Raw genomic sequence first — 45,064 nt, forward strand, 5'->3', positions numbered from 1 at the left:
TAATGGAGTTCAGAGGTGCATTAATGGAGTTCAGAGGTGCATTAATGGAGTTCAGAGGTGCATTAATGGAGTTCAGAACCTCAATTTCTTATGGCTAATTTTTTGTATTTGCGATCGCAAACTGACTTAACCTAAATATATGCCTTTAGCAGAGGTAAACTTAAAGGCTATGTTCCATATTTAAATAAATAAGAAGTATCAGGAACGACTGAACTCAGTCTTAACCGTACTTGCAGTTACCTTGTAAATTTGCTAGTTGCTTGTTATTGCAACAAATGTGGCTTTTATAGGATTAATTGCAAATACTTCTAGATAAAGTATCAAAATTTTCTTCTCTGCTAACAAAAGTTCCTATGCCTCATTTTGACCCTTAGAAGTGAGGCAATTTTCTATGTAGCTATAACCCACCAATTACAGGAATCACGGACACTACTTTCTCAACTTCATCTACCCTAATCTGCGCCAGCCCAAACTGTTCAATTATTGCTGCATTCGTCGTCAAATGCCTACTCACCTCAGCCACCCGATAATGACTTTCTTGTGAAGCTAAAGCAGCCGGCAATAATAACTGATCTGCTAAATGTTCATCCACTGGTGCGCCTGTGTGATGAAACTCAAGCAGCTGCTGACAAGCTATCTCTGCAACAGTTTCCGCCGACAACCGCAAACGCCCAAATCCACCAAAGCCAGTCAAACTGTTCTCATACTCAGCAGTTAAAAAAATACCTGCCCCCGGTGCGATACCCCTTTCTCGCAAAGTTTGTACAGCAACTTTCAAATGGGCTTCCCGTAACAAATTCTCCGCACGATTCGCCATCCGTTGCGGAATATGAGAAGGCAAATCTGTTACCACAGCTAGTCCCCGCACCTGTTGTAAATCTCCCCGTTCCAACAAGTTGATCCCGCCGATTTTACCACCACCATCCACTTGTAACTCTACCTCTCCCCCACCTTGGGGATACCACCCCCAAGCGCCCAACTTGACTTGGGCTTCTACACCCATGCGTTGCAATGTGGGTAGATAAACTTGCTCAATGTAAGTCGCTGTCGGGCTAAAGTTGACATGAGTTCCACCCTTTAGCGTTACCTGAGAATTCCCCGTTGCTAGTGCTAAAGGTAAGAGAATTGTCTGTAAAACTAGAGCGATCGCACCCGCAGAACCACCTTGTTGTGCTTGACTAACATCAAAGGTATAAATTCCAGCTTGTACAGCACTACCTGGAATGAATTCTAGCAGCGTTGAACCCAAAGCATCACCCCGCAATTGAGCATTACAAATTCTACCCGCAGCCCGAACTGCTGTTAAGTGTTGTGCTGCTAATCCTGGCTTTTTGCGTCCAGCACGAATGCCTGTAATTCGTATGGGTTCGCCAGTGATGGCCGCTAAACTTAAGGAAGTACGAAGAACTTGTCCGCCTCCCTCTCCATAGGAACCGTCAATTTCAATCATGGGCGATTTTGGGATGTTGGATTTTGGGTTATCCCCACTGGCTCTTAAAATCAAACCACAAATTATAAACGCTCAACAGCCAGATTTTTGGAGGGAGTTACACAACTATACAGAAAAAATTCTGATACATCTTGCTCTCTAGTTTGGAACTTCTAAATAAAAAAATATCTCAAAATCGATAGCAAAATCTCTCTATTCCTCTTCACTCTGTGTTCTCTGCGTCTCTGTGGTTCGTTTATTTGGATAATTTACTTCTTGAAAATCCCTTTGCTAATTTTGATTTTGTAATTGAATAACCTTACTTTTACCGGGATTCATCAACCCATAAGGATCAACTATTTCTTTAAATTTTAACTGCTCAGGAGCAATAACTTTTCTGCCTCCATCTTCAATAATATAGGTGTGAGGATTAGCAATACTCACACCCTGTTCTTCGTGATAGCGGATAATTTCATTGAGGCGTTCTTCTGTGGTGTAGCGTACAAGTTGCAAAGCACCAGGAACTACAGCACCGTTCACGCGAAAAAATTCCAAATGCATCATTACTTCATTGCCAAAGTGATGATACATCTGCTCTACCAGTTGCAAATTGCTCTGGCGGGGAAACATACTTTGTAAGTAGGTAATTCCAGTATCTACACTCCGAGCGTGTAAGGTTGTATGATTCCAGCTAAATTCTGCTAAATGTGTCCCTTTCCCCGCTTCCTCAGCAGGTTTTTTATATGTAATTTCTCCGCCATATTTCTGCACCAAACCTGGTAAGAATTCCAAACTTGACTCAGCAATTATCAAAAATACTGCATGAGTCCCTTCAGGAATGTACTCTTGTAGGGCGTGAAAGTATTGGGGAATTGGGGATGCAAAGACAGAAATCAACTTCTTAATCATGCCATCAGCATTGCCAACAGCCTGACCAAATTTTGCTGCTGTCATAAACTCGTCAAAGGTGACAATGACTTCTGCCCAAGGATAAGCTGGGCCTAAAGGAATTTCCACTTCGGTGATGATGCCGTTAATTCCCCAAGCATGATTGACTTTTTGTACATCATCGCCGCGTAATTCGATCGCACGGGGTTCATCTTCAACAGTTACCACACGCAATGCTAAGATATTACCGCGATCGCCAAGTAACCCATATTGGATCGAACCAATACCCCCACTTCCCCCAGCAATAAATCCGCCAATTGTAGCTGTACGGTACGTGGAGGGAGCCATGCGAATTTCCCAGCCAATCTCTCTGGTTTTCTTATCCAAAGCCGCCAACTTCACCCCAGCTTCTACCCGCGCTACCCCAGGTTTCACCCAAAGAATCTCTTGCATCCGTGTCATATCTAAAATGACACCACCATGCAAGGGTACACATTGCCCATAATTCCCCGTTCCCGCACCCCGCACTGTCACAGGTACACGATGTTTCGCACAGGCGGCTGCAACTTTTAAAACCTCTGTTTCATTAACGGGACGCACAACTATATCCCCAACTTTTCCCTCTAGTTTCGGCACTAGCACCGGGCTAAAGCTGTGATAATCCTGAGATAATTTTGCTACTTGGATAGAATCTGTGATTATTTCTATGCCTTCTAGAGAATTAATCAAGGCATCTAATTTTGTTGTCATCATTTTAATTACGAATTACGTTAGCGTAGCGTTAGCGAGTTTTCGAGCGTCATTACGAATTACGAATTACGAATTATTTAAAAACCTTGCCTTTGAGGTAAAGGAGCCTTAAATGGATTACTACTAGGTGGCACAAGTGGAACTGGGTTAATGGTGGGTATGGGAGTAGGCACTACTTTGGGAATTACTCTGATAGCAAATCCTCTCTCCTGGGATTGTTGCTTACCAGATTTATCATTAACTTGCAGCGCAATTTCAGTTGGAAAAGCTAGATTGACTGGAAGGCTTTGTGAGCCACTTAATGGAACGTCATTTCCGTATGGCTGAAGTTTAACCTGAATATTTTCCCCTTCAACTCTCCAACTCAAAGTGGCAGTTGTGCCTTCATTAAGTTCTAGATTTGGTTGTTGAATCCCGTTGATTGTGAAAGAAATAATCTTAAATGGCTTCGGCAATATTTCTATTTTAGATTCAGTCTTTTTAGAACTTAATTTGCTACTTCCATTGTTAGAAGCAGCTTTAATTTCAAAAGCGAAGTTTCCGGCTCTATTTGCGGCTAAAGGAATATTTTTACATTGCAGTTGTTGATTGGTTTGTGTACATAGTTTTTGCAGCTTGGGGTCGGTGATATTACCTTGAGCAAATCTATAATTGATTGGTTCACCATAAGATGTCCCATCATCTCCAATGCCAGTAATTTGAGTTTGTGCCAACAATAACGGACGGGCAATTGCCCAACTTAAAAGAATATTTTGACCTTTTGTATACTGTCGTTTATCTGCTTGAAAACTTATGATTTCTGCAATTTCTTTTTCAGCTATTTTTACTGGAATTTCTTTCTCGATAGTTTGGGTCTTTGGAGACAATATTTGTATGCCATTACGATAAAAAGCTTGTAGCTTAAAAGTGTAATCGCCTTTTGTTGTTACTCCAGTTCTAATGTTGCTACAAATTAAATCTTGTTTTTCTTGCACCTGACAAAGAGGTGTACTTCCCTTACTCAGGGCTTCAGGAATCCCACCGCTAAAGTCATAGGTAATAGGCTCAATAGGTTGAGAACCTTTGGCTGTAAGAACTAACTTTTGCAATTGTTTATACTGAGAAATTTCCCAGTTCAAAGCAACTTCGTCACCTTCAGTAATTTGAGGGTCTTTAGCACTAAAATTTTCTAATCTTAAAGGTTCGGGGTTTAAAATTCGCCAAATAATAAATCCTATTCCTCCTAATAATCCCAAAATTGCCACAATCAACAAAAGAAATTGCCACCAAGGGCGGGGTTTCCATACCAAACTCCCTTGAGGTAATGTGTTAGGTAGAGGTAAATTTTGTGGATCTTTGATATCAACTTGAAAGTTGACTACTAACCCAGCACCAAACCAAGGTTGTCGCCACCAAGGTTTAGGTTTAACTCTCAAATTGCTGATAGCAGTTTTATTTGGTAGTAATCTGACTTCGGTAGGATCAAATTTGTAATTATATAGTTCTTCTTCATCTCGACTTTTTAAGCTTAATATCAGTTCTCTGACAATATTACCCTGGTTTGTTAGTGATAATTCGTACTTCCCTACACTCCGGCTAACTTGTCCTAAAATGGTATTGAATTCTATATTTAGATGATAATTTGTTGGAACTTGAATATATACCAAATCTAGTAATACTAAGTCGGGAGAGTTGTCTGAATACAAGCGGATTGTCGGAGAATAACTTCCTGCAAGGGTATCCCCAGGGGGGTGAAATCTCAAAAATATTTGACCCTGATTACCAGGATTTAGTTCTAGTGCAGTCACATCAGAAATCAATCCTGGCCCCTCAAATCCAGTGGCCGGATAATTAATTGTAAACCAGTCATCATCCAAATCTGGGCAACTTAAGCGGAACCTGTCTACAAGATAAGAGCGATTATCAACTATCACCTCTACTTGCAGAGGTTCACCAGGTTTAAAAATTAACGGTTTGTTGGGATTGGTATTCGGTCTAATGGAAAATGTCGGGTCGTTTATCCGAATTGCAGTCTGTTCTTGTAGGAGAACCTTAATTTGGTTGGGGAAGGTTATGGGTGTATTTTGGGGATAATGAAGAGGGGAATCTACAACTAATGTATAGTCATAAGTTCCGGGGAGAGCATTTGCGCCAATTTGAAACTCAAATTTTACTTCGTCACTATTTTGCCCTGGGGCTAATGCTAAACTTTCTCTCGGAGAACTAGACCAGCCGGTTAAATTTTGAAATACTTCATCAAAAACAAAATATAAGTCAATAACCGCGCTTTGATCTCCTTGATTGATGACAACAACGTAGAGTTCAATAGTATCTCCTGGCATCCCAAATTGAATTCCAGGTGGATTAATAATAACTTGCAGTGGATTGAATTTAGCTTGCATGTCATTGACTCTCTTATTTGATGCGGTGTAGTTTGACTTGAAAATCTTCACCACCACTCACAATCATGGTTCCTTGATTAGTTTTCAAGTCGATACTATTGATTTTTTTAGAGCTTTGGTAAATTGTTTTACCTTCTGCTGCCTTGGTTTTGTCGAGTTTATGTTCGGGGGTTAAATACCAAACTACTACTCTTCCATCATCGCCACCAGTGACTAGCAAATTACCATCATCACTAAAGGCGAGACTACGCACAGATGTTTTTGATGCTGGCCAACGGTCTACTGGCAAACAATTAAGTTCATTTACTTTTTCGAGTGGATTCGGATTTTTGGAAGTTTGGCACTGATTCAAATTCCAAATGGTAATGAATCCCGCAGAATCGGAGGTGGCGATGATTTTTTCTGCCGAGTTAGGAACAAAAGCTAATCCCCAAATATAGTCTTCACGCCCAACTAATGGATCTAGTTTTTCTAGATTTTGCACTGATAAAGTTGCTAATTGTTTATCAGATTGGACTGGATTCCATTGCCACAAAATGAAACGCTTAAAGTTTCCGGCAATTACTAGAGTTGTTGCATCTGGGCTAAGATTTAATGCCCGGACTTGGAAACCTGATAATTTCAATCTACTTTGAACATCGATAACTTGCGGTTCTGGCAGAAAATCGCTGTTAGGCGCTGATCTTGACCATAATCTAACTTTACCACTGCCATAACCACTGAATAAATTAAGTGAGTTTGAAGTAAAGGCTAAGTCAAAAACGCGATCGCCTTTTGCTTTAGGATCTTTAAGGTCTTGAAGTTCGCTAATTTTTTGGCCTGATGGTGCATCTCTAAGTTCAATTACACCATTATCTAGACCAACAGCCACGCGATCGTTTTGTAATGGCATGAAGCGTAAGACTTCTACAGCATCATCGGTAATTGCCATCAAACCTTTAGGCTGTTGTCGTTGTTCGCAAGCATCTGGCTGCCCAGCATAAGTTGCGCTATTATCGGGGTCTAAGTTATCAGAATTAATTCTCCAAAGTCTTAATGTACAATCATCTGAGCCACTGACCACTGATAAACCAATGCCACTAAAACGTACTGAGTTGACAGAACGTGTATGCATTACATCTCTTGGTTGCAGGATTAATGCTAGGAGTGCGGCTAAGAGTGCGATCGCAGCTAGCTGTAGCCATAGAGGTATAATTGGCAGAGTCTCTACTTCTAATGTCTGCGTGGCTGGGTCTGTACTCCCTAAACGTTGGTCGGATAATTCCGATTTCGCCTCTAATAGTAGAGTTTTGCCGATTCCTACCCAAGGACGTTTTGTTTTCACATCGAGGATGACTTTACTTGTTTCTCCTAAATGAAGATTGGCATCTTCTGGAAGCTTTTTGAAACTGCATTTTCGCCAGTCTCGTCCCTGTACCTGCACATTAATTTGCTGGTTGAGGTTACTAGCATTTTTAAATAATAATTCAAAGGAAGCTGTATCAGATTTCCAGTCAGGCAACCATGACGATTTACTAGGGATTTTCAGGTGTTTCTGGGTAGTGGTAAAATCTATAAAACCCACTGGTAAGACTTCAATATTGCCTTCAGCATTGGTTGGATAACCATTATTGCTAACAGCTTCAATATTAAAAGGGTAATTTTGACTGGGCGCTTGCACTACAGAGGGAGGTTGACATTGAAATGTGGCTTCTGCTAATCCCCCTGGTTCAAGAGATAATCGGCGTTCTGCACTATTTGTCAGCCAAGACGAATCTACGCCGATAAAACGTAGTACCACCTCAGTTGGTTGTTGCCCCAAGTTCCGCACCCGTACTGGTATATCTATCGAATTGCGGGGATAAACTTGGAACTCTCGCACTGGCAATTCTACACTTAAATGGGTTGGTCTGTTGTCTCGCTCGATTTTCAGACGCAGCACAAGTCTGCACTGTTGTGCTAATTGGGGTGAAAAAATATTCACCATCAAGTTGACAGTACCGACAAATCCCGGAATCGGTGTATTAAATATAAAGACTTGGAAGATGGTGCTGCTGCCTGGTGGTTTAGCTGCTGCCACCTCTGGTTCGAGTCGATACCAGCGATATCCAGTGTTCCGGGTTTCTCCGGCGGCGGTAATTTCTACCTGAAAATTGACAAAGCGATCGCTGTCATTATTGACAACTACCTCAAATGATACAGGAGTATCACCCGGACGAAAGGTTAGGTTCTGAGTAGAAAGACTGGCATTAATAACACTTTTTTCCATGCTATTGTTTATACTATTTTATGATTTTGCATAACTAACACTGTTAAAAAATTAATATCTGCGAAAAGTTGGCAATAAGTATTTCGGTTTGATTATTCAATAATATTGTGTAATAAATTTGTCAATTTATAAAAGTCATTTTCAGAAAAACTATACATTCCAATCCCAATTTCTCAATTGAATATCTAGCACAATTCCCATCAAAACTTGATAAGCCGAGTATATGGGCAAAAATTTTAGCTTTTGATGAACCAGTATAAAACCTAATTTTTGATACTCGTGCTAGATGGGAGTGAAGTAACTTAGTAAAATTACATAGTTTTATGACTTTACAAAAGCGTCAACTTGCTAGATGATAGCAACGAAAGGGAAAATAATTAGTAAATATATAGTTTTATAACTCTCAGTAGTTGTGTGAAAATCCTGTAATTACAAGGCTAAAGTCGGTTTGAGTTTCCCTCATAACCTTAGTTCGAGGTAAAAAAATGGTACCGCTACATACCTCACAATTCCAAGCAAATCCCGCAACTCGCACCTCCTACAGCCATAATCTAGTCTTTATCGACATGGGGGTTGAAGACTATAGCGATTTAGTCAATGGCGTGCTTGAGAATACCCAAGTGTTCAGCCTGGAATCCACGCAGAACGGTGTTGAACAAATTACGGGTATTCTGAAAAGTTACGTAGACGCGCAGCAGCTTGTTGGTAGACATCGCTCAAATTTGATTAATATTCATATTGTGTGCCACGGTACACCAGGTTGCTTACAATTGGGTAACACCAATTTAGGACTTGATACCCTCGACCAATACAGCCAGCAACTTCAACAATGGCAGCAGATATTTCTAGCCTCTGCCAAAAGCGATCGCCCCTGTAACTTACTCATCTATGGTTGCAATGTGGCTGCGGGTGATGCGGGGGAAGAATTTGTCGCCAAATTGCACCAACTCACAGGAGCAAATATTGCCGCTTCCCGTCGGCGGATTGGGAATGCAGAATTAGGTGGTAATTGGGAGTTAGAAGTCCGCACCACTGATATGGAAGTTAATTTAGCCTTTGCAGAAGCGACGCGACAGGCTTATGCGGGGATACTGGCGACGTTTACCGTCAATGATACCGGAGATGCCGATGATGGCAATCCGAACAACGATATTACTACACTCCGAGAGGCAATTAATTTAGCTAATACTAGTACTGGGGAAGATACAATTACTTTTGGAGGAGTGTTTACTGATACAACTCCAGACGTAATCACCCTCACCTCTGGGCAACTGACGATTAGCGATAACGTCACCATCCTGGGGACTGGGGCATCTAAGTTGACAGTCAGTGGGAATAATGCCTCCAAAGTTTTCGAGATATTGGGAGTAGGTACAGATGCGATCGTTGATGGCTTGACTATTGCTAATGGTAACAACGGCGGTGTTTTGATCGATAATAATACGATCCTCAGCCTAACGAACAGCACTGTTTCTAACAATACAGCGTCTCAGAATGGTGGTGGAATCGTTAACTCAGGGGTTCTCAGTCTAACTAACAGCACAGTCTCTGGCAATACAACGTCTCAAAATGGTGGTGGAATCGTTAACTCTAACGCAGGTATTCTCAGCCTGAACAATAGCAGCGTCTCTGGCAACACAGCATCCGGGAGCGGTGGTGGTATCTATAACTATCAGTCTGCTAGCGTCAGCTTGAACAATAGCAGCGTCTCTGGCAATAGTGCGTCTCAGGGTGGCGGTGGTATCTATAATGGCAACATCCTCAACCTGAACAATAGCACTGTCTCTGACAATCAGGCATCATTCGGCGGCGGTATCGCTAACCCAGGTTATGTTTATTTTTCCAGTTCAGCTACGGTGACTAACAGCACCATCTCTGGCAATAAGTCGCTAGAAAATGGCGGTGGTATCTATAATGGTGGCAGCTACAATAACGCAGACGCTCTCACCCTCATAAATTCTACGGTTACAAATAATACATCAGATTCGGATAGCAATGGTACTGGTAATGGTGGAGGTGTTTTCAATTATACTCAAAGATTTGTTGTTGGGAACACTCTCATTGCAGGCAACTCCGACAAATCTATTTCCGATATCATTAATCCTGACGTGACTGGCAGTTTTAAGGACTCCGGCAATAACCTCATTGGTAATAACACTGGTAGCAATGGTTTCATCACCAGCACCCTAGTAGGAACTAGCGCCAGCCCAATTGACCCAAAACTTGGTCTACTGCAAAATAATGGCGGTGTAACTTTAACTCATGCCTTACTTGGAGATAGTCCCGCCATTGATGCCGGAAATAATCGCCTAGTTGGTGCTACCACCGACCAAAGGGGCGCTGAATTTGAACGGATATCCGGCGCTACAGTGGATATCGGTGCTTATGAAGTGCAGTCCACTAGCCCACCACCTGTTAATACTGACACAGTAGTAACTAATACCAACGATTCAGGGGTAGGCTCGTTGCGGCAGGCTATTCTCAATGCTAATGCTACTCCTGGAGCGGATATAATTACCTTTGCGGGCGTGTTTACCGATGCTACCCCAGATATTATCACCCTCACATCTGGGTCACTAAGCATTACCGATGATGTCACCATTTTAGGGACTGGGGCATCTAAGCTGACCATAAATGGAAACAAGACTTCGGGTGTATTCGAGATATCGGGCACAGGGACAGATGTGAGCATTAATGGCTTGCAAGTTACTAATGCTAATGATGTTGTATATGGTAGTATCTCGCTTGATAGTAATACCAGTCTAAACCTGACAAATAGCATTGTATCTAACAATAAAGGAGCAGTGGGCGGCATATTGAACAGAGGTACTCTCAGGCTGACGAACAGCACTGTCTCTGGCAATAGTGGGTCGTCGTTAGGCGGAGGCATATTCAACACAGGCAACCTTAGCCTAACTAACAGCACTGTCTCTGGCAATGGTGCGAGGACTCAGTATTCTTCTGCCTACGGTGGCGGTATATTTAACACAGGTACTCTTAGCCTAACTAACAGCACTGTCTCTAATAATAGTTTGTATGCCAGTGGCTTAGAGCGCTATGGCCCTAACCCTCTTCCTACTTACGGGGGCGGAATCTATAACTCTGGCAGCGTTAGCCTGACCAATAGTACTGTCTTCAATAGTACTGCACAAAATGGTGGTGGCATTTATAACAGTGGCACTTTCAGCCTGACCAATAGCACTATCTCTGGAAATAGAGCTTACTCTTATGGTGGCGGCATTTCTAACTCAGGCTCCCTCACTCTCACTAGCAGTACCATTACTAATAACACTGCATCTGATTTCTACATAGGAGATGCGGATGGTGGAGGTATTGTCAATTTATCAGATGGTACTGTCATTGTTGAGAACACTATTATTGCAGGTAACTTCGACAAACCTAGTAACGAGTATGGCGAAGGGAGTTTTTACTCAATTGATGTTTCGGGTAGCTTCATTGACTCCGGGAACAACCTAATTGGCGATCGCACCGGTAGCACAAGTTTTACCACCAGCACCCTAGTAGGCACTAGCGTCAATCCCATTGATCCCAGACTTAGCCCACTGCAAAATAACGGTGGTACAACCTTAACTCACGCCTTACTTGCAGATAGTCCCGCTATTAACGCTGGCGCAAATTCCTTAGTTCCTACTAGTGTCGAAAACGACCAACGTGGTGTTGGATTTGACAGAATATCTAGGGGTACAGTTGATATTGGTGCTTTAGAGTTCAATGGTATTAACGGAACTAATGGCGCTGATAACTTAGTGGGCACAAATTACGGTGATATAATTAATGCTCAACCTGGCAATGATACTATCACAGGTAATCAAGGTAATGATATCCTAACTGGTGGCGGCGGCAACGATAAATTTGTTTACAACTTGGGCGATGGTGTTGATACTATCACCTATTTCGGCGGTGTAGGTAAAGGCTCAAATCCCTCAGCAGCAATCATTGCCAAAATAGATATCCTCAAATTTCAAGGTGCTGGATTGACAGCCCAAAATCTGTTACTCACCCAAAATGGTAACAATCTAGAAATTACCTTTGATGGTGTGGCTAATGACGAAGTTATCCTGCAAAACTTTGCTTTAGAAAACCTAGATAACCTCTCCAGCATTGGTAATATACTTTTTGATGGTCAGAGTACAATTAGTGACAGCTTTGATGTCTTCAATGCCAATTTCACTCAAAGCACCATCTTCAGCAAAAATACAGTCACCTTTCTCAATGACCTAAACAATAATGTCGATGGTTTTAACAATTCAGCAGATGTTATTAATGGTCAGCAAGGTGATGACCGCATAGATGGTAAAAGTGGCAACGATTTGCTGCGTGGTGCTGCTGGTAATGACACCCTCATCGGTGGTACTGGTAACGACACCCTCGTTGGTGGGGCTGGTAGCGATAGCCTTATCGGTGGTGCTGGTAACGATAGCCTGATTGGTGGCGATAATAATAACACTCTTGTTGGTGGTGATGGTGATGACATCCTCATTGGTGGTTATTATGCTAATACCTTAACTGGTGGTAGCGGTCATGACCAGTTTGTTTACCAACGCTTGAGCAATAGTGATACAATTGCCGACTTTAATCAGAGCGAGGATAAGTTAATTCTTACTGACTTGTTTAAGAGTCGGGGCTACAGTAGCAGTAACCCAGTCTTAGATGGTTATCTGCGGTTTGTACAATCGGATACTTCTACACAAGTTCAGTTTGCCTACTATGGTATTGGTGAAACGTTTTATACCTTTGTAACTTTAGATAATTTCACTGCGACTAATCTGGTAGTTGGTAGTAATGTTATTGTCTAGCGTTCAGTTGTAGCCTGTAGCGATTGTCTTAAAAATTAAGCGAACCTTAGACATCTGGAGTAAAAAATATAGCAACTTCCCACAGTCATTGAACCCCACCCCTTAATCCCCTCCCGAAAAGCGGGGAGGCAGGGTGCTTTCATACAAACAGAGAAAAATGACAATACTTATTGGGAGGCGATGGGAAATTGACAATCTGGAAGTATGAACAATCTCATCGAACAGTTGCAGCAGGTTCCAGACTATCGGCACATTAGAGGACGGAGACATAAATTGTGGTTAGTACTGTTTCTGATATTGCTGGGAGCCATGACAGTGCCACAACTGTAGAGAATGTTCATTCAAAGAAGACTTTCCACCACGGCGTGGTGGCAATATTCTTGATACCACTCTGGGAAAAATTGCTCGTCTTCAATACGGACAAAAGCGAATCGATTTTCTGCATCCTGAAGAGTGGTAATCGCTTCTGTAATTGCTGCCGTTTGTGTCATTGCTTTTAGGTAACTGTAGCACATTTCTATTATCGCTAATTGGCGCGATCGCTCACTCATACAGTAGACTTCTTGCATAAGTCGGGAAAAGGGGAAGGGGGAAAGGTTCTCTATTGTCCCCTTCCCCTTTAACCTTTACCCTTTTCCCACTTCTTGCAAAAGTGCTTTTTGCAAGAGGTCTAGTATTCGAATTAAATTCCTCCTCAAGGACGCTTTAGAAACTCCCTTGGGGGGATTCGCTACTCAGATAAAAAAGTATCAAATATATCAGTAAGTGTAGCGATATCCTCTTACAAGGAGACTGGTTGGATGAATTTGCAGGCGATTGGGAAGTTATTCCAAGAGACATTCAAAGAATGGAGTGAGGATAAAGCGTCACGGTTAGCGGCGGCGTTAGCTTATTACACGATTTTTTCTATTGCACCGTTGTTAATTATTGTAATTGCGATCGCAGGGGCAGTATTTGGAGAAGAGGCGGCAAGGGGTCAAATTGTCGGACAAATTCAAGGTTTAGTCGGGATAGAAGGCGCAAAGTTTCTCGAATCAGCCATACAGAATGCTAACCAACCAAAGACAGGAGCGATCGCTTCTATCATTAGTATCATAGTTCTACTAGTGGGTGCTACAGGTTTATTTACCGAGTTGCAAGATGCCATGAATACGATTTGGGAAGTTAAACCCAAACCCGGACGCGGCGTAACTAACATCATTCGCCTGCGAATTTTGTCCTTTGCAATGGTGATAGGTATTGGCTTTTTACTATTAGTTTCTCTGGTAATTAGTACAGTTTTGACAACATTAGTAACATACTTTAGCAACTTGTTACCAGGTGTTGATTTTCTCTGGCAACTTGTCAATTTTCTTCTCTCTTTTGCTATAACTACACTCTTATTCGGACTAATTTTTAAAGTTTTACCAGATGTCAAAATTGCTTGGAGTGATGTTTTAGTTGGAGCTTCTCTCACCTCAGTTTTGTTCTCTATTGGAAGATTTTTATTAGGACAATATTTAGGTAATGGCAGTTTTGGCTCAACTTATGGGGCTGCTGGTTCGCTGGTGGTGATTTTAGCTTGGGTTAACTATGCCGCACAGATTCTTTTCTTTGGTGCTGAGTTTACCCAAGTTTATGCTAGAAGGTATGGAAGCGGCATAACTCCAACGAAACATGCCATCCCTTTATCTGATAACACGGAATATAATGGGAAGGCTCCAACTAGGCAATCCTCCACTAACAAAAAGCCACCTTCTAACTTGATTAATCGCTTATTCCAGTCTTTCAAAAAAACCAAGCGGTTAAAAAATAGAAGAAGAAATCAGCGATATTAATCCCTTAATAGTGGAATTATATGTTTATGAATCTGAAAAATATTAAAGTATTTAAACTCTAATAAAATTCAGTTTTATGAAATCAGATCGCAGATAAATAACCTGATACTGGATTTTTCCAGAAGTTTATTGAAAAAGGAAAAAAATCAGTGCTAATGGAAAAATGGTTTTTTATCGATTGGCAGGCAATCTTTGTTCCTAGCATCAGTGTCTTTGAATTGATTATCCGTGGTTCGTTGGTATACTTAGCACTATTCTCAGTGTTACGTTTCCTTCCTAGCCGACAACTAGGAACACTAGGAATTACTGATTTACTCGTAGTTGTGCTATTTGCTGAAGCTGCCCAAAATGCTATGGCAAGTAATTATACATCAATTACTGAAGGCGCTATCCTAGTAGGAACAGTGATTTTTTGGAGTTATTTGTTGAACTGGTTAGGCTACAAAATACCCCAGTTTCAACGTTTCTTGAATCAGCCACCACTACTACTGGTAAAAAATGGTCGGATGATTCAGCGTCATTTGCAACGAGAATTAATCACAGATGATGAGTTGATGAGCAAGTTACGTCAGCAAGGTGTGGAATTTTTAGCAGACGTGAAGTTTGCATATATGGAAGCTGACGGTAGGATTAGCATCATCACTTTTGAGTCAAAAACTAATCCTGCCCCTGAGCAAAAAGTAACACTAAAAAGCGATCTACATTAATTAAACTGTAAAATATGACGGTTGTATTCTGTGCCGAACTGTGATTGAGCGCTATACTTTGCCCGAAATGGCTAATCTGTGGAGTGAAGCCTATAAACTAAAAACTTGGCTGCAAGTCGAGATTGCTGTTTGTGAGGCTCAAGCTGAATTGGGTTACATTCCATCTCAGGCAGTTGAAGAAATTAAGGCTAAGGCAGATTTTGACCCCAAGCGGGTGTTAGAAATTGAGGCTGTAGTCCGCCACGATGTCATTGCTTTCTTGACAAATGTCAACGAATATGTAGGTGATGCCGGACGCTATATTCATCTGGGTTTAACCAGTTCGGATGTTTTGGATACAGCTTTAGCACTGCAATTGGTTGCCAGCCTGGATCTATTATTGCAACGTCTAGAAGATTTGATTCAGGTAATTCGTGAAAAAGCACGGGAACATCGTCATACAGTGATGGCTGGCCGATCGCACGGTATTCACGCTGAACCGATTACTTTTGGTTTTAAGCTAGCTGGCTGGTTAGCAGAAGTGTTGCGACATCAAGAACGCTTGAGAATTCTCCGTCAAACTATTGCCGTGGGTAAGATTTCTGGTGCAGTGGGAACTTATGCCAATGTTGAACCCCGTGTAGAAGCGATCGCTTGCCAGAAACTCGGACTCCAACCCGATACGGCCTCAACACAAGTTATTTCCCGCGATCGCCACGCCGACTATGTGCAACAATTAGCTTTGGTAGCGGCATCCATCGAACGTTTTGCTGTAGAAATTCGCAATCTGCAAAAAACAGACGTTTTGGAAGTTGAAGAATTCTTCGCCAAAGGTCAAAAAGGCTCCTCAGCCATGCCACACAAACGTAACCCCATTCGTTCGGAACGGCTAACGGGGATGGCGCGACTGGTGAGAAGTCATGCTGGTGCAGCCTTAGAAAACATTGCTCTCTGGCACGAGAGGGATATTTCCCACAGTTCTGTAGAACGGGTAATTTTGCCAGATGCTTGCACCTTGACGCATTTTATGTTATCAGAAATAACCGACTTGGTGAAAAACCTATTGGTCTACCCTGAGAACATGGCACGAAATCTCAACTGCTACGGTGGCGTTGTGTTCAGCCAAAAAGTGCTACTTGCCTTAATAGACAAAGGAAGCAGCCGCGAAGAAGCTTATGCGATCGTTCAAGAAAGCGCTCACACCGCTTGGAACAAGCCAGGAGGCAATTTCCAGGACTTGATTAGCAAAGATCCTCGTGTTATCGAAAAGTTGTCTCCAGCAGAACTAGAAGTTTGTTTCGACCCCCAGCAGCATCTCCAGCATTTAGAAGAAATTTATCAACGACTGGGAATTTAGGATTAATTGGCTTGTAGTCAGCGTTTAAGCGCTGACTACAAACTTTTGATTCAAGAAATAAACAATAAGCAGTCCTTTGTAGAGACGGCGATTTATCGCGTCTCTTGTCTTAACCGAAAGGCTGATTAGACGGATACTATATGAACCATTTAACCCACGTTAAAAAAGATATATAAAAATACCAAAAATATTTAGTATTGCATTGCTGAAGACTGGATGTTTGATGCTGGAATTATTCTTAACACTGGGTAGTATACATAACAAATACTTACTTATTTGTTAATCCTAAGAGTACCTTAATGATTGAAATCCTAGCCACACTTTCTGCATCTGCCGCAGCAGGAATGAGAATAGGCATACCTTTGCTAATTATTGGACTATTGCAAGGTAGTAACTTATGGTCACAAGTTCCGATTTTATCTCACATTTCCTCACCAATATTGTTAGGTTGCCTCAGCTTTTGGTCTTTAGTTGAATTATTAGCCTCAAAAAAGCTATGGGGGCAAAGATTAATACAACTAGTTCAGTTATTCATGTCTCCCATTGTGGGGGCAATTATGGGTTTAGCAGTAGCTAATGCAACAGCAACACCAAACTGGCTGATTGCCTGTGTTGGCGGTTCATTAGCTTTAGTACTCCAGCTAGTTCAAGTTGGTTGGTTCTATCGATTACGTGGCTTACCCTTGTGGGCAGTATTTCTTCAAGATACCTTGTGTATTGCTCTAGTACTTTTTGCCTTTGATGCTCCCTGGCAAGGAGGATTAATTGCTTTAATACTGCTCTGGTTTGCAGTTCGTAGCGCCAAGCAGTGGTATGACTGGTATCACACAAGGGGATAGGGAATGGGGAATGGGGAATGGGGAATGGGGAATGGGGAATGGGGAATGGGGAAGACAATGATAATAAACTATGGCCAATTCCCAATTCCCAATTAACAATTTCCAATTAACAATTCCCTTTATTGCAAAAGTCCAATCATGTGCAAAAAGCCATGACCGGTAATTAGCTCGATGATTAAGGCAATAAAGCCTAGCATGGCAATCCGACCATTCCAGACTTCAGCGCTAGTGGTTAGACCCCATTCCCAACGTTCTTGGGGATACATTTTCACCCTTTTTTTCATTTGGGCAGCTTGCGAAAGCTTGAAACTGGGATTTTTCAACGCATCCATCACTAAGTCTGCAAGTGCATTAATAAATACTGGATGGGTATTAGGAGCAGGAACGCGGCGGAAGTTGTGAATTCCTGATTCTTCTGCTACTTCCCGATACTCAATATCAATTTCTTGCAATGTCTCAATATGCTCTGAGACAAAACTAATAGGCACGACAACTAAATCTTTAACGCCTTGTGCGCCTAGTTCTTTGAGCGCATCTTCAGTATACGGTTGGAGCCATTCTACTGGGCCGACACGACTTTGGTAAGCTAATGTGTGGGCATTGGGACGATTGAGGGTCTGCATAATTAGAGCAGTACATTCCTCAATTTCTTGCTGGTAAGGGTCGCCAGCCTCTTCAACGTAGCTTTTCGGAACGCCGTGAGCGCTGAAGAATATATGAACCTCGTCTGGATTAGGAAACTGCTCAAGTTCTTGGGCTATGAGTTGGGCCATTGCTTGGAGGTAGCCCGGTTGTTTGTACCAAGAAGGAATAACGGTGTATTCAATGGGCTGAAGTTTTGGGTCTTCACGCCAAAGTTTATCTAAAAGCCGGAAGCTGGAACCACTAGTACTGATAGAAAACTGGGGATATAGTGGTAAGATTACCAGGTGTTCTATATTGTCTTGCGTGATCTGTGCGATCGCTTCTTCTGTATAAGGATGCCAATAACGCATTCCCACATAGATATTGGCTTCTTGTCCTAAATGACCTAACTGTTCTTTTAAAGCTTCCCCTTGCGCTTCTGTGATCCGCCGCAGTGGGGAACCACCACCGATTTGCTTATAATTTTCTTGAGATGTTCTGGTTCGCCGTGAGGCAATAAACCAGGCTAGGGGCTTTTGCAACCAGCGAAACGGTAGGCGAATAATTTCTGGATCGGAAAATAGGTTATACAAAAACGGCCCAACATCTTCTAGCTTATCAGGGCCACCGAGATTGAGTAATAATACGCCTACACGACCCATAGCTGTTACTTTCCCCCAATCTTTTCAGATTTTTTACTAATGTTAACAATATATCTTTATTAAATAATAAAGCTTAATAGCAAGGAAATATGCAATGGCAACAATTTTAAGGGATTGGAGTTACCGCTATCAGTGGCTTTATGATGGTATCTCTCGTTTAGCAGCCTTAAGTTTAGGTGGTGAAGCCCGTTTTCGGCAACTTGCTTTGCAAGGCTTAATAATTCACTCAGATACTCAGGTTTTAGATTTATGTTGCGGTAGTGGTCAAACTACGCAATTTTTAGTAAAACTTTCACAAAATGTTACAGGATTAGATGCTTCACCTAAGTCTTTGCAACGGGCGCGGCTAAATGTTCCTGAAGCGTCTTATGTTGAAGCTTTTGCCGAGGAGATGCCATTTGCAGATAATCTGTTTGATGTGGTGCATATTAGCGTTGCATTACATGAGATGGAGCCTCAGCAATTACAAAAAATTATTAATGAAGTTTATCGGGTGTTGAAGTCAGGAGGGGTATTTACGCTGGTGGATTTTCATGCTCCTACAAATCCAATATTTTGGCCTGGGATATCGCTATTTTTGTTGTTGTTTGAAACAAAAACAGCTTGGCAATTGTTGAAAACTGATTTGGCTGGATTATTAAATGAGGTTGGGTTTGATGTGAGTGAGCCAACTTTGTATGCAGGTGGTAGTTTGCAAGTGATACAGGCTAAGAAGTGAAGTATACCGTCTAAACAAGAGCAGGTATCTTACCTGCTCTATCAATCAAAGATGAGTATTTGTTATATTCAAATTAGCATGATTAAATTTTGAGGTTGATAAACATGACACAGGAATTAATAGACATATCTGTATCATCGTTTTGATACAAAGTTTGTGTTTTAGTTTCAATCCCTAATAGGGATTTTGATGGTGTTTCAATCCCTAATAGGGATTTTGATGAATTGCAATGTAAGAGCAGCTAAAGCAATTGGATTAAGAGCTTCGTTTCAATCCCTAATAGGGATTTTGATGAATTGCAATTCATGATTGTGGCTCCCACATTGGGCACTGTTGTCCGTTTCAATCCCTAATAGGGATTTTGATGAATTGCAATGATAGATGCTCATCCTTGCCTAGTAACTTAGCGTTGTTTCAATCCCTAATAGGGATTTTGATGAATTGCAATAGCAGGCGAAGCATTAGCACTGAACTGGCAAAAGGTTTCAATCCCTAATAGGGATTTTGATGAATTGCAATGAGAGGTGTCTGCATACCGTTACATGCTTCGATACGTTTCAATCCCTAATAGGGATTTTGATGAATTGCAATCCTAACACCTTTGTTCAATGGCTTATTAAAAAAGGTTTCAATCCCTAATAGGGATTTTGATGAATTGCAATCGCCATTCCAAAGTAAATAGCCACAGTGGGGCGCTGTTTCAATCCCTAATAGGGATTTTGATGAATTGCAATGTTAAAGAATATGCAGCAACCGAGGGGTTTGAACTTGTTTCAATCCCTAATAGGGATTTTGATGAATTGCAATTTCCTGTTTTTAGATATTCCCCATGCATTCCTTCTGTTTCAATCCCTAATAGGGATTTTGATGAATTGCAATGCGAGGAGTAAGGGCACTTGTCTTAATAAGAGATGTTTCAATCCCTAATAGGGATTTTGATGAATTGCAATGCTTGTAGTGGGTTTAAGTACAAGTGGTATTATCAAAGTTTCAATCCCTAATAGGGATTTTGATGAATTGCAATTATTTCTCCGTAGGGGCAATCTACAGAATTACTCGTTTCAATCCCTAATAGGGATTTTGATGAATTGCAATCCGTTTCCTTTCTGCTTTAGAGTCTTCTCGAAAGTTTCAATCCCTAATAGGGATTTTGATGAATTGCAATAATCAAACTTGGGGTTGTATCTGCTTTGCATTTCCATGTTTCAATCCCTAATAGGGATTTTGATGAATTGCAATATTCTCTGATTTACATAAACCTCCATAAAGAAAGCGTTTCAATCCCTAATAGGGATTTTGATGAATTGCAATATTATTATGGTTGCTATCTCCAAATATATTGGTGTGTTTCAATCCCTAATAGGGATTTTGATGAATTGCAATTGACTTGCCCCACTTCTTCTTTGGGAATAAATTGATTTGTTTCAATCCCTAATAGGGATTTTGATGAATTGCAATAATTTGATGAACTCCGGGATCTGTGCCAGCAGCTTGGTTTCAATCCCTAATAGGGATTTTGATGAATTGCAATAATCCTAGCAATTTTTCTCGCTTTGATTAATTCCGCGTTTCAATCCCTAATAGGGATTTTGATGAATTGCAATTTGCCTTAAGCGAGTTAGCGGGGGAATCAAAAGAAGTTTCAATCCCTAATAGGGATTTTGATGAATTGCAATCTTGATGGCACGCCTATTGATGTCGGTGCTGTTCTTGGTAAGTTTCAATCCCTAATAGGGATTTTGATGAATTGCAATGCAGTATTGACTGATGGTGAATATTCAAAAATCAGTTTCAATCCCTAATAGGGATTTTGATGAATTGCAATCTTGCACCCCGCCATCCTCTCCGTATGATTGCATAGTTTCAATCCCTAATAGGGATTTTGATGAATTGCAATTTGTAAATCGAATAGCGTTGTTTGTTTCATAATCGGTTTCAATCCCTAATAGGGATTTTGATGAATTGCAATTCACATTTCTCTGGTAGGTGAATGTCATCATTGAGTTTCAATCCCTAATAGGGATTTTGATGAATTGCAATAATGAGATATCGGTTGCTATGGCATCCCGACGTAGTTTCAATCCCTAATAGGGATTTTGATGAATTGCAATAACTGTAGACCGAAGCTTGCAATTGCGACTGCTCGTTTCAATCCCTAATAGGGATTTTGATGAATTGCAATTAAAAGATTTCCCAGCGATCGGCTGGATCAAGTCGTTTCAATCCCTAATAGGGATTTTGATGAATTGCAATTCAACAAAGATGCGCTCACACGCTAGTGGTTGATGTTTCAATCCCTAATAGGGATTTTGATGAATTGCAATGACATGGAATGATTCAGACTATACAAGCTACTCTCAGTTTCAATCCCTAATAGGGATTTTGATGAATTGCAATCTACCAGGGATTTTAATCACTAGTAATTTTCTAAGTTTCAATCCCTAATAGGGATTTTGATGAATTGCAATAGCTCTTGACCTCCTAAAGTGATTCGGCACTTGATGTTTCAATCCCTAATAGGGATTTTGATGAATTGCAATTCAGATATAAACAAGAGTTAATGGATTTTGATACTAGTTTCAATCCCTAATAGGGATTTTGATGAATTGCAATTCCAGCCAAGAGAGTATTGCTGCCTTACATTTTTGTTTCAATCCCTAATAGGGATTTTGATGAATTGCAATGATCGCAACCGACATTGCTTTAGGTCGCTTTGATTCGTTTCAATCCCTAATAGGGATTTTGATGAATTGCAATGGTGAAGCTTTTGCCGCTTCCGATCGCCCCAGCTAGTTTCAATCCCTAATAGGGATTTTGATGAATTGCAATAGCAAGAGCCTGAAACCCAAGCTGTATTTAGTTTTCAAGGTGCAGTTTCGCGGTTCAAGGGCAATCATAGCATTAGAGAATTCGTTTGGAAAGAGCGCCAGGAAAATTTAAAGGCTGAAATCGTTTTTCGATAAGCATTTCAGAGATTGCGCGGATGAGGATTAAGCGACTAATGGGTTGAAAGCCTTACTGTAGTTGGGATAGAAGCACTTTTTTAGGGCTGTGGAATTTGTACACCTACCCCTCCGCGCATTTTAAATACAGAAACCTAGCCAGAAGGGGACTCAGCAAAGAAAATTGTTTCGTCTCTTGGCTGTTCTCCGCCAATACGTTCGATTTTTCCCTGACAACAGCCACAGAGAAAATAAAAGCGCACGCTGTCAGTATCGGGTTTAATCAATTTGGCTAAACGCGATCGCAGTTTAGCATACTGAGTAGAAGTGATATTGCACTCAAACACACTCAGTTGCATCCATTGTCCGTAAGACTTAAGAATCGAATGGATTTTAGTCCGACGCTTATCTTCTGGAATGTCGTAGCTGACAACAATATACATGAAGGGAGTGGGAATTGGGGATTGGGAATTGGGAATGGGGAAAAATCATAAGTTATTTGAGAACTAAAGGGGGATATTTATCGATTTCGTTCATCAGGTATTTACTCAACAACCTCGCCTGAATTTCAAAGGATTGTTGATAGGTGCATTTGTTTCCCATAACTGGATGTTTGAACTCTGATTGTTTCTTTTGTTCGTAGGCGCGAAGAAATGTATGCAGTCCTTCTTTGGTTAAAGACACAGCACCACTGAGCGGTTCGGTGGTAAAGTCAGTAAGGGTTAGCGATCGCTTGTTAATCAGCGACAAAACTACAGCATCCACTATTAAAGGACGAAATTCTTCCATCAAATCCAAGGCTAGGGAAGGTCTACCATAACGTTCAACGTGTAAGTATCCTAGATAAGGATCGAAGCCAACTATATTTAAAGCACTTTGCACATCATGACGTAGCAATGAATACCCAAAGCTCAGTAAGGCGTTAACTGGATCGGTTGGTGGGCGGCGTTTTCTGGCTTCAAATCGGAATTCTGGGGTTTTGATTAGCTGTTGAAAACAACCGAAATAGGCTGCACTACCAGCACCTTCTAAGCCTCTGAGGGAATCAATACTGCTAGTTTTTTCGATGGGTGCGATCGCGTTTTCCAATCGAGTGATGTTATTATTCAGGTCAGTATCAGGATATTCTCGCTGAGTGCGAAGTAAGCTATGGCGGTAATTTTTCAATTTACCCCGCACAAATCCTCTAACTAAATGTATTGCTGGTTCTGATTCTCCCACAGCTTGCCATTGGGCTTTGCGAACAAAGATATTTTTGGTAACTTCTGGTTCTAAACGCCCTAAATATCGTCCGTTTTGTGTGAGAAATGTTAAACAAATGTGACGTTCTAAAAGTTCACTAACAACGGCGGGAGAAATAGTAGCCCGCCCTAATACTACAATTCCTTCTAGTTTAATTAAAGGGATATCCATGATAGTTTTTTGTTCGGCTTTGACGGTGAGACGTTCGTCAACTTTGCCGATAAAAGCATCAGCATGTGTTACGTAAAGTGTTCCCATTTTTGATGATTCCTAGTAATAATTTGGGTTTGAGGAAATAGATTTATTGGGTATAATTCAATACGGTTAGCAAGGGCTGTTGGTGTAGATAATTGGTCTTTCAAGACGCGATAAATCGCGTCTCTACATGATAGGTTTGGGATTATCTGAACTGTATTGGAGTATGATTTAATTGACTTCTTGATAACTTTTGACTTTATCAGTTGCTTTGGGTAAACATTGCGAATAAAGACTGCATCCTTGACAGCGTTTGCTGTAAACTGGTTTTGGCATTGCTCCTGTTTCTAGGAGATTTGTGACAGATTTAATAGTAGCGATCGCACTTTGCCGTAACTCTGCATTAATCTCTACTAATTGCCGTTGATGGGAGTTGGCATAATAGATATATCCAGTACTTACAGGTTGTCCTGTCATCTCTTCTAAACATAAGGCTTGGGCACAAACTTGCAATTCATCGTTATCCCATTCGCCCTTACGTCCCCGTTTATATTCCACTGGATAAATTTCACCTGATTCGGCTTCAATTAAGTCAGATTTGCCGATGAGTTTGTATTGCTCAGACTTCAGCCAAATTGCTCGAATCTGCCAAGTTTCCCCTCGCTGTATATCGCTTGTAGTGTGGACGCGCTCGTGTAATGTTGTGCCTTCAATTGTGTATTGATTATCGGTAAATTCACCTGCACAAAACATCCTCCAACAGCGATGCGGACAATAGGCATATTGATTCAATGCCGCAATGGAAATATATTCAGTTTGGTTCATAACTTAGGTGGTTTTTAAATGATTGTTGAAATTAGGGAGAATACAGCCGTCGCGTCATACCCATACCCATTGTTGTTTTTCTGCCGACACCAGTATATAAAGCAAAGTCAGCTAAAGCATTAATTTGCTTAATTTGTATTGGTTCAACTGTCCCTAAAATCTTGTAGGTAACTTCGCCAAGAATGCCAATAAATTTACTACGAGAGTCTGCTAATATTTCTGTGTGAATATTGACAAAAGAAGGAAATATTGATTCAATTGCAATCTGAGTAAATTCTATACCACTGTATTTATTCCACCGCGAAAGTAGGGAATTGAAAACAGATTCCCTGGTAGGAAGAGTAGTATCATACTGTCCTTGACGGAAGGCGGTAGGCGTGGAGAAGGTAAGGTTAATGGAAGAATTGCGATCGCTAGCTTCTTCGTATAATTGAGCGTAAGTACTGGCATTTGCCCAAGGTTGAATAGATTGGGGTGTGCCTTGAATGCTGGTGATATACAAGTCAGCCGGGCCAAGATGCCAAGGGCGATTGGGATTAAGATTTAGCCAAAGTTGGGTAAGTTTGCCAAATAGAGTGTCATCTAATAAAGAGATGCGCCACCAACAAGGAGTTCCAGCGGGAATGGGTTGTTGATGTGAGTATTGCAATTTAGATCCCCCCCTACCCCCCTTTAAAAGAGGGGAATTAATTTGTAGAGGGGAAAGGGTGAAAGCTTTATCTGCGGTGGAATCGTGCAAGCGATCGCCTAGTTCTTTATCCACAGAACTAACGAGGGTTAAAAACAAGGCGTGGAGATGTCTACCAGTGAGATATTGTGGTGGAATGGGCGATTGAGGTAGCAAATTCAACACTAAACTATGAGGCATACTTTCTTTTTTTGGTTGTAGACTGAGTGCTTCTTGACTCTACAGTGAACTCAGGGATTTCTTGGAGTTCAGTTTCACTCAAACTATACTGTTCACAAACGAGACTTAGGCGATTTCCTGGGGTTTTGACAGCGTTAACCGAATGGGTTAAATCACCTTGAAAATAAACCAAAGTATTGAATTGGGGCTTAATTTGCCCAAGTTGGCGTTTGTGCGATCGTAATACCAATTCTCCCCCTTCCATATCCGCAGGTACGCGCACATAAAGGACACTGACAACCGCAGGCGGTTCAATGGTTTTGGAGTAGGAACGTAAGGAGCGATCGATATGCGGATCGACGCGGGAGCCTTCTTTTAGCTGTAAAGGATTGAGGTAAAAAGCATTACAACTCGGCTGGAGAGCCAAATCGAGGTAAGGTTTGAAGTAGGGAAACTGCTGTTCTACTTTTGCTAATCCAGAACGCTGAAATACTACAGAAAATCCTTTCGTGGCGACAAAATCGCGATTCAGGTTGTTGATAGCAAAGTAAGGACAAGCTTGGATTTCTCCCCACAAGTTGTTAAGGTAATCGCTGGGGAAGGCGTTGGTTTGTTGTTGATAGTGTTTCACTGGGGATGTGAGAGAAATATGCTTATAAATTGATGTTCTACAAATTCTCGCACCATTGGTGCGAGAATTTAATTATTTATCATGCAATAAAAACTTCATCATCTGGAAGACGTAATTGTTTAAACTTCATTGCCATTGTTAAAATTCCTGACAAGCCTGTAAAAAATCTATATTCTTTCTCCATATCATTACAATCGATGATTATTGGATAAGAAACAATTCCTTGTTTATTTAATTGAAAAATAACAGCAGCATTTGTTCTTGGGCAAATAATTACTCCTGGTAAAAGATGTCTATTCAAAGCTTGTATTAGAGGTGTGGGTCGTATTGCTCCTCCAGCACTGCGGATAATTTGACAATTTTTAAAAGCTGTTAGTTTGTTCAGTTCTGTACTGATAAATTCTTGCCAGTTATCAGTATAACGCAATCGAAAACTCAATTGATAAGTTTCAGTAGCGCGACTGGTGACTTCAATATAATCACCATTTTGGATAAATTCGTAATAGCGCAATAGGTGAAAAGGATCTAGTCTTGTTTCCTCTGATTCATCTAAAATAAAACCATGAGGGTCACAAATGGAAAGACTTTCAAATAGACTAGAGCGAAAATCAAATAATGGTGCATAACTGGTACTAAAAACTTCAGCAAATTCTTTTAATTCAGCTATTACATCATCATCTTGTTTAAGCAATGAGTTTACGTATTCTTCTATAGTGGCTCGTCCGGCTTGTAAATCTGCCCAATCTTCACTAAAATTTGCTTTGATAAAAGTTTTAACAAAGGCTTGACCACCTTTGATATACTTCCAATCCTTTTTGATTTCTTTAGGAGTTTTTTTCGCAATAGTTTCAGCACCTCTCAAAAGTTTCATTCTATAGCGATAATCATCCCAAGTTCTGTTTCCGTCAAAAATAGATTTTAGAGTATTGAACAAATCCAAAATCAATTTTTCCTCAGCTAAACCTTCAAGCATTTCTTCCAATTCCAACAAGGGACGGGCAATTTCTAGAAATGCTTCTGAACGCCAGTAAGCTTTTAAAAAAGGCTTATCCAAACAAGGAAGTGTTTCGAGTAAGTCTTTTAGTGCTGTACGTCCCCCAGCCGTATCTAGAGACGTTAAGCCTTCATCCCAGGCGTTAGCGGGTAAGTAAGCAATGGCTTCTGAATCAATATTAGTTTCAGATTTACCCAAGACACGCCCTACTCTACCAATTCTCTGCCAAAATGCGGCGCGATCGCGTGCTGAAAAAATCAACCAATCTAAATTTTGCCGTTTCGGTTCAGGATGTCTTTCAAAGTTAAATCCTACATCTACCGTGCTAGTAGCCAAAATGATTTTACATTGCATAGCCCTTTGTCTATCTTTTTTGGGTGCAGGGCCTGTAATGCGTCCGATGTCATCACCAAGTCCTTGCTGGCGCAGTAAATCTGATAAACGATTAATATTATCGAGAGAGTCCAAAATTACAGCACCATTTTCATCAGGTCTTTCTCGAAAACGTTGGACAACTTTTGCTGCTAACTCTGCTAACCACTCTTCCTTACTATCAGGTTTTGGTCTTAATTCTAGATTAACTGCTGTTTGTGATGGTAAAAGATTAGTATTACCAGCTTCTCCATCAATCTTTGCTATTTTCACGCCAGCTTGTTTTAAATTTTGCAATGCTAATTCACAAGCTGGTTCTGGTGTTGCTGTGAGTAAAACTACCTTGCGTCCATTTTCAAAAAACCGAAAAACATGAGAATAAGCAAGATAAAACAGCATTCCTACTAGCTGTTTAGCATCGTAGAGGTGAAATTCATCAAAAATGACTGTAGAAAACTTGGTGTAAAAACCAGCAGCAATATTGCCTCTATCCAAATTGTTATATGCAAAGAAAGTTGCATAGTAAAAAATATCAGGATTTGTTACCAAAAGAATTGGTGTATTTGCCCCAACATCATTGAAAATTGTAGCTGGATTTCGCAAAACATTATACAGCTTTTCTCCTGAACGACGGCCAACTTTATTGTCAGGCCAGCTTTTAATATCTTTAGCTGAAGCTGATTTCACAACATGAGGTAAATTAGCATCACGAACAAACTGTTTTGCTGCTTCTGTTTGTTGTTCAATTAAAGCATTCGTGGGAGCAATGTAAACAGCACTGTTATTCGGCTGATGTTTTAATACTGCTAATCCTGCTTTAGTTTTACCTGTGCCAGTTGGTGCTAAATCAAGGATAATGTCTGCATCTGGCGATTGTTCAAATACATCTAGTTGGTGTTGAAGTGCATTCTTTATGAAAGATATTTTATCTGGTGATGCACAAGCTGAAATACTGCGAGGTTCTAATCTGATAACTAAGTTTTGATTACTCATTGCTACTTTCTCTACCACAAAAATGCAAATCTGCTGGTACAATTATTTCTCCAATTTGCCAAGCAGCACCCCGAAAACGAAGATTTTTAATGATGGGTGCAGGAGGAATGGAAATTAAATCGAACGCTAAAGCCTCTATTTGCTGTGGTAAATCAGCAGCATTTAGATAGTGTTGACTTTGATATTCATCTTCTGGTAGTAAAGTCACAGGAAATTCATTAAGCACATTCACCTTGACCTTACTCATGAATTTACCAAGGCGAATATAATTTGGTAATTGATGATTTCCAAATACCAAAGTTTGAAATTTGTTTCTGCGTTCAATCATCCGTAATCTTCCAGTTTGCGGAAAATTACTTGGTCTAAATGAACTTGGTTTTTTCCCTTGGCGTTGTAATGGTAAATCTTCTCGCGCCGTAGCAACACGGTTATTAGTCATTGCATACCAGTAAGCATCAGAAAGAGCATTGAAACGTTCAAATCTGAATGTCACACTACCTACTGGTGAAGCTGGTAAGATATAAAAATCCTGTGCTATTGATTGGAAATCTTCTTTGTAGGTTGGTCGTCCTGTAGCCTGACCTTGGAGGCGATAGGGGGAATTTACCCAACCTAAAGCATAGGTAAGAGCATAATTCCCAATTACCCCCTCAGTGTAATAGGTATCAGACAACTCCCTAGAGGCAAAAAAGACTGGTTCAAGACAGTATAATTCAACAAGTTTTGCCTGCTGAAAAGGAATTGTTGACATATTTAACTCTCTACTTCAACTGGTGTATTTTTACTTTTACCCTTAGCCTTTTTCTTTTCAGTTGCAACCTGACGGAAGGGTTCATAAGATTGGGTTAAACGCTTGAGAAAATTATCACGTTCAGCTTCTGACCAATTAGTTTCTACATCAGTTAGTAAGTTTGCTAATTCTTCTTCAGATAGCTGCACAGAAACTCCTCTCTTATTTTTCCAATTAGCAATTACTTGTTTACTTGCTGTAATTAATTGATTAATATTCAAGGGATGTTCTAAAGGCTTACCTAAGACATCATAAGTAGCTTGTACAAGTTCCAGAGAACTAGGAAGTTCGGTAATACTACCAAATACACCTAATATCTCGTTTTCCATGCGTCCAACACGACTGGAAACCGCACCATAACGACTTGTAAAAAGAATATTACCGATGATATAGCGCAGTTCATCAGCAGTTACATCTTTGAGGGTGACAACATCCAGAAAATGCACGCCTGGTTTGATGTATTCGCTGGTATTTAAAGCTGTTGATGCGTTACCTTTTTCATCGCGCATTGTGCCGGTTTCGTAGATGGCATTTATGGTGCGATCGCCTACAACATCACTAGCAGGTAAAATACTAAAAGCATCTTCAGTCCAAATGCGACTTTTTTGAGCGCCACCACCACCAGCCGCGAAGCCGTAGAGGAAACAATCTACACACTTTTCACAAGGTGCATTAGTATTTAAAGAACAAAGAGAACCATCTTTGGTGTTAGTATATAAAAGCTCATGCGCTCTTAAATGTTCCCGTCCATAGCGTCTTTCTGGTGCTACTTGTTTGCGCTTAGTCATCACCAAGCGCTGAATTATAGTTTTTTGATTTTCACCCTCTAAACCAGCTTGGACAAATTCGCTACACATTGGTTCACCTGAACCTTCTGTGCGAAAGATAGTTTCAGAATGGGTTGTTCTTAAAACCACTAAAGTTATAAAACGTCCTTTGGGAAAATTCTCATAACTTGTTGCTAGAACTGAAGAAAGTTTTGAAATGGACATGATGAAAACTCCTAATTATTTAAACAGTTGTAGTTGTTTCGACAGAATCATCTTCAGATTGACTTTTGAGTTGTTTCCGTGCTTCTTCAAGGAAGAATAAATAAGCAGCTTCTAAAGTTTTTTGGTCAGATAAAAACTTTTCAGGACGTGCTGAATAAACCTCCTCATATAGTTTTCGTAATAGCTCGTAATAACGCTTGACTTGTTCATACTTTGTTGCACCTACACCATGCTCACGGATACGGTCTAAGCGAGTATGATATTGCTGTACTAAAGCGGCAAAAATTACATCTAAACCCAAATAAGGCTTTTGAGAACGAATAGCAGCAATAAAAGCTGTAAACGGTTCTGCTTGAGCAGTTCGTTTAAAAGAACTTCCCCAAATTTTTCCCTCTGCTGCAACTTGAGCAGCTTCTCGAAGATATTTAGTTAAAAGTAAGTTTTCATCCGGCATAAGGCTCTCCAGTAAACTATTTAACGGCTCACAAATGCGACTCCAAATAACACTCAAGTTTGGTTCGTCTTGTTCTCGCAGAGTCCAACGTAGTAAGACATAATAAAGTTCAATGGGTCTGACACAAGCACGAGCCAAATCATACAAACAATCATCAGCTTTCTGAATACTTGCAACAGATGTTGCTAGTTTGCCAATGCAACGTAGTCGCTCAAGAATTTTTTCTGCATCTTGGCGTTGCTGATATTGTCCATTTCCTAATAAAGTTTGCAGCGCAGAAGGAATTCCCTCTATTCGTCCGTAAACATCACTAAATAACTCCACCTCTAGATTGCTACTCAAGGTAAAAGGAAAGCCAATATCTAAAGATAAGGAAATTTCTAAAGCAAGTCTTAGTGATTTCAGTAAAGCTAAAGAATTATTAACATCTCCCCAAAGTAAAGGAATAATGACAGATGTATGAACAAAATCAGGACGTTTTGGTAATGCTAAACCAACTACTTTGTTAGCTTTAAATTCAAGCTGGTTATCTTTATATAATTTCAATTCATCAATAGTGACAGTACCACCTTCAGCATTTGTCGCTGCAAGTTGTTTTAAAAGTCCACGCCAAATTCTCAACAGTTCTGGAGCAGAACCTTTAGGTAATGCTAAGTGTAAATAAAGCGGGTCTTGTTTTTTAACAGCAGGAAAATTTGCCCCGACTGCCATTAATTGGTAGGCTAAAGCAGCAATTGAATCTGCTTGTCTTTTCGGTTCAGCACTGATACCACCCGGTAAGCGGTTGGAAAAAGCTTGGACTTTTGTACCAGGAGGCATATTATCTGAAATTAGCTCATCTATATCAGTGGAAGTAGAACCTAAAGAACATCTTTGTCTAGGATTTGCTTCTACATAAGCATTTAAATCATTGCCTCCATTTAACCGAATAGCAAAAGGTAAATTTACCATTCTGCTAACGGCTGCAATCATTTCTTCAGATACTTCTGTTTCTTCAGATATTTGTGTACTTTCCTTTCTTAGTTGGAAAGATTCTTGTAGAGCTTCTCTAATACCCTCAATTCCTTTAACAGCAGCCTTAGCAGCAAATAAAGGTCGCCCATATTGACCATTAAATGGCTCAATTGCAGTGCGCTGAAGTTCAGATATACCTGTATAATGAGCGATTTTATCCCAAACTTCTTTGGGGCTTAATCCGGCTTCTCGGTAACTAAGATAAGCTGCTTTCAACCCTTCAGATATAGCAAATTCTTCTGCGTTACTTACAGGTAATAATTGAAGTTCAGTCGCTTTGATTAGTGCATCTGCACCAGCCGCTTCACCCCATTTAGTTACATCCTTAGCAATCTTGTCTGATTTATAACCAGCTTTTTTTCTTTCTAAAAGAGCCTCAACATTTACCAAAACTTCCTCAATATTCTGTTGGATAGCTTGAGAAGTAACTTTAATACCATCCTTGGTAGCTCTAACAAGTCTTTCGATATTATTTCCAAAAACTTGGTCAATTTTAATTTGCCAAACAGCAGCTATTTCTTTTGTCAAATTAACATTTGGTAAAGTTTCTCCTTCAAAAAGTTCGCCATCAGGGAAAATTGCTAAAGGATTTAACCCATATTTTTGCAAAACCTCTTCGCAAGCACCCAGCAAGAGGGCTGTAATATAGCCTTTATCTTCAGAGATGCGGATTCTAAAAAGATTACAGCTTCGCCCAAAAGCAACGGTTAATTCTTTTTCCAGTTTGCGAAAACGTTGTGCATCTGGAATTCCTAAATCAAATAAGTCCGCAGCTGTAAGCATCGCTGCCCAACGTTCAATATTTGGGTCTTCTGGTAAAAATCTTGCTCCATCGCTGACGTTATGACCTGAATGGCGTTCAATTAGCTTTCTAACTAACTCCAAATCATCTTCTGAGACGACAAAGGTGAGTACACAAGTTTTTTCAAGTTGTTCTCGTAAAAATTCCTGATTTCTAGCCAGGGTTTTAACATTGCGTCCTTTGGTATCTAATTTATTCAGGTCATGTACAGCAGTTGCAGCTAGTAGCAAAGGTCTTTTATCTTCTGGAACTTCTGCTATTCGGCTAACTGTCAAAATGAACTGACACGCAGAATCGAGGTGTTCTGCAAGGGTTGTACCCGTTCTCACACCAGTTTGATGACGATGTGCATGATTTTCGTAAAGCTGGGGGCGAATTTCAGTGAAATAACGCTCCTCTAAGGTTTTCGGAGAGCTATTTAAAAGCCTATTGCGCTTGATCATATACAGTTATTTCGAGCCAAAATCGAGTCTAGGTTGCAAAGTCAACTTTTGAGATGAGTGCTTATACTGAGATAACCTTAATCTGCAAGGTTATCTCACTGCACTTTTTTGCAATCAGACTATTTATAATTACATTTATGAATATGGCACAACTAAATCAAAAGTGCAAGTACATTTTATAAATGCCTAGAAAAAAAGAAACGATTACACTGTCAATTCCGCCAGGAACTAAGGAACAACTAGAAGCGATCGCTCGCCAACTCAATATAACTTGGGGCAAAGAACCCAGTATTTCGGGCTTAATAGTAGCGATCGCACAACAATCTGTAGAGGTTGGAAAGCCCTTTACACTTGATTCTAACCAACTTAACGCCTTACAGCAGGCAATAAAAGCTTTAAACGATGCAGGCCATATAGGAGAAGCGCAAACTGTACTTGCACTTTTGCTAGAACGTGGCAATCTTGAAGCACCTCTTCGTCAATTGCTGATGAAACAACTTAGTCAACCTATCCAAGAATGGCGAAATACGATAGAAGAACTAAGTAAAGCAAAACAGCCCTTCTATCTTCTCTATTTCAACTCTCAAGGTCAGGAATTAGATTACAAAGTTCGTCACGCTGAGGTGAAGTTTTTTGAGAAACGCTTTTATCTCATGATTTGGTGCGAAGAGACAGCAGACGTAGAAAACGATATCCCAGAGTTACCCAAACTTTGGCACAATCGTTGCTTAAGCTTTGAACGAATTAAGTCTGTTGTCCCGACAAGTGGAGATTGGCGGGGTGAACTTGATTATATAAAAGTGCAATTACACTTTCGGGGTTGGCTAGCTAAAGCTTATCAACCCAAAGAAGATGATATTGAGGATGACATGATTAATGATGTGCGTCAGGTCGTGCGGCGAGTAGCTAATCCTTTCTGGCTGATTCGAGAAGTATCGCGGTATTGGGAAGATTGCGTGATTGTATCACCTGAGAGTCTGCGCGATCGCCTCAAACAAAAACTTCTCACCCTCTGCAATTTATACGATATCGAAACCAGGTCTTAATTCTTTCCCTCTCCGACTTGGAGAGGGACGGTTTTACATAGCAAAACCAGGGAGAAATCTTTTCAACCTTGACAAAACTACATTTCCATAAGATGCACTCATGTAACCGTTGTCTGCGATCGCCTATAGCCATGTACACTACGTAAGTAAGACAAATGACGTAATAACAAGGCTTACAGACATCAATTCTGAAAATTAAAGAAAAAAATAATTACTAATTGCCTAAAAATTCCGGTTTTTTTGGCTTTGGGATGATAAATAAAAATAATAGCGTTGAATGTCATGCTTCCTAGCACGGAGGATTACTGAAATTCTTCGCCGCCTTCAGCATGACTACTGAACACTAAATAACATCTGCCGCTAATCAGTTTTTTGCTGGAGATGCTGCTACATCAAAAGGCTCTACCACTAAACTTGCTCTAGATGTATCTAAGTAACTATGCTGAGAAAGTGCAAAGATGTCACCGTATTTAGGAGTGAATTTTAAAGCAATTGTAAAGGAATTTGTACCATTTTGGCAGGTTTTTATCGGAGAGATGGGATATTAGTAGATTGTACAAATCTTTATTGTTATTCACTATCTACCGATAACTGGAAAGTACAAGCAAATACCGACATAGATAAGTTTAAGTAATTTAACGAAGTAGGAAATAATACATGGTATTATCACTGTCTTCTCATAACGTTATCCAGTATCTGCAAGAAGCGGGGCTGTGTAGCTCAGAAGATGACGCATCAGATAAATCTGAGTTGCCAGGAAGTAGTAAGAACAATTTCGATTTACTCGTGACTCTAGCAGATAATCGTAAACTGCTCGTTAAACAAGAACGTAACGTTAAAAACAATGACGTAGCTCCTCGTGAATTGTTTCAGGAGTGGCTATTTCATCAGTTGCTCCAGCAGTTTCCCGTTCTTGGCAATATTTCTGCGATCGCACCATTGGTAGTCCATTTTGACGAAGAAAACTCCATCCTTGTCCGTAACTACTTAAGTGAATATCGAGAACTTGCGACATTCTACCACAACAATGGGATTTGTCCACAAGAAATTGCTACTGCCATCGGCACTACTTTAGCGGGACTCCATCGCGCAACCTACAACCGCCGAGAATATAAGGATTTTATGGCAACTGCTCCCCAAGGAGAGTTTCGCTATAGCTTTTACAATCCGGCGCAAGGGGTAGAGTCAATTGGGCCGGAGATTTTTGGGACGGTTCCCACGGATGCGCTGAAATTTTATCTCCTATACCAACAGTCTGAGAGTTTGGAATCTGCGATCGCAGATTTGGCATATAACTGGAATCCTTGCTGCTTGACTCACAACGACCTGAAATTGAACAATATTTTAGTTCATTCCAGATGGGAGAAACTAGACAATTGCCTAGTAAAACTAATCAATTGGGAAGCTTGTTCTTGGGGAGATCCAGCTTTTGATTTAGGAACTTTACTAGCAAGCTATTTAAGAATTTGGCTTAATAGCCTGGTAGTAGATCCCACCATTGAGTTACAAGAATCTCTAAATCTGGCGTTGACACCGTTAGAGAGTTTACAACCTTCAATTCTTGCTCTAATTAGGGCTTATTTAAATGCTTTTCCCATGATTTTGGAATACCGCAGTGACTTTATTGTGCGCGTTATTCAATTTGCGGGGCTGGCACTAATTCATCAAATTCAGGATATGATTACCTGCCGGAAATCCTTTAATAATGCTGATATTTGTATGCTGCAAGTGGCTAAAAATTTACTAACTATGCCGCAGCAAGGTGTACTAACTATTTTCGGAATATCAGAGTTAGAAATTCTGAATCCTGTGGAAAAAGTTCAGAAACTTACTCAACCCGTAAAGGAGCCACAGCTACTTCGTCTTTATTACGAAAAAACTCGGCTTCGCGGTTGTTAGTGACAGGGAGTAGAACAATTCTGGAATTCTGGCTCCTGACTCCTGAATTCTGTTTTTTAAAGTTTGAGTTCTAAATGGATTAATGCTAAATTACTCTATCAATCAACCACTAACTTCTCTATTCGATATTGCTAAGAATATTCAGATTGAGCCAAATTTTTGTATTTATCATCCCAATTATCAACCTTTTGCTCTCCCGCCTAAAGTCGCCGATAGATTTCAGCAAAATTCTGTAGATTTGCAACAGAAGTATCTCACTCTATTGCTGCGAAACTTTCTTTATGGGATCTATTACAATGGCTCTCTACAAAGTACTTTAGCAGTCAATAATGATAATAGTAATTGCCCAGCGAAGCAGAATTTAGCAGATAATTCTATCTTAGAAATTGATTGGAAATTTTATGAGCAATTGCACGCCAGTAATCACGGCATAGGTTACTTTGACCCTCGATGGCAGGTATTACGGAAAGAACCTGATGGTACTATGGCGGTGACTAAAGGCGGTTTAACACTTTATGTTGAGCCAGATTGCCATCTAAAATCCAGCAAGAAATCTACCAAAGTGGGTGACATGGTAGCAATCTGGATGCCCAAAAATAGAATGCAAAATGGCTGTTATTTGGCAGTTAGCAATGTCGGACAGGAACAGCTAAGTAACCCCGATGCTGATTTGGGAGCAGGGCGAATTTACTTTAACTTTACCCCATCTGGTGCGATCGCTCTCATGGAAAGCCTGACACTGCAATTGAATGCAGCCTCGATTCCCTTTAGCTTTCAGGTTCTTCACAATCCCTGTGCATACGGACGCTATGATTCGGGGCTACTCTACTTTGAACTCCCCGATTATCCAGCAATTCGTACAATCCTTCAGACAATTTACCTAGAAAATCAATCTCATTTCCAGCCTGAAATCCCTTTGTTTACCAAATTTTTAGCCCCAGGTTTAGGTTTAGCCGAAGAACCAACCCAAAAGTTTGCTGCACAAGAAAGTTTTGGGATGAACCGTTGCCAAATTGTTGCTAATGCTTTGTTAGAAGCTTGGCAAATAGGTAAGAATGCGATGGAAGAACGGATGAGGACGATTGACGAACACTTTGCCCGACACCTAATAGATTTACAGCGTCCTTATCTCAATCCTAGTTCAGAGGATATATATAAGCCGTTAAATTGATTTATGGGGAATTGGGAATTGGGAATTGGGCATCGTTAAGAGGTTTAAGTTATAGAGTTGATACTGAAATTAACCTAGTTCATAGAATTTTTAACCTAGCGATGTCTACGGCAGACTAAGTTTACGTCTTATATTTAAAGGCATCATTGATTCTTACTTAAAAGTTCAGCACGCAGGTTAATTTAATATCCACTATTTTGAGATTTTTTCAGCGTTACTAATTTACAGAAATGATTCCATTTTAATCCTTTACCAATAGTATTAAGAGATTAGCGAGCAGAGGAGAAGTTGCAACCAGTTTTCCCCTCTTCCCCATACCCCATACCCAATTCCCAATTCCCAAATTTAAAATTCGACAATTACCGGCGTATGGTCGCTGGGCTGGGTTAATTTTCTGGGTGCGGCATCAATAATACAACTTGTAGCACGGTCATACAGTACGGGTGTGAGGTAGTGATGGTCAATCCGCCAACCTAAGTTGCGACGGAAGGCGGCGGCGCGATAATCCCACCAGCTATAATTTCCGCCTTCTGTGGTGAATTTGCGGAAAGCATCGGCAAATCCTAGTTTCAAAATATCGCGTAAGGCTTGGCGCTCGGTTTCTGTTGCCATAATGTGATTTTCTGTACTCACTTGCTCGTGAATATCTTTATCTTCTAAGGCAATGTTGAAGTCACCGCAAACACAAATTGCAGATTCTGACAGCACTAGCAATCGCAAATACTCGTGTAGCGCTGCTAACCAGCGCAGTTTGTATTCATATTTTTCAGTTCCTACTGCTGCACCATTGGGAACATATAAGTTAACAATCCGAATACCATCAATTACACCTGTAATTACGCGCTTTTGCTCGTCCCATTCGTGGTGTAAATCTGGCAAAATTGCCCTAAATCCGCTAGTTACGTTTAAAAGTGGCTGGCGGCTAATCAGGGCTACGCCGTTATAAGATTTTTGTCCTGATATATAAAGGTTATAGCCCAACTGCTCAAAAGGCGATCGCGGAAACTCGGCATCCGCAACTTTGGTTTCTTGCAAGCAGAGAACATCAACAGGATTGTTAGTTAACCAATCAGTAACCTGTTCGAGACGAGTGCGAATTGAGTTGACGTTCCAAGTAGCGATTTTCATTAGTTATCAGAATTTTTTGTAAATTAATAATTACAAATTATGTAATTATTGTACAATTACTTAATATTTATAATTTCTTTTCTATTTGCCAATTACCTTTAAACAAACCTCTAATCATTTGATCCCATTAAATATTTTAGTATTATCAGCTACAAAATATTCAATTTTGTAAGTTCCGATACAAAATATTCTACTTCATTATGATCCCCAAGACAGATGCAACAAGTAATTGATTTGCTATAGGTTATAAGTCTGGCTCTAAGTTGACATTCGCCGATAGTTGTTTAGATTTGTCGGTAAAAAATTTGCAGGATGGTTAACCTTTATTACGCTTTTAGTAGCCTTTTAGGTTAATTTAAATGTCAAAGGAGTAAGTAGAAATGCTTTATTCTCATAGAATAATGATGCAACTCATTATATTGAGGACAATTTCATGGATTAGCCAAATGGTTAACGGATATGAAGTTGTTTACAGACAAATTATTAAAGACCGCATAGAATCGAATGGTCGCATTCATGCTACCAAAATCAATTTTTAATCAACTGATTTTTTTGCTGAATTTAAAACAACAAATTTTTTTAAGGAGGACATTGGTATGAGTACGAGAGCCAACACTTGCCCATGCTGCGGTGGTTCCCTCCTGCGTCATGCTCGTCATGGTGAACTATATTGGTTTTGCCTGTCTTGCCGACAAGAAGTGCCACTATTAACTGCTACTCGCTTGCCTAATGTGGATACCCGGAACACCGGAGTGCTTCCCCAGCCAGTGGTAAATACTTAGTTTTTCCTATTTTTAGATTAATAAAATTTGTTTAGACCTATGAATTAACTCCGCCTGGTAAAATCGGATGGAGCTAATTGATAGGTTTAAAGCTTTGTTAGCAGCGTTACTTTATGGGCAAGAAGATTTACGCTTAGAAAAAGTTGCTGACCCCACTCCGGCGGCTGGTGAAGTTGTGATTCAAGTAGGGGCGGCAACAACTTGCGGTACAGATTTGAAAGTCTGGCGGCGTGGTGGTCATGCCAAAATGCTGATACCACCAACGCTGTTTGGTCATGAAGGTGCTGGGCGAATTGTTGCCTTGGGTGCAGGGGTTACAAATTGGCAAGTGGGCGATCGCGTCGTCGCTAATAATTCCGCACCATGCATGAAGTGCTTTTTTTGTCAACGTCAAGAGTATTCATTATGTCCGAATCTGACCTGGAATAACGGGACTTTTGCGGAATATCTGAAAATTCCCGCAGCGATAGTACAGCATAATTTATTGCAGATACCCGATGAGTTGCCGTGGGAATTGGCAGCCATGATGGAACCCTTAGCCTGTGTATTGCATGGTGTAGCCCGTTCTAATATTAAGCCCAAAGATCGAGTAGTCGTCTTAGGAGATGGGGCGATTGGGCTAATGTTTGTGGCGGCGTTGAGTGAGAAAGCTGAGGTGTTGCTGTGGGGAGGTAATCACCATCGGCTAGAAATTGGTCAAAAATTGGGTGCAACCCAGACCTTTAATTATCATCAAATCTCGGATATTCCTAGTGTAGTGAAAGAACTTACCCAAGGATGGGGCGCAGATATAGTTATTGAAGCTACAGGTGTACCAAGTGTTTGGGAAACTGCGATCGCCTGCGCCCGTCCTGGTGCAACAGTCAACTTATTCGGTGGATGTCCACGGGATACCAGCATTACTGTTAATACAGAACAACTACACTACAGCGAACTTACTATTAAAGGCGTGTTTCATAATACACCAAAGTATGTGCAGGAGGCGCTGGCACTGATCGCTAGTCGCAAAATTCCCTTTGAGTTACTTATTAGCGAACAGCGACCATTAAAAGATTTAGAACAGGTGTTTTGTGAAATGAAGGCACGGCAGGTAATTAAGGTAGCAATGATTCCTTAGTTTTTTGCAGAATATAGTAGATGCTCTGAGTCTAGCCAAACAATACCCATTAGAGAGTGGTGAGTGGTGAGTAATGAGTAATGAGTGTTGAGTGCAAGGGGATAGACCAATGCCCAATGCCCAATGCCCAATGCCCAATGCCCAATGCCCAAAACTTAAAGACGATTAGTTTCTTTTGTAACTAACTTCCAACCTTCAGCTTGGTCAATTAACTTCATCGAATCTAGTTGAAGATTGTTGAAAGCAGATGCATGAAGCAGGAAATAGGGTTGCCCGTTGTAATGCCAATAATATTCCAGTTCGCCAACAGAAGCGGGAATGATGGTGCGATCGCTATAATAATCCAACGACGGACGATGGTAGGGAAAAGATGTGTAAATCTTCCTCGTAGCTGGATTTGCCCGCGCAATCATCGCAGCAACTGGTTTAACTGGATAGGCTTCAGATAATTCCCAAACCCAGTAGTTAGATTTCATTAACAGCAGCAGCGAAAGATAACTTCCCCAAAACAAAATCTTTAGAAATTGCCCGTCACCTCGTTCTGCCAAAATAGCAGCTAAGGTCATAGTTAAAGCTACTGCGGCAAAAATCAGTTGTAAGTCTGTTTGTGATGTTGTACCCCAACTGAAATAAATGCTACCAGCAGAAGCAACTACAGCAAGTATTGCCAAACCAGCAACCCAAGCACGGGGATAGGATGAGAGTAAAGGCGAATTTTCTGTATCTGATAATTGGATACCAAAAGCTAAAGCTAAACTAGGGTAAATGGGGAATAAATACCAAGGTACTTTGGTAATCATGAAAGAAATTACCAACAAATAAATACCACTCCACGCCATTACTAGTTTTGCCCAGCTAAGATTGCGATTTTCCCAAGTTAAGCGGACAGTTTGCGGTAAGAATAATAACCACGGCCATGTGTATTTGAGAAGTTCAATAACATAGTACCAAGGTGGTTCGGGATTGCCCTCTACAAAGGAGCCAATTCTACCTAGTGATGGGTTTACAAGCCCAACTTGGGCGAAAGTGTAACCATAGTGAATTAGTTGGGCGCTATACCAACCAGCTACAGGCAGAATACCAATGAAGATTGCTAACCACAGATAGTAACACGTGAGCAGTCGTGGCGTATCCCAAAAGAGAAATACGATCGCGATCGCACCTAGCAATGCGCCGAGTAGTCCTTGAGTTAGGCAAACCAGCCCAAAACTGACACCAACACCAAGGCAATAACGTAAATCTCGGCGCGATCGCAACACGCACAACATCATCAGCATCAAAAAACTTACCATCGCCCCATCCAACATTGCCAAGCGCCCATGACGCACCACAGGTAGCATTGTTAGATAAATCAAAGCGCTATAAATAGCAGCCCAACGTTGGCGAAATATCTCACGAGCAATGCAATATAGCAGAGGTACAGATGTCGCTGTTAAAATTGCTCCAGGTAGGCGCGTTGTCAACTCATTTTCGCCTCCTAGAGAATAAGCCCAAGCAATGAGCAAATGCATCAAAGGCGGCTTGTTATGATATGGTTCGCCTCCTAGCGTTGGGAAAAGCCAACGCATTGAACCTGCTGGAGCGTGCCAAATTTCACGAGCAACCTGTGCCACAGTCCCTTCATCCCAATCTCGCAGCGGCAACCCTCCCAGATTGATGCTAAACAGTAATACTGCTGCCAACAGCAATACTATTAGCCATACCCAATCAATCCATTTGCCAACCGTGCGATGCTGTTTTTCTAGATGACTCCAAATAAAGCTTCCTTCTTGCATATTCTCTGGTAATCATTTTACTTGCTGGTTTGATTACATAGAGACCAAAGCGAATCTCCAATGTTGCCGCCCAGTAGCAACGTATATTCTTAACAATTGCTAGTTTCCAAGATTAACTCAACTTTCTCTAATTAGCGCTCTTTTTTGAAAAATTTATCTTAGTTAGTAAAAGAACATATAAACCGAAAAATGATAAAAATAATACAGTAGATAAATTATTTGTCACCTGTTTGCTAATCCGTAGATTAACTTGTATTTTATTTGATATTTAACGCTTAGTTTAACTTTTATCACTTAGTTTTTATCTGGCTAAATTTAGATTTATATAAAATTCTTAAATCTTCCGGTTCGTTACCATATCAGCTTGGAATTTATTCTAGAAAAAAAAGACAAAAGAAAGAATAATTATTTTATAGGCTTTATAGTCTAAACGTTTTATTAATTGAAACTTGTAGGTTTTAATACAATTCAGTTAAGTACTTCTTTCTGATCTTCCTTTGTCTACTTTGCGTTCTTCTCTAACGAGACGCTGCGCGAATGCGGTTTGTTAAAAAAGATGAATTTGAAAAATGATTTTAGCTTTATTGCATTTTAATAACTATTTTATAGTTGGATATTAGTTGCTTAAGTATCACTATGGCTATGCCTTTTGATTTTGATATTAGTATTAAAAAATAAAAATAACTTGTAATTTTAATTCTTGATTTTGAAAAGTAATTTCAATCTGTCTGATAAATTCTCGAAAGTAAAATCGCCGCTCTGTTTCCGACAAATCTAACCAAAATTGCGGTATAGAAACAGCTTGAGCAACAGAACGCAAATTAACTGGGGGTAGAGTCGCCAACTTTGCTTCAAGTGCAGAAATTTCTGTGCGGAGTTTGTAAGCCCTTAACTTTGCTGTTTCAATATCTAAAATTCCAGTTTCAATTAAAGCAGGTAACTGATCGAGTATTTCTTGCTGACGCGCGATCGCTTGTCCTAAACTATTCTTGACTGCATCCAATTGAGGAAAATTCATCCCCGCGACAGCTAACGGTAAGTCACGGCAAACGGTTTCAATTGTATGTTCCAACACTTCTTGGTAGGGAATAGCCTTACACTTGGGGCGTTGAGGACAGCTAGTAGAACGTAAATAAAGATACTCCTTATCTTGATTGCGTTGGGTGACACGAGTAACTGTCAGATGTGACTGACACTCAGCACAGACAACCAACCCAGCTAAAGAACGCCTAGCACTAGCAGTTCGGGATGGTAAACGGCTGTTACGGCGTAAAAGTCGGTCAATTTGGGCTGCTTCTTCTTTAGAAATTATCGGAATATGTGTATTAGAGATAATTTCACCATTTTGGTAAGCTGTATTGCCACGATAAACTGGATTAGTTAGCCAGCGTCTTCCCGTGGTTACAGAGATTTTTTTGCCGTATTTTTTCGCCAAATAACGAACTGAACCCCGCAGGGAACCATAGAGTAAAAACTGTTCAAAAAAATCTTTGACTACTGGTGAAGTACTGCGATCGATAGTATATTGTCCCTTACCTCTGCGATAGCCATAGGGAACTTTGCCAGGTGGCGGTGCAACCTCAAGACGATTGCGCGCATGTCCTTGGCGGATGCGACGACTGCGTTGCTGACGCTGGATTGCATTTAGTAAATTTAGCAAGTCAGCGCCGAGAGGGTAATTTTCGGAAGTGTAAGGTTGTTCTGTGGCGATGATCGCTACTCCCATTGCTTCGAGTTGATGCAAGCGATCGCTAATTTCTTCTACAGTATCCCCTAATTCTTCCAGCCGCCGAATCAAAAGATAATCTGCTGGTTCAGTTTCGCAATCGGTAAATAATTGTTGTAATTGCGATCGTGTAGAAGACTTTTGCTTGCCCAAATCTTCATAAACCCGATCCACCTCCCATCCCCAATCGGCTTGATCGGGAGCAGATTCTAATAGCGGATTGGTGTAAGAGTAGGCAATGATTTTCATTTGTCATTGGTCATTTGTCATTGGTCATTTGTCATTTGTCATTTGTCATAGTCAATAATCAATAAATAGTTCTTCTTCCCCTGCCTCCCCTGCCTCCCCTGCTCCCCTGCTCCCCTGCTCCCCTGCTCCCCTGCTCCCCTGCCCCCTCCCCCTCACTGTTGACTCAACTCGATAATATTTCCATCTGGATCTTGAGTGAATAGGGCAGGGCGACCGGAAGCGCTGGGTTGAATGGGATAATTATGATTGAGCAACTCTTGTTTGGCAGCGTCCAAGTTAGCAACTGAGAAAGCGATGTGGGGGTTGCGTCCCCATTTTTCATTTGGGTTTTCGGTAGGGACAGTAGGTGCAACTATTAGGTGAATTTGATAGTTGCCGACTTGATACCATACACCAGCGTATTTCAGGGAACGATCTATTTTAGATAATCCCAGTACTCTGCCATAAAAGTGTTCGGAGCGTTCTAAGTCAGTCACAAGAATTGCGGTATGGAGACTTTGGGTAATCTGCATTGTTGGTAAGTGCGATCGCATTTATCTAAATTTTGATGTCTTTTGAATCTTTGCTAGCTTGCAACTATTTGACCTATAGGACAATTTTATCTTATGAAGATAGCAATATAACTATTTGATATCACTCTGATAATCTCTCTAAAACCTCCCGTGCGATCGCCCCCCAATCTTCATCCTTATACTCAACATGCTGTCTGCAAATAAACCCTCGCCTCTGCATAGTTTTTTTCTACTTTTGCAAGCGTTCCTAAAGCGTGGTGAGCTTAACCACACTAGGTTGATGTTAAAAAATCGCACACTAAATCAATTAATATAAATTTTACTATAGGAATCCGGTTTGATTTGGAGAAAATATCTGTAGGATGTGTTAGCGACAGCGTAACACATCAAACCTGTGATAATAGTGCGTTACGAACTCCGTTCTAACACACGCTACAATAGCTAATTTCGTTCAAAAATCAAATAGTAATCCTATAAAAAAACTGAGTATTAGTAGTTTTTACAAATTTTATCCGAAAAGACTTGTATATCTATCAAACATTTTAAATAATTATTAATAATACTAAATTTTTAACTATTGGCTTGAATTATTAAATAAATTTTGAATCCAATAATTATATGGAAAAACTAATTACCTCAATACTAGATATTTTATTAATAACTAATAATTTAGGAAAGATAAAGAAAGTAAATAATGCTGCTCAACAATTATTTGGTTTTAGTGAAGAAGAATTAGTTAATCAACCAATCTCAATGATAATAGATGATGATCTATTATTAATAGAAGCAATTTTTAAACATTCCTCATTTAAGCAAGATTTTCAAAACTTATACCAATTCTTTATGAAGCTGCGCTAAATAAGGCTTCAAGGATAAAGTCGTAAGAAGTAAGAGAAGCAATCATCTC

General features: G+C 40.4%; 32 protein-coding genes and 1 CRISPR repeat array. Of the genes, 13 read left to right on the top strand and 19 right to left on the bottom strand.

Annotation, left to right across the window (positions count from 1 at the left end):
• Positions 1–397 precede the first annotated feature (397 nt).
• The 4 genes from rtcA to RMZ41_RS28960 form a co-directional block, all read right to left on the bottom strand.
• Positions 398–1,450, bottom strand: a complete 1,053-nt coding sequence (gene rtcA, locus RMZ41_RS28945; RefSeq protein WP_322641689.1) for an RNA 3'-terminal phosphate cyclase — start codon at positions 1,448–1,450, stop codon at positions 398–400.
• Between the two features lie 270 nt (positions 1,451–1,720).
• A complete protein-coding gene (locus tag RMZ41_RS28950) occupies positions 1,721–3,067 on the bottom strand; it encodes an FAD-binding oxidoreductase (RefSeq protein WP_322641746.1) in 1,347 nt (448 codons plus the stop codon).
• Between the two features lie 77 nt (positions 3,068–3,144).
• Positions 3,145–5,448 (bottom strand): hypothetical protein, encoded by a 2,304-nt coding sequence (locus tag RMZ41_RS28955; RefSeq protein ID WP_322641688.1) that lies wholly within the window; start codon positions 5,446–5,448, stop codon positions 3,145–3,147.
• A gap of 13 nt (positions 5,449–5,461) precedes the next feature.
• Positions 5,462–7,696 (bottom strand): hypothetical protein, encoded by a 2,235-nt coding sequence (locus tag RMZ41_RS28960; protein ID WP_322641687.1) that lies wholly within the window; start codon positions 7,694–7,696, stop codon positions 5,462–5,464.
• A gap of 485 nt (positions 7,697–8,181) precedes the next feature.
• Between RMZ41_RS28960 and RMZ41_RS28965 the strand changes: the two genes are divergently transcribed.
• On the top strand, positions 8,182–12,513 hold the full coding sequence (locus tag RMZ41_RS28965; protein WP_322641686.1) for a DUF4347 domain-containing protein: 4,332 nt from the start codon (positions 8,182–8,184) through the stop codon (positions 12,511–12,513).
• Between the two features lie 204 nt (positions 12,514–12,717).
• Positions 12,718–12,843: a hypothetical protein gene (locus RMZ41_RS28970; RefSeq protein ID WP_322641685.1), complete on the top strand. Its 126-nt coding sequence runs from the start codon at positions 12,718–12,720 to the stop codon at positions 12,841–12,843.
• A gap of 11 nt (positions 12,844–12,854) precedes the next feature.
• Here the strand turns inward: RMZ41_RS28970 and RMZ41_RS28975 are convergent, their stop codons facing one another.
• A complete protein-coding gene (locus tag RMZ41_RS28975) occupies positions 12,855–13,064 on the bottom strand; it encodes a hypothetical protein (protein ID WP_322641684.1) in 210 nt (69 codons plus the stop codon).
• 249 nt (positions 13,065–13,313) lie between these two features.
• Here RMZ41_RS28975 and RMZ41_RS28980 point away from each other — a divergent pair, with 249 nt between their 5' ends.
• From RMZ41_RS28980 to RMZ41_RS28995, 4 genes are all read left to right on the top strand, one after another.
• Positions 13,314–14,330 carry a YihY/virulence factor BrkB family protein gene (locus tag RMZ41_RS28980; protein ID WP_322641683.1) on the top strand — a complete coding sequence of 339 codons (1,017 nt, stop codon included), beginning with the start codon at positions 13,314–13,316 and terminating at the stop codon, positions 14,328–14,330.
• A 155-nt stretch (positions 14,331–14,485) separates the two neighbouring features.
• Positions 14,486–15,037 (top strand): DUF421 domain-containing protein, encoded by a 552-nt coding sequence (locus tag RMZ41_RS28985; RefSeq protein WP_322641682.1) that lies wholly within the window; start codon positions 14,486–14,488, stop codon positions 15,035–15,037.
• Positions 15,038–15,077: 40 nt separating this feature from the next.
• Positions 15,078–16,373: an adenylosuccinate lyase gene (gene purB / locus RMZ41_RS28990; RefSeq protein WP_322641681.1), complete on the top strand. Its 1,296-nt coding sequence runs from the start codon at positions 15,078–15,080 to the stop codon at positions 16,371–16,373.
• 299 nt (positions 16,374–16,672) lie between these two features.
• Positions 16,673–17,212 carry a DUF4126 domain-containing protein gene (locus RMZ41_RS28995; protein WP_322641680.1) on the top strand — a complete coding sequence of 180 codons (540 nt, stop codon included), beginning with the start codon at positions 16,673–16,675 and terminating at the stop codon, positions 17,210–17,212.
• 119 nt (positions 17,213–17,331) lie between these two features.
• Here the strand turns inward: RMZ41_RS28995 and hemH are convergent, their stop codons facing one another.
• Entirely contained in the window at positions 17,332–18,498 is a 1,167-nt protein-coding gene (hemH, locus tag RMZ41_RS29000) for a ferrochelatase (RefSeq protein ID WP_322641679.1), read from the bottom strand.
• 94 nt (positions 18,499–18,592) lie between these two features.
• On the opposite strand from hemH, the gene RMZ41_RS29005 reads away from it, so the two are divergent.
• Positions 18,593–19,216 (top strand): class I SAM-dependent methyltransferase, encoded by a 624-nt coding sequence (locus tag RMZ41_RS29005; RefSeq protein ID WP_322641678.1) that lies wholly within the window; start codon positions 18,593–18,595, stop codon positions 19,214–19,216.
• A gap of 164 nt (positions 19,217–19,380) precedes the next feature.
• Positions 19,381–22,045: direct repeats of the CRISPR family, unit length 37 nt; unit sequence GTTTCAATCCCTAATAGGGATTTTGATGAATTGCAAT.
• Between the two features lie 268 nt (positions 22,046–22,313).
• On the opposite strand, the gene cas2 is transcribed toward RMZ41_RS29005, so the two are convergent.
• The 9 genes from cas2 to RMZ41_RS29050 all read right to left on the bottom strand — a co-directional run bounded on the left by cas2 (position 22,314) and on the right by RMZ41_RS29050 (position 32,752).
• The gene (gene cas2 / locus RMZ41_RS29010; RefSeq protein ID WP_322641677.1) at positions 22,314–22,601 is read right to left on the bottom strand and encodes a CRISPR-associated endonuclease Cas2; all 288 of its coding nucleotides are present in this window, start codon (positions 22,599–22,601) and stop codon (positions 22,314–22,316) included.
• Between the two features lie 52 nt (positions 22,602–22,653).
• Positions 22,654–23,658, bottom strand: coding sequence for a type I-D CRISPR-associated endonuclease Cas1d (cas1d, locus tag RMZ41_RS29015; protein WP_322641676.1), 1,005 nt, complete (start codon positions 23,656–23,658; stop codon positions 22,654–22,656).
• 168 nt (positions 23,659–23,826) lie between these two features.
• Complete coding sequence (cas4, locus tag RMZ41_RS29020; RefSeq protein WP_322641675.1) at positions 23,827–24,420, bottom strand: CRISPR-associated protein Cas4; 594 nt, start codon at positions 24,418–24,420, stop codon at positions 23,827–23,829.
• A 31-nt stretch (positions 24,421–24,451) separates the two neighbouring features.
• Complete coding sequence (gene cas6, locus RMZ41_RS29025) at positions 24,452–25,288, bottom strand: CRISPR-associated endoribonuclease Cas6 (RefSeq protein ID WP_322641674.1); 837 nt, start codon at positions 25,286–25,288, stop codon at positions 24,452–24,454.
• On the bottom strand, positions 25,278–25,898 hold the full coding sequence (locus RMZ41_RS29030) for a 2OG-Fe(II) oxygenase (RefSeq protein WP_322641673.1): 621 nt from the start codon (positions 25,896–25,898) through the stop codon (positions 25,278–25,280). The genes cas6 and RMZ41_RS29030 overlap by 11 nt, the downstream gene beginning before the upstream one ends.
• Before the next feature lie 79 nt (positions 25,899–25,977).
• Complete coding sequence (gene cas3, locus RMZ41_RS29035; RefSeq protein ID WP_322641672.1) at positions 25,978–28,257, bottom strand: type I-D CRISPR-associated helicase Cas3'; 2,280 nt, start codon at positions 28,255–28,257, stop codon at positions 25,978–25,980.
• Positions 28,250–29,008, bottom strand: a complete 759-nt coding sequence (gene cas5d, locus RMZ41_RS29040; protein WP_322641671.1) for a type I-D CRISPR-associated protein Cas5/Csc1 — start codon at positions 29,006–29,008, stop codon at positions 28,250–28,252. Before cas5d ends, cas3 begins: the two co-directional genes overlap by 8 nt.
• 2 nt (positions 29,009–29,010) lie before the next feature.
• Positions 29,011–30,039, bottom strand: a complete 1,029-nt coding sequence (gene cas7d, locus RMZ41_RS29045; RefSeq protein ID WP_322641670.1) for a type I-D CRISPR-associated protein Cas7/Csc2 — start codon at positions 30,037–30,039, stop codon at positions 29,011–29,013.
• Between the two features lie 19 nt (positions 30,040–30,058).
• Positions 30,059–32,752: a CRISPR-associated protein Csc3 gene (locus RMZ41_RS29050; RefSeq protein ID WP_322641669.1), complete on the bottom strand. Its 2,694-nt coding sequence runs from the start codon at positions 32,750–32,752 to the stop codon at positions 30,059–30,061.
• Between the two features lie 182 nt (positions 32,753–32,934).
• Between RMZ41_RS29050 and RMZ41_RS29055 the strand changes: the two genes are divergently transcribed.
• The 3 genes from RMZ41_RS29055 (at position 32,935) to RMZ41_RS29065 (ending at position 36,868) form a co-directional block, all read left to right on the top strand.
• Positions 32,935–33,798 carry a WYL domain-containing protein gene (locus RMZ41_RS29055; RefSeq protein ID WP_322641668.1) on the top strand — a complete coding sequence of 288 codons (864 nt, stop codon included), beginning with the start codon at positions 32,935–32,937 and terminating at the stop codon, positions 33,796–33,798.
• Between the two features lie 657 nt (positions 33,799–34,455).
• Entirely contained in the window at positions 34,456–35,697 is a 1,242-nt protein-coding gene (locus RMZ41_RS29060; RefSeq protein ID WP_322641667.1) for an aminoglycoside phosphotransferase family protein, read from the top strand.
• Between the two features lie 82 nt (positions 35,698–35,779).
• The gene (locus RMZ41_RS29065) at positions 35,780–36,868 is read left to right on the top strand and encodes a T3SS effector HopA1 family protein (RefSeq protein ID WP_322641666.1); all 1,089 of its coding nucleotides are present in this window, start codon (positions 35,780–35,782) and stop codon (positions 36,866–36,868) included.
• A 345-nt stretch (positions 36,869–37,213) separates the two neighbouring features.
• Here RMZ41_RS29065 and xth read toward each other — a convergent pair whose 3' ends face one another.
• The gene (gene xth / locus RMZ41_RS29070; RefSeq protein WP_322641665.1) at positions 37,214–37,996 is read right to left on the bottom strand and encodes an exodeoxyribonuclease III; all 783 of its coding nucleotides are present in this window, start codon (positions 37,994–37,996) and stop codon (positions 37,214–37,216) included.
• 596 nt (positions 37,997–38,592) lie between these two features.
• Here xth and RMZ41_RS29075 point away from each other — a divergent pair.
• Positions 38,593–38,778 carry a hypothetical protein gene (locus tag RMZ41_RS29075; RefSeq protein WP_322641664.1) on the top strand — a complete coding sequence of 62 codons (186 nt, stop codon included), beginning with the start codon at positions 38,593–38,595 and terminating at the stop codon, positions 38,776–38,778.
• Positions 38,779–38,872: 94 nt separating this feature from the next.
• Positions 38,873–39,895, top strand: coding sequence for a zinc-dependent alcohol dehydrogenase (locus RMZ41_RS29080; protein WP_322641745.1), 1,023 nt, complete (start codon positions 38,873–38,875; stop codon positions 39,893–39,895).
• 155 nt (positions 39,896–40,050) lie between these two features.
• On the opposite strand, the gene RMZ41_RS29085 is transcribed toward RMZ41_RS29080, so the two are convergent.
• The 3 genes from RMZ41_RS29085 to RMZ41_RS29095 all read right to left on the bottom strand — a co-directional run bounded on the left by RMZ41_RS29085 (position 40,051) and on the right by RMZ41_RS29095 (position 44,157).
• Positions 40,051–41,670 (bottom strand): glycosyltransferase family 39 protein, encoded by a 1,620-nt coding sequence (locus RMZ41_RS29085; RefSeq protein ID WP_322641663.1) that lies wholly within the window; start codon positions 41,668–41,670, stop codon positions 40,051–40,053.
• A 667-nt stretch (positions 41,671–42,337) separates the two neighbouring features.
• Complete coding sequence (locus tag RMZ41_RS29090) at positions 42,338–43,645, bottom strand: recombinase family protein (RefSeq protein ID WP_322641662.1); 1,308 nt, start codon at positions 43,643–43,645, stop codon at positions 42,338–42,340.
• 152 nt (positions 43,646–43,797) lie between these two features.
• On the bottom strand, positions 43,798–44,157 hold the full coding sequence (locus tag RMZ41_RS29095; protein ID WP_322641661.1) for a VOC family protein: 360 nt from the start codon (positions 44,155–44,157) through the stop codon (positions 43,798–43,800).
• A 618-nt stretch (positions 44,158–44,775) separates the two neighbouring features.
• On the opposite strand from RMZ41_RS29095, the gene RMZ41_RS29100 reads away from it, so the two are divergent.
• Positions 44,776–45,015, top strand: coding sequence for a PAS domain-containing protein (locus RMZ41_RS29100; protein WP_322641660.1), 240 nt, complete (start codon positions 44,776–44,778; stop codon positions 45,013–45,015).
• Positions 45,016–45,064: the final 49 nt, after the last annotated feature.

The organism is Nostoc sp. DedVER02 (assembly GCF_034530675.2).
Classification (GTDB): Bacteria; Cyanobacteriota; Cyanobacteriia; order Cyanobacteriales; family Nostocaceae; genus Nostoc.

Excerpts from the sequence above, each read along its gene's own strand:
- rtcA (WP_322641689.1), bottom strand. The coding sequence starts at position 1,450 with ATGATTGAAATTGACGGTTCCTATGGAGAGGGAGGCGGACAAGTTCTT.
- RMZ41_RS28950 (WP_322641746.1), bottom strand. The coding sequence starts at position 3,067 with ATGACAACAAAATTAGATGCCTTGATTAATTCTCTAGAAGGCATAGAA.
- RMZ41_RS28955 (WP_322641688.1), bottom strand. The coding sequence starts at position 5,448 with ATGCAAGCTAAATTCAATCCACTGCAAGTTATTATTAATCCACCTGGA.
- RMZ41_RS28960 (WP_322641687.1), bottom strand. The coding sequence starts at position 7,696 with ATGGAAAAAAGTGTTATTAATGCCAGTCTTTCTACTCAGAACCTAACC.
- RMZ41_RS28965 (WP_322641686.1), top strand. The coding sequence starts at position 8,182 with ATGGTACCGCTACATACCTCACAATTCCAAGCAAATCCCGCAACTCGC.
- RMZ41_RS28970 (WP_322641685.1), top strand. The coding sequence starts at position 12,718 with ATGAACAATCTCATCGAACAGTTGCAGCAGGTTCCAGACTATCGGCAC.
- RMZ41_RS28975 (WP_322641684.1), bottom strand. The coding sequence starts at position 13,064 with ATGAGTGAGCGATCGCGCCAATTAGCGATAATAGAAATGTGCTACAGT.
- RMZ41_RS28980 (WP_322641683.1), top strand. The coding sequence starts at position 13,314 with ATGAATTTGCAGGCGATTGGGAAGTTATTCCAAGAGACATTCAAAGAA.
- RMZ41_RS28985 (WP_322641682.1), top strand. The coding sequence starts at position 14,486 with ATGGAAAAATGGTTTTTTATCGATTGGCAGGCAATCTTTGTTCCTAGC.
- RMZ41_RS28995 (WP_322641680.1), top strand. The coding sequence starts at position 16,673 with ATGATTGAAATCCTAGCCACACTTTCTGCATCTGCCGCAGCAGGAATG.
- hemH (WP_322641679.1), bottom strand. The coding sequence starts at position 18,498 with ATGGGTCGTGTAGGCGTATTATTACTCAATCTCGGTGGCCCTGATAAG.
- RMZ41_RS29005 (WP_322641678.1), top strand. The coding sequence starts at position 18,593 with ATGGCAACAATTTTAAGGGATTGGAGTTACCGCTATCAGTGGCTTTAT.
- cas2 (WP_322641677.1), bottom strand. The coding sequence starts at position 22,601 with ATGTATATTGTTGTCAGCTACGACATTCCAGAAGATAAGCGTCGGACT.
- cas1d (WP_322641676.1), bottom strand. The coding sequence starts at position 23,658 with ATGGGAACACTTTACGTAACACATGCTGATGCTTTTATCGGCAAAGTT.
- cas4 (WP_322641675.1), bottom strand. The coding sequence starts at position 24,420 with ATGAACCAAACTGAATATATTTCCATTGCGGCATTGAATCAATATGCC.
- cas6 (WP_322641674.1), bottom strand. The coding sequence starts at position 25,288 with ATGCCTCATAGTTTAGTGTTGAATTTGCTACCTCAATCGCCCATTCCA.
- cas3 (WP_322641672.1), bottom strand. The coding sequence starts at position 28,257 with ATGAGTAATCAAAACTTAGTTATCAGATTAGAACCTCGCAGTATTTCA.
- cas5d (WP_322641671.1), bottom strand. The coding sequence starts at position 29,008 with ATGTCAACAATTCCTTTTCAGCAGGCAAAACTTGTTGAATTATACTGT.
- cas7d (WP_322641670.1), bottom strand. The coding sequence starts at position 30,039 with ATGTCCATTTCAAAACTTTCTTCAGTTCTAGCAACAAGTTATGAGAAT.
- RMZ41_RS29050 (WP_322641669.1), bottom strand. The coding sequence starts at position 32,752 with ATGATCAAGCGCAATAGGCTTTTAAATAGCTCTCCGAAAACCTTAGAG.
- RMZ41_RS29055 (WP_322641668.1), top strand. The coding sequence starts at position 32,935 with ATGCCTAGAAAAAAAGAAACGATTACACTGTCAATTCCGCCAGGAACT.
- RMZ41_RS29060 (WP_322641667.1), top strand. The coding sequence starts at position 34,456 with ATGGTATTATCACTGTCTTCTCATAACGTTATCCAGTATCTGCAAGAA.
- RMZ41_RS29065 (WP_322641666.1), top strand. The coding sequence starts at position 35,780 with ATGCTAAATTACTCTATCAATCAACCACTAACTTCTCTATTCGATATT.
- xth (WP_322641665.1), bottom strand. The coding sequence starts at position 37,996 with ATGAAAATCGCTACTTGGAACGTCAACTCAATTCGCACTCGTCTCGAA.
- RMZ41_RS29075 (WP_322641664.1), top strand. The coding sequence starts at position 38,593 with ATGAGTACGAGAGCCAACACTTGCCCATGCTGCGGTGGTTCCCTCCTG.
- RMZ41_RS29085 (WP_322641663.1), bottom strand. The coding sequence starts at position 41,670 with ATGCAAGAAGGAAGCTTTATTTGGAGTCATCTAGAAAAACAGCATCGC.
- RMZ41_RS29090 (WP_322641662.1), bottom strand. The coding sequence starts at position 43,645 with ATGAAAATCATTGCCTACTCTTACACCAATCCGCTATTAGAATCTGCT.
- RMZ41_RS29095 (WP_322641661.1), bottom strand. The coding sequence starts at position 44,157 with ATGCAGATTACCCAAAGTCTCCATACCGCAATTCTTGTGACTGACTTA.
- RMZ41_RS29100 (WP_322641660.1), top strand. The coding sequence starts at position 44,776 with ATGGAAAAACTAATTACCTCAATACTAGATATTTTATTAATAACTAAT.